The organism is Polaribacter uvawellassae (genome assembly GCF_039748955.1).
In the GTDB taxonomy this organism is placed as follows: Bacteria; Bacteroidota; Bacteroidia; order Flavobacteriales; family Flavobacteriaceae; genus Polaribacter; species Polaribacter uvawellassae.
Window position 1 is genome coordinate 173,015 of record NZ_JBDIZN010000001.1, and the last position, 57,671, is coordinate 230,685.

Sequence of the window (57,671 nt, forward strand, 5' to 3'; positions counted from 1 at the left end):
ATGGCACTTTCGGCTTTCTTTCTTATGTTTTTCTTATTACAACATTTTGTAATAAACGTAACTTCAATATTTCCAGACAACGGAGCAACTTTTAATAAGTTGTCTCACTTTATGGGAACCAACGGACTTATCCAATATGTAATGCAGCCAGTTTTAATTTTTGGTGTTGTATTTCATTTTGTAATGGGCTTTGTTTTGGAAATAAAAAACAACAACGCAAGGACAATTAAATATGCTAAAAACAACGGAGCAGCAAATTCTACTTGGATGAGTAGAAATATGATTTGGTCTGGTTTGGCAATTTTAGCTTTTATTGTATTGCACTTTATCGATTTTTGGTTTCCAGAAATCAATACCAAATTTATCCAAGGAGATTGGTCTGGAATGCACGATGGACAACTACGCTATTTTCACGAATTACAAGAAAAATTTGTAAACCCTGCGCGAGTTGGAGCCTATGTTGTTGCTTTTGTATTCTTAGCATTACACCTTTTACACGGATTCAATTCGGCTTTCCAATCTGTTGGAGCAAATAATAAATATACTAAAGGATTGAAAACTTTTGGTAAACTATATGCAATCTTAATTCCGTTAGGATTTATTGTTATTGCTTTATTTCATCACTTCAATCACTAATACAAAAACCGTATGGCAACTTTAGATTCAAAAATACCAAAAGGCCCATTAAAAGATAAATGGACAACCTATAAAGACAAAATAAATTTAGTTAACCCAGCCAACAAACGTAATATTGATATTATTGTGGTTGGTACAGGTTTAGCTGGTGGATCTGCTTCTGCAACTTTAGCAGAGTTAGGTTACAATGTAAAGGCATTTGCTTATCAAGATTCTCCACGAAGAGCGCATTCAATTGCAGCGCAAGGAGGAATTAATGCAGCAAAAAATTATCAAGGTGATGGCGATTCTTTTTACCGATTATTTTACGATACCGTAAAAGGAGGAGATTACCGTTCAAGAGAAGCAAACGTGTATCGTTTGGCAGAAGTTTCTGCAAATATTATTGATCAATGTGTGGCACAAGGAGTTCCTTTTGCACGTGATTATGGCGGCTTGTTAGACAACCGTTCTTTTGGTGGAGTTTTAGTTTCTAGAACTTTTTATGCAAAAGGACAAACAGGACAACAATTATTATTAGGTGCTTATTCTGCAATGAATCGTCAAATTGCTCGTGGAAAGATTGAGATGTTCAATCGTCACGAAATGTTAGATGTTGTAAAAATTGATGGCAAAGCAAGAGGAATTATTACTCGTAATTTAGTTACTGGAGAAATTGAGCGTCATTCTGCACATGCAGTAGTAATTGCAACCGGTGGTTATGGAAATGTGTACTTCTTATCAACCAACGCGATGGGGTCTAATGCAACTGCCGCTTGGAAAATTCATAAAAAAGGAGCATTTTTTGCAAATCCTTGTTATACACAAATTCACCCAACATGTATTCCACGTTCTGGAGATTATCAGTCAAAATTAACATTGATGTCAGAATCTCTTAGAAATGATGGACGTATTTGGGTTCCGAAAAACATGGAAGATGTTCTAGCAATTAGAGAAGGTCGTAAAAAACCAACTGATTTGTCTGAAGATGAAAGAGATTATTATTTAGAAAGACGGTATCCTGCATTTGGTAATTTAGTGCCGCGAGATGTTGCTTCAAGAGCAGCAAAAGAGCGTTGTGATGCTGGTTACGGAGTAAATGCAACAGGAGAAGCAGTGTATTTAGATTTTAAATCGGCAATAGAGCGATACGGAAGAGAACAAGCAAAATTACATCATATTTCTAATCCTTCAGAAAAAGAAGTTTACGATTTAGGAAAAGGAATTGTAGAAGCTAAATATGGAAACTTGTTCCAAATGTATGAGAAAATTATTGACCAGAATCCATACGAAACTCCAATGATGATCTATCCTGCAACCCACTATACAATGGGTGGTGTTTGGGTTGATTATAACTTAATGACAACAGTTGATGGATTGTATTGTATCGGAGAAGCAAACTTCTCTGATCACGGAGCAAATAGATTGGGAGCTTCTGCTTTAATGCAAGGTTTAGCTGATGGATATTTTGTTTTACCTTATACAATCGGAGATTATTTAGCCGATGATATTAGAACAGGAAAAATACCAACCGACACAAAAGAATTTGAGGAAGTTGAAAAAGAAGTAAAAGATCGTTTAGATTTCTTTATCAACAATAAAGGAGAACATTCTGTAGATTATTACCACAAAAAATTAGGAAAAATTATGTGGGATAAAGTAGGAATGGCTCGTAATGCAAAAGGATTGACTGAAGCAATGGCAGAAATTAAAGCTTTAAGAGAAGATTTCTGGAAAAATGTAAAAGTTACCGGAGCTTTAGATGAGATGAATCCTGAGTTAGAAAAAGCTGGAAGAGTTGCAGATTTCTTAGAACTAGGAGAATTGTTTGCTAAAGATGCTTTAGTTAGGGAAGAATCTTGTGGTGGTCACTTTAGAGAAGAATCTGTTGAGTTAGATGGAGAACAAAAAGGTGAAGCAAAACGTAACGATAAAGATTTTGCTTTTGTTTCTGCTTGGGAATACAAAGGAGAACCTGCAGATGCAGTATTACACAAAGAAGAATTAGAATTTAACGATATTGAATTAAAACAACGTTCATATAAATAAGAAAGACATGATGAATTTAACATTAAAAATCTGGAGACAGAAAAGCGCTAAAGATAAAGGGCAAATGGTTGAGTACAAAGTGACTGAAATTTCAGAACACATGTCATTCTTAGAAATGATGGATGTATTGAACGAACAATTAATAAATACTGGTGAAGAACCTGTAGCATTTGATCATGATTGTAGAGAAGGAATCTGCGGAATGTGTTCTATGTATATAAATGGAGAGGCGCATGGACCAGATCGTGGAGTAACAACATGTCAATTACATATGCGTATGTTTAATGATGGTGATACTATTACTATTGAGCCATTTAGAGCTAAAGCGTTTCCGGTAATAAAAGACTTAGTTGTTGATAGAACTTCTTTTGAGCGTATACAACAAGCTGGTGGATATATTTCTGTAAATACTTCTGGTAACACACAAGATGCAAATTCAATTCCAATTTCTAAGCATGCTGCTGATGAAGCAATGGATGCTGCTGCTTGTATTGGTTGTGGTGCTTGTGTTGCAACTTGTAAAAACTCTTCTGCAATGTTATTTGTTGGGGCAAAAGTATCTCAATATGCATTATTACCTCAAGGGCAAGTTGAAGCTGCAGATCGTGTTTTAAACATGGTTGCTCAAATGGATGCTGAAGGCTTTGGTAACTGTACAAATACTGGTGCATGTGAAGTTGAATGCCCAAAAGGAATTTCTTTAGAAAACATTGCTCGTATGAATAGAGAATATTTAAGCGCAAGTTTAAAAGGATAAATTAAATATTCAAATAATAAATTAAAACCTTTTAGAATTCTAAGAGGTTTTTTAATGTCTACAATTTAATTTTAACACTAAAAAAAGCCTTTTGATTTCTCAAAAGGCTTTTACTATTTTACATTATTTTATTATGGATTGATTGTCCAAGAAACATAATATTGAGAACCAATTCCACCAACTCCAGGTGCACTAAAGTATTCTTTACCACCTAAATTAGCTCCACCAACTTTTAAAGTAGATTTCCATTTTGGCATTCTATAATTTACTTGAGCATCAATTACTGATCTTGCATCAATTGTTCCATCATAGAAAGAAGACTCCCATAAGAAAGCATCTTGCCATCTAAAGTTTACATTAAAACCTAAGTTTTTAAGAACATCTGATTTCCCAAACTGCATTTTAAATTTATGCTCAGGAGTGTTAAATCCTGCTTCAAAATCTGGGTTACTTGCTCCGCTTTCGCTAAACTTAGCAAACGTATAATTAAAACTGATGTCGAAACCATTTAAAATTTTAGTTGCTACACTAACTCCTGCTCCATAGGAGTTGATATCTGCATCAGAGTTTGTGTCAAAAGCTACACCTTTATAATCTCCGTTTTGTAACGCAACTAAAGCAATTGGAGTTACTCCTAAAGCACCTCCAGTTACTGGTCCTAAATCAACAGCATCAGTTAAACCAACGCTACCATATAATGGAGCAACAACGTTTTCACTTGCAATAAAGTCTTTATATTTATTGTAGTAAGCATTTAAATCAATTGTAACACCTTCAATTAAACCTCTATATCCAACTTCAAAAGCAGTTACATGTTCTGGTTTTACTAAATTTACATTAGATTTTTTTAAGTCTGCTGGGTTCTTAGTTAATGAGAATTTACCAACAGAACTTGCTGTCCAAGAATTACTATATGCATCTCTACCTGTTAATACTTTTGAAGTTCCTATTCCGCTTGCTCCACCTGTAACAGCATTGATGTATCCTGCTAATCCTGGGCTAATTCCTAATGTATATGGTGATGATTCATATCTATCTATATTATCTGCCGCAGTACCAACTAGGATTCCTGCTCCGGCATCTAAACCAATATATTGGTCTTGTGTTGTTGGGTTTCTAAAACCTGTTTGAATAGACGCTCTAAAGTTATGATTTTTGTCTTCGCCTAAAGCATAAGCTAAAGATAGTCTTGGAGAAACATTTCCACTAAAGTTTTGTGCTTTGTCATATCTTCCAGAAGCTGTAACTTTTAATCTATCATCCATAAATTTTTCTTGAACCTGAACATAAGCTCCATATTCATTATAGTTAATAGGTCCATCATAATCTGTAAAAATTGTTCCGTGAGAATTTAAAGAGTATTTTCTAAAAGATCCTCCAACTTGTACATCTGCAAAATCGATATAATCTCTTAAGTTTACGTTTGCATCTGCATGGTATAATTTAGTATTGTCTTGAAACTTAGAACCAGTTGTTAAATCTGGATCTGCAGTTACTTTAGCTTTTGCTGCTGCATATCCTGGTGTTCCTGGCTTTAATCTATTTCTGTCTGCAAAAGCTCTTGCAGCATCATGGTTCATTCCTGGTACTCCAAGTCCTGCAAAAGCTCCTAAATATGCACCTGCATATTCTTGAAACCATTGTGTGTCACCTTTCCATTGTCTGTTTATGTTAATGGCTGCAAAACGAGTATCATAAGAATCTCCTGCATCTTCTTGAGTTACATAACCTCTTACAAAAAAGTTTTTACCTTTTACTTCTAATTTATGTTGAGACATATAGAAGTTTTTAATATTATATCTGTTTTGCCCTTGATAAATTGTATTACCTGTTCCGTATTTAGAATTCCAAATTACTTCTACACGGTCATTACCTAATGGTCTATAGTTTAAAGATATTCCTAACTTTACACTTTTTGCATCATTGTCCATTAAATCATTATCTGTATATCCAGTTCTAGTTACTCTAGAAGTTCCTAAAGTACCTACAGGAACTGACGCTAAAGCATCCCAGTCTAATGTTGTTCCTACTTCATCACCATAAACATTTAATCCGTTATAAGCAGGATTTCCTGCATGACTTGTAGATGCTGGATTTATTTCATCTCTATAATCTGTAGCAAACCATTCAGTACCTTTTAAATAAGAAACTGTTGCTTTTGCAGCAAAATAATCAGAAAACGCGTACGCCATTCTAATACTTGTATCTATATAATCATTTGTTCCGGCAGCATCTTGAGTTGTCATACCTGTTTTTAACACATAGCTAATTCCTTGGCTATCGAAAGGCGACTTACTTGTCATAAACATAATACCATTAAATGCGTTTGCACCGTAAAGTGCAGAAGATGCTCCTGGTAATAATTCAACTGTTTTAACGTCTAGTTCAGACATTCCTAATAAGTTTCCTAAAGCAAAATTTAATGCAGGAGAAGAATTATCCATTCCATCTACCAATTGCATAAAACGCTCATTAGAAAAAGTTGCAAATCCACGAGTATTAACAGATTTAAATGTTAAACTGTTTGAATTTATATCAACTCCTTTTAGATTTTCTAAACCATCGTAAAATGTTGGAGAAGAAGTATTTCTAATTGCTCTAATATCCATTCTTTCTACAGTAACCGGAGATTCCATAATACGCTCTGGTGTACGAGAAGCAGATATTACTACTTCGTCTAAAGAAGTTGCATTTTCAGTTAAAGAAACCGAAACATCTTGATTGTTCTTAGTAATTGCAACAGTTTGAGTTTTATAACCCAACATAGAAATTTCTAAATTAAAAGGCGGTAAATCGGTTACTTTCATTGTGAATTTCCCATCAAAATCGGTATTTGTACCAACTGATTTTCTTTCAACTTTAATATTGGCTCCCGGTAAAGGCTCACCGTCAGCATCTGTAACTGTTCCTGAGACTGTCGTCTGAGCAAACATAATTACGCTGGTAAACATTGCAAACGCAACAAGTAATAGTTTTTTCATAATGTAAAATATTTGTTATCTATTGTGCAAAGTACAATTTTTTTTGAATTTGTTAAAGAAGTACTAATAAAATTAAATAGATATTCTATTTTTAAATTTAAATTGTAAAAATGATGTTCTTGTTTTTTGCAAATTTTCTTTGAAACAAAAAGGCAAGTTGTAACTTTGCATAAATTTATTTTTCATTGGAAATAATCCATTCTCATACTAATTATCATCATTCAGAAAGTACTGTTGTAACTATTGGCACGTTTGATGGAGTTCATATTGGTCATCAAAAAATAATAGAAAAAGTTGTAAATACAGCAAAACAACTGGATAAAAAATCTGTTTTATTAACGTTTTTTCCGCATCCAAGAATGGTTTTACAACAAAGTGTATCAATAGAATTGATCAATACAATTGATGAAAGAGCAGATTTATTATCAAAAACCGGTTTGGATTATTTGATTATTCATCCGTTTAGCATTGAGTTTTCGAGATTAACTGCTTTAGATTTTGTAAGAAATGTATTGGTAAATCAATTACATACTTCAAAATTAATTATTGGTTACGATCATCATTTTGGAAAAAACAGAGAAGGAAATTTAGAACAACTAACAGAGTACAGTCATTTATATAATTTTAATGTAGAAGAAATTCCTGCTCAAGATATTAATGATGTTGCTGTAAGTTCCACAAAAATTAGAAAAGCATTATCCGAAAAAAACATAAAAACTGCTAACAAATACTTGGGTTACAATTTTATGTTAAACGGAACTGTGGTAAACGGTAAACAGTTAGGCGGTAAAATTGGATTTCCGACAGCCAATTTAAGTATTAAAGAAGAGTATAAATTGATCCCTAAAACGGGTGTTTATATTGTAAAATCTAAAATTTATAACTCAATTGTTTTTGGAATGATGAATATTGGCTTTAGACCAACTTTAGAAGGAAAACACCAAACAATTGAAATCCATTTTTTTAATTTTAAAAAAGATCTTTACAAACAGCATTTAACCATAGAAGTTTTATATTTTCTTAGAGATGAAGAAAAATTTGATTCTGTAGAAAAACTAATTTTACAACTAAAAGAAGATCAAAAAATTGCACTAAATTACATTGAAAACAATCTTTAAAAGGCATTGCTAAATTGTTGTAGTTACTTTATCTTTGTGGCTCTAAAAAAAGATAAAAATGTTACAAGTTCAGTTTATTAGAGACAACAAACAAACTGTTTTAGACGGTTTGGCTAAACGTAATTTTGCAGATGCAGAAACAATAATTAATGCTGTTTTATCTACTGATGAAAATCGTAGAAACACACAAACAGCATTAGACACTATCTTAGCAGAATCTAATACAATTTCTAAAGAAATTGGTGAACTTTTTAAATCTGGACAAGCTCAAAAAGCTAATCTTTTAAAAGAAAAAACAACGCAACTTAAAGAGCAATCTAAAGAGTTAACAGAACAATTAAACAGTTTTGCAAGTGCGTTACAAGATTTGTTATATCAAATTCCGAATGTACCACACGCATCGGTAAAAGCTGGAAAATCAGAAGAAGACAATGAAAATATTTTTAGCGAAGGCACTATTCCTGATTTAGGAAAAAATGCTTTACCTCATTGGGAATTAGCAAAAAAATACGACATCATAGATTTTGAATTAGGAACCAAAATTACTGGAGCTGGATTTCCCGTTTATAAAGGAAAAGGTGCAAGATTACAACGTGCATTAATCAATTACTTTTTAGATAAAAACATTGAAGCAGGTTACACAGAAGTGCAAGTGCCACATTTGGTAAATACAGAATCTGCAACTGCAACTGGGCAATTACCAGATAAAGACGGACAAATGTATCATGCTACAGTAGATGATTTATATTTAATTCCGACTGCAGAAGTGCCAATTACAAATATGTTTCGTGGAAATTTAATTTCTGTAAGTGATTTTCCAATTACTTGTACAGGTTACACGCCTTGTTTTAGAAGAGAAGCGGGAAGTTACGGTGCACATGTTAGAGGTTTAAACAGATTGCATCAATTTGATAAAGTAGAAATTGTTAGAATAGAACATCCTGATAATTCTTACAATGCGTTAAACGGAATGGTAGATCATATCAAAGAAATTTTAAGAGAATTAAAATTACCATACAGAATTTTACGTTTGTGTGGTGGCGATACAGGTTTTACCTCTGCATTAACATTTGATTTTGAAGTGTTTTCTACAGCGCAAGATAGATGGTTAGAAATTAGTTCTGCTTCAAATTTTGAAACTTTTCAAGCAAATAGATTAAAGCTTCGTTTTAAAAATAAAGAAGGAAAAAGTCAGTTAGCACATACATTAAACGGAAGTTCTCTTGCGTTACCTAGAGTTTTAGCAGGAATTTTAGAAAACTATCAAACCGAAAATGGAATTAAAATTCCAGATGTTTTAGTGCCGTATTGTGGTTTTAACGTTATTGATTAGTTTACAGTTTTCAGTTGCAGTATTCAGCTTTCCCCTTTGGGGAAATGTCTAAAAGACAAAGGGGATTTAATTTGCAACAACTGCAACCATTAATCTTTTATATTTATTCATTTCTAATAATGCATTTAAATAGGCGGCTATTTGTCCGTTTTGCATAAACACTTTAGAGTTGTTTTTTGCTTGTTCGTATTGTTTAGTTAATTCACTCATAATTTCTATATTTTGTTAGTTCTTATATCTAATAGACAAGTTTTGTGCCAAAATGTTACATTGTGTTTCTAGAAATCATCTGATTTAATAAAAATTTAACGTTCTTGTTCTTATATTTGAATGTCATGAAAAAAACCATCATTCTCTTTTTTATCTTATTTAGCTCGTTAAGTTATGGGCAAGAAGATTATATGTTGGCAGAAAGATATTATAGAGATGGAGAATATGAAAAAGCAACACAATTATTTAAAGTGCTGTCTGATAAAAACCCTTTTAACACTACATATTTAAAAAGGTTAATTACTTCTTATCAGGAAACATCGCAATTTGAAACTGTTGATAAACTACTAAAAGAACGTTTGATAAAATACCCAACGCATTCTTATTTATATGTTGAGTTAGGTTATAATTACGAAAAACAACAGCAAAAAGAAATAGCAAAAACATATTATGATAAAGCCATAAGTTCTATAAAAACAAATAACGGAATGGGCGGTTTTATTGGAAGATTATTTAATGATAACGCACTGTTAGATTATGCAATTTTAGCTTATGAAGAAACAATGCTTTATAATGAAAATGCAAATTATAAATTTCAAATTGCTCAGATTTATGGTGAAAAAGGTGCGTTTGAAAAAATGTTTACATCGTACATAGATTTGATTGATAAAAATGAGAATTACCTAAATACTGTTCAACAATTTACAAGCAGATATATTACTGATGATCGATTAAACAACAACAATGCTTTATTTAAAAAAGCATTGATTAAAAAATCGGTTAGCAATCCAAAAGATGTTTGGAATCGATTATTAAGTTGGCTTTTTATCCAACAAAAAGAATATGAAAAAGCATTTATTCAAGAAAAAGCATTGTTTAATAGAAATCCAGAATATATTGTAAACATTATTGATTTAGGTTACAATTCATACAATAACAACGCTTTTGATACTGCAAAAAAATGCTTTGATTTTATTTTAGAGAAAAGTCCGTTTATAGATCAAATTTTAATTGCAAACTTGTATTCGGTTAAAATTGCAATTGCAACAAACCAAGAAAATATCGATTCGCTTTTTGAAGCTATTTTTATGCGTTATGGAAAAAAATCTACAACCTTAAAAATTCAATTAGAATATGCAGAATACTTAACTTTTAAGAAAAATGAACCAGAAAAAGCAATCACTATTTTAACAAGCGCCATGGAAATTGCTAAATCGAAGTTTCAAAAAGCAGAAATTAAATTAAAACTAGGCGATGTTCATGTTTTTATTGGAAATTATAACCGTGCATTAATCTACTTTTCTCAAGTACAAACAAGTATTAAAAATCATCCGTTGGCTCAGCAAGCTCGATTTAAAGTTGCGCAAACCTCTTATTTTAAAAACGATTTTAAATGGGCCTTTGCACAATTAAAAGTGTTGAAAGCTTCTACCACTCAATTAATTGCGAATGATGCGTTAGATTTATTTTTAATCATTTCAGACAATCAGCCAAAAGATTCTTTAGACCTTGGTTTACAATTGTATGCAAAAGCAGATTTGTTAGCATATCAAAACAAAAATACTCAAGCAATTGACACTTTACAAAAAGTAATTACCAATTATAAAGGTCAGAAAATAGAAGATGAAGCGCTCTTTAAACAAGCAAATTTATTTACAAAAACGACACAATTTCAAAAAGCAATCAACAATTATTCTCAAATTATTGCTTTAGATAAAGAAGGAATTTTTGTGGATGATTCGCTGCATCAAATTGCAGAAATTTATTACAATGAATTAAATAATACGGAAAAAGCTTCTGAGTATTATCAAAAGATTATTTTTGAACATCCTTCGAGTATTTATTTAGTTGATGCTAGAAAAAAATACAGAAAACTCAGAGGAGATATTGTTAATTAACAACCACATAAATGTATATTTATAACGTAACTTTAAGCATAGAAAACAGCATTCATAAAGAATGGTTAGAATGGATTCACAATCATATTCCGAAAGTCTTAGCAACTGGGAAATTTACCTCAGCAAAATTAACGCAGGTGTTAATTGAAGAAGAAATGGGCGGAATTACTTATTCTGTTCAATATACTGCAAAAACTAGAGAAGATTTAGACAATTATTACAAAGAAGATGCAGATAGATTACAAGTTGACGGAATGCGAAAATTTGCAGATAAAGTACTGGCTTTTAGAACAGAATTAAAAATAGTTAACGAATTTTTCTCGAACGAAATTAAAAATTAAATATGAGCGTTAGAGCAAAAAAACATCTTGGGCAACATTTTTTAACTGATGAAAGTGTTGCAAAAAAAATTGCTGACGCACTTACCGAAAAAGGGTACAATCATGTATTAGAAATTGGTCCTGGAATGGGTGTTTTAACGAAGTATCTTTTGGAGAAAAAACCAAAAATTACCGTACTAGAACTTGATTATGATTCTGTAGCTTATTTAAAAGGTTCTTTCCTTGTAGAACATTTAAAATTAGACACTAGTAAAAATAAATTCTCAATAATTGAAGGCGATTTTTTAAAACAAGATATTAATAAGGTATTTAATAACGAACAATTCGCCATTATTGGTAATTTTCCATATAATATTTCTTCTCAAATTCTTTTTAGAGCGATAGAAAACAGAAAATATGTGCCAGAATTTGCTGGTATGTTTCAAAAAGAAGTTGCGATGAGAATTGCAGAAAAAGAAGGAAGTAAAGTGTACGGAATTTTATCTGTTTTAACACAGGCCTTTTTTGATGTAGAGTATTTATTTACAGTGCCGCCAACCGTTTTTAATCCGCCACCAAAAGTAGATTCTGGTGTAATTAGATTAATCAGAAAAGAAAATTATACACTTCCAGTAGATGAAAAACTATTTTTTAGGGTTGTAAAAATGGCATTTAATCAACGAAGAAAAATGTTACGTGGAAGTTTAAAATCCTTCAATCTTTCGGATACTCTAAAAGAAGACCCTATATTTGCGAAACGACCAGAACAATTATCTGTTCTGGAATTCATTAATTTGACTGCAAAAATAGCGAAAAATGGCATTTGAAATCACCAATGAATTTTTAGAAAACCTCTCTGAGCTTATTGTTTTAAATAATGAAAAAGCAGTAATCGACTTATTTTCTGAGGTTCACTTTGCAGATATTGCAGAAGTATTAGACGAAGTAACTTTTGATGAAGCCGTATATATTATCAAGCTTTTAGATAGCGAAAAAACATCAGAAATTCTTACAGAGTTAGATGAAGATATTCGTGAAAAAATACTTGAAAGTTTTTCTGCCAAAGAAATCGCAGACGAAGTTGGTGAAATGGATTCTGATGATGCAGCGGATATTATTGGAGAACTTTCTGAAGAACGTCAAAAGCGCGTAATTAAAGCCTTAGATGATGATGAATTAGCTGCAGACATTAAAGAATTACTTTCTTACGAAGACAATACTGCGGGTTCTTTAATGGCAAAAGAGCTTGTAAAAGTATATGAAACTTGGACTGTTGCTGGTTGCATGAGAAGAATTAGAGGACAAGCAAAAGAAGTAACTCGAGTACACTCTATTTACGTTGTAGATAAAGAAGATAAATTGGTTGGAAGATTGTCTTTAAAAGATTTAATTATTGCAAAATCTGATCAAAAAATTGCAGATATTTCAAAGCCAAAAGTAGATTCTGTAAACGTAAATGAAAATGATGAAGAAGTTGCAAGAATTATGGCTAAATACGATTTAGAAGCTATACCAGTTGTAGATGATAACAACGTTTTATTAGGTAGAATTACTATTGACGATATTGTTGATGTATTAAAAGAAGAAGCTGATAAAGATTATCAAATGGCTGCTGGTATTTCTCAAGATATTGAATCTAACGATACAATTTGGGAACATATAAAAGCGCGTTTGCCATGGTTAATTTTAGCTTTATTTGGCGGATTTATTACTGTGTCAATTTTAGGCGGCTTTGAAACAGCCATGAAAACTTATCCGGAACTGTTCTTTTTTACACCATTAATTGCTGCAATGGCAGGAAATGTTGGCGTACAGTCTTCTGCTATTATAGTGCAAGGTTTAGCAAACAATACTTTAAAAGGATCTTTAATTAAACGATTGTTCAAAGAAATTACTCAAAGCTTAATTAATGGTCTTGTGCTAGCAACTCTTTTAATGTCTGCTGGATTACTTTTCTTAGGGTTTAAAATAGAAGTTGGAGTAACTGTAGCTATTTCATTAATTTCAGTAATTATTATTGCATCTATTGTTGGTACTTTTATACCAATTATTTTAGATAAAAAGAACATCGATCCTGCGTTAGCAACCGGACCTTTTATTACAACTAGTAACGATATTTTTGGAATCTTAATTTATTTTATGATTGCCAAAAGTATTTTAGGAATCTAAAGAAAAAAGCTTCTAGTTTTTCAACTAAAAGCTTTCATCTTCTTTCTCTCGTTTGCTCCCCTAAAAACAAACAAATAACAATTCCCACATCGGTAAAGATTTTGGAATCTCTTTTATACATTACCAAAGATACATGCTATTAGTTAAGCACACTTGTATAAAACCGCACGTGAGAATGTAATTTTCCGCAAAGCGTTAGTCAATAATTCCTAATTCTTTTGCTTTTAAGATTAAATCGGTGTTGTTTATTGCGTTTAAATCTATTCGTAAGTTTGCTAATTTATTTTCTATAGATCGTTGTTTTAGCATTGTACCGTCTTCTTTTTTAATGATTCCTTCTAAATTACTAATCTTAGATTGATTTGGTAATTCTTTTAAAATTTGAATTGCAACTTCATCCATTTGAATATCAATACAAGCTCTGCGAATCATTTTTTGATGCACATCATGTGTATAATAAAAATCATCTGACATCATTTTTTGAATGGCAAAATTTAACTCGGTTGCATTGCATTTCGTTTTTAATAAATACGCAGAAGGTTTTAAATTCTGAATTACATTATAAATACGGTTGGTTTCAGAATGACCCGTTATAACGCCAATTTTAATGGGTATTCCTTCTTTTTGAATTGCTTTAATTAAATTTTCTCCTCCATCTAATTTTGTTGAAGTAGTGTCGTTATCAAAACTTAAGTCGGTAAAAAGAATATCAAAAGTTTCTTGCTTTAATTTTGCATAAGCATCATCACAATTTGTAGTAGAAATTACTTCAAAATTTCCAACTTCTTCTAAAGAAGAAACAATTCCGTCAATAATTAATTGATGATCATCAACTATTAAGATTTTTAATTTTTTAGGCATTTAAGGGGATTTCAATTTTGGTTGTTGTTCCTATATTTATTTGGCTTATAATTTCAATTTTTCCTTTTAACTCTTCTATTCGTTCTCTTTGGTTTTTTAAGCCAATTCCGGTTACTTTTGCAGAAAGATCAAATCCAACTCCATTATCTTTAACAGTTAAATATACATTGTTTTTATCTTGCTTTAAATCAATTTTTATCTGTGTTGCATTGGCGTGTTTCTTTGAGTTTTGAATACTTTCTCTTGCGCTTAGATACAATGTTCTTTTAATTGGATTTGCTATTTTTGACCAATCGTTTTCTTTTAATCCGTTAATTGATATTTTACAATTTGCAGAAAAATAATCACTTATTAAATTAATCATTTGATCTTTAAAAGTAACTTCATCAAAATGTACACTACTTAATTGATGAGATAAATTGCGGACATTATTTTTAACTACATCTAGTTTGTTTGCAACTTCTGTCTGATTAGCTTGTTCTAATTGTTGATGTAAAACTCTTAAATCTCCAGCAACTTCATCGTGCAACGATTTTGCTATTTGTTGTCGTTCTTGTTCTCTAGCTTCTGCTTTTTGTAATTGAGTTTCGAAAGCTAATTTTTTCCTTCTGTTTTTAAAAACCAAAAAACTAATTCCTAAAAAAAGCAAACTTGCTGTTGCTAATAAAAAACCTATTAACTTTTGTTGTTTTTCTTTTTCAATTTCTAATTGTTTATTGTCATTTTCAATCTTCAACGTTTTATTTTCGTTATCAATCTTATCAGTTTCATATCTAATTCTAGCAAATTGATTTTTTAATGCACGTTCATTTTTAATTAAACTATCATTCAGTTTAATATATTTACGAAAATAAATTTTTGCTTTTTTTGGACTTTCTAAATTTGATAATTTAGAAAAAGAGTTTAACTTTCTGATTATATTCCCAGATTTCTCTGAATATTCTAATGATTTTCTTGCATGAAAAAGCGCTTTTGCAAAATTCTTTTCCTCAGAATAATAATAAGATAAAATATCATGTGATATTGCAATATTATACGTAGAATTATGTTTTTCTCTTGATTTTAACACTTTAAGGTATCCTTCTAAAGCTATTTTTTTATTTCCTAAATTAAAGTAAGAAACAGATAAATTTCCTAACAAAAATTGATATTGATCAGGATATTTTTCTTCTAAATCATCAAAAGATAAACCTTCTAACAAATAAGAAATCGCTTTTTTATATTTCTTTTCTTTGTTATAGCTTCTACCAATATTATTTAATATATTTAATTGGCTCGCTATTTTTCTTGACTTATTAGGGTTTTTTTTATTAACTTCTAATGCTTTTTTGTAATAACTTCTTGCTTCTTCATATCTGCCTGTATTATCAAGAGGAACTGCTATAGCAATATAAAGGCTTTCTAAATATCGAGTATCATTTATTGGTTCTAAAAATTTTACACCTTCTATTGCAAGAATTTCAGACCCTAAATAATCTCTAGATTTATTTAATGTATAAGACATGCTTAGCAACCTTCTACCAACTTCTAAAGAATCTTTTATGAGAATAGAAATATTTTTAGATTGATGATAATAATATATTGAGCTATCTAGTTTTACATTTATAAGATGTATTAACGCTTTATAATGATATACTTTTGCCAAAGCAAAAGAATCTTTTGTATTAATATAAAGTTGGTTTAAGTTTTTTTGAGCAAAATCTAATCCTTCCGTTTTATTTTTAAAATAGCTCTGAATACCATACTTTACATTAGTTTGCATAATTAAAGAGTCGTCTTTAATATCGCTAGCTAATTCAGTTGCTCTTTTTAATTTTTTAAGAAGTAAGGAATCTTTAGTGTTGGTTTTATAGTAAAAAAGTAAGGAATCTTTTTTTTGCTTTAATGTAGTATCTGTTTGAGAAAACAAGTTTCCACAAAAAACAAATAAGAAAAAAAATACACTAATCTTTTTCATAAAAAAAAAGCCTTGAAATAATCAAGGCGAAATGGTTTTTAATTAAACTTAACCTCCTTCTCCTGTACTATTATTGCTTCCCTCATCATTAGATTCTTCTCCTTCATCTCCTCCTGGTTGAAATTTTAAATTTACCTTTTTTAAATACATTTTATTTTTCATCTTAAGATTCTTTTAAGTTAAATAACAACTGTATTGAGGGAATAACAATTTTACATAAATGTATAGTTTTTTTTATAAATTCAAAAAATTATTTCAGCTTATTAAATAAATCCCATAAAACTACGCCACAACTTACCGAGATATTTAAAGAATGTTTGGTTCCTAATTGTGGAATTTCAATACAAAAATCTGAAGCATTTACAACTTCTTGCTGTACACCTTTTACTTCGTTTCCCATTATAACTGCGTATTTTTGATTTTTCTCTGGTGTAAATTCATTTAGCATTATGCTATTTTCTGCTTGTTCAATTGAGAGGACTTTAATCTTTTCTTCTTTTAATTTTTGAATAAGTGTCAATGTATCTTTTACATATTCCCATTCAACAGATTCGGTTGCGCCTAATGCAGTTTTATGAATTTCTTTGTTTGGTGGAGTTGCGGTAATTCCGCAGAGATAAATTTTTTCAATTAAAAAAGCGTCTGAGGTTCTAAAAACAGCACCCACATTATTTAAACTTCTAATATTATCTAGCACCACAATTAAAGGCGTTTTAACAACATCTTTAAATTCATCCACAGAAATTCTGCCTAACTCGCTATTTTTTAGTTTTCTCATAAAAAATCTTAGTTATTGGAATTATTTTTGAATTTTAAACATTATCTGTTTAGTTTTAATTCTTAATTTTTTTCCAAATAAAAAACGAAATATATTTTTAAGATATACTTTAATGATCAAATCTCTAGTTGTTTCTCCCCAACCTTTACTTCTAAATTTTTTTGAACTAACGTTTTTAAAAGTATTGTTAAAACTATCTTCATCATAACTATTTATATGCTCTGTTGCTCCACTAGTTTTTAAATTTTCGTTGAAAGGAACTGTTATGTAAAGTGTTTTGCATTTTTGTATTAATACTTTCGCAATTTCTTTATCGTTAGATAAATGTTCAAAAACATTAGATGATATTATAATATCTACTGTTGGAACCTCATTTTCAGTTCCTGCAATAAATGTTGCGATATCTCCAAAAGATTTTTTACATTTTTTTATTGCTTCTTCAGAAATATCAACTCCAATTAATTTAGCTTTAGGGTATTTCTTTTTATAAATAGGTATTGCATCTCCTAAACCACAGCCAAAATCTAAAATTGTTCCAGAAAAATTTTTTGGTATATCAAATCTTTCAACTTGACTTTTGGCAAAATCTGCTGTCTGATTTCTTCCTTTTGATGTTTCCCAATCTCCTGTAGAAAACCTTTTATCCCAGTATTTTTTTGTGTTAATATTTTTCATTATTATTATAAAATTATAAGAGGTGAATATCCATACCTAAAAGTAAAAAAAATATTACTTTTAATTATCTTCGCAAAACTAATTTAAAATTCCGAAAGACTTGGCAAAAGCAACCACAAAAAAGGTGACTCCATTAATGAAACAATACAATGCCATCAAGGTAAAATATCCTGATGCGATGTTGTTGTTTAGAGTTGGAGATTTTTACGAAACCTTTGGCGAAGATGCTAAAAAAGCCGCACATGTTTTAGGAATTACCTTAACAAAACGTGGCGCAGGAAGTGATACCGAAACTGCCTTAGCTGGTTTCCCGCATCATTCTATAAATACCTATTTACCAAAGTTGGTAAAAGCCGGAATGCGAGTTGCCATTTGTGATCAATTGGAAGATCCAAAAATGACAAAAACCATTGTAAAACGTGGAGTTACAGAATTGGTTACGCCTGGAGTTGCTTTGAATGATGAAGTTTTAAACACCAAAACAAATAATTTTTTAGCGGCGATTCATTTTGATACTTCGACACGCTCAGCAACAAAAAAACAACTAGGAATTTCATTTCTAGATGTTTCTACTGGAGAATATTTAGTAGCACAAGGAAATGAAGAATACATCGATAAATTATTACAAAATTTTAATCCGAGTGAAGTCTTGGTTGAGAAAAGACACAAACAACAATTTTTAGAACTCTTTGAAGATCGTTTTTATACGTTTTATTTACATGATTGGGTTTTTCAACCTGAATATGCTGAAGAAACTTTGCAAAATCATTTTAAAGTAAAAAGTTTAAAAGGTTTCGGAATTCAAGAATTATCTAGCGGAATTATAGCTGCCGGAGCTGTTCTATTTTATTTATCAGAAACACAACACAAACAAGTATCGCACATTCAAAATATCTCAAGAATTGCGGAAGATAATTATGTCTGGATGGACAGATTTACCGTCAGAAATTTAGAATTGTATCACGGAACTTCTAATAGTTCTGTGACACTTTTAGATATTATTGACGCAACCATTTCGCCAATGGGCGGACGCTTATTAAAACGTTGGTTGGCGTTGCCTTTAAAGAATATTAAAGAAATTCAACAGCGACACGAAACCGTTAATTATCTGATTAATTCTGATGATTTCTTTGAAACGGTTACCTATCAAATCAAACAGATAAGTGATATTGAACGCTTAATTTCTAAAGTAGCAACAGGCAAAGCATCGCCAAGAGAAGTTGTGTACTTAAAGAATTCTTTACAAGCGATTATTCCGATAAAAGAAGCTGCTGAAAAAAGCACAAATGTTTCTGTAAAACAAATCGGAAAATCACTAAACAATTGTTCTGAATTAATTGCAAAAATTTCTGAAACGTTGTTTGATGATGCTCCTGTAAATATCAACAAAGGAAATGCAATTGCAAACGGAGTTTCACAAGAATTAGATGATTTGCGTGCCATTTCTAATTCTGGAAAAGAATATTTAGACAATATGTTGGCTCGTGAAACTGAGCGAACCGGAATTACAAGTTTAAAAATTGCTTTTAATAATGTTTTCGGATATTATATTGAAGTTAGAAACACACATAAAGAAAAAGTTCCTTCAGCATGGATTCGTAAACAAACGTTGGTAAATGCCGAACGTTATATTACCGAGGAATTAAAAGAATACGAAACCAAAATTTTAGGCGCAGAAGAAAAAATTCAGCTTTTAGAACACGAAATTTTCTCTAAACTGATTCAATATATTATCAATTTTGTGCAACCAATTCAGCAAAATGCCAACGGAATTGCAAAATTAGATTGTTTATTGTCTTTTGCAAAAACGGCGATCGATAATAATTATGTGCGTCCGGTTTTAGATGAAAGCACCGATTTAGAAATTAAAAATGGTCGTCATCCAGTGATTGAAAAACAATTACCTATTGGAGAAGAATATATTGCCAATGATGTGGTGTTGAATAGAAATCAACAACAAATTATTATGATTACCGGACCAAATATGTCTGGTAAATCGGCCATTTTACGTCAAACTGCTTTGATTGTGTTGTTGGCACAAATGGGAAGTTATGTTCCTGCACAAAATGCCAGAATTGGTGTTGTAGACAAAATTTTTACACGTGTTGGCGCAAGCGATAATATTTCGATGGGCGAATCTACATTTATGGTAGAAATGAACGAAACAGCATCGATTCTAAACAACATTTCTGAACGCAGTTTGGTGTTGCTAGATGAAATTGGACGTGGAACTTCTACTTACGACGGAATTTCAATTGCGTGGGCAATTGCAGAATATTTGCACGAACATCCATCACAAGCAAAAACATTATTTGCTACGCATTATCACGAATTAAATGATATGACCGAAACTTTTAGTCGTGTTAAGAACTTTAATGTTTCTGTAAAAGAACTAAAAGACACCATTATTTTCTTACGTAAATTGGTTGCTGGTGGATCTAATCATAGTTTCGGAATTCATGTTGCTAAATTAGCGGGAATGCCAACTCAGGTAATTCATAGAGCCAATAAAATATTAGAACAGTTAGAGAAAAATCATTCGAATAAAGAAGTAAAAGATACGTTAAAAACGGTGCAACATGAGGAAATGCAATTGAGCTTTTTTCAGTTAGATGATCCTTTATTAGAAAACATCAAAGAAGAAATTTTATCAACCAATATTGATACCTTAACTCCGATTGAAGCTTTGATGAAGTTGAATGAGATTAAGAGAATGTTGATTAAAAAATAAAAACTCAGAGTATATTTTTAGTAAACCCTGAGTTAGTTATTAAAATTTTAAATTTTAGGCTTTTCTTTGTTAAACTTTAGAACCTTTACAATTTTGCTGTACTTCTACATAGCTTACTGTAAATCTCGAAGCTTTTTTACTCTCATTCTTTTTTATAAGTATACAGAACTGTACTTGAGTTTTGCACAAAACTAAATGTAAGTGAATTATCTGATACCAATGTAAATATTTGTGTATCTCCAGCAGCGGTAAATGTATATTTATCACCAGAACCTTTTACCCAGCTACCCGAGCTTGATTGTTGTGCGCAACTATTATCTTCATTATGAATAATTATAGTAAAGGTTTTTTCAGAGTTAATTTCTATTTGGTCTTTTAATTTACAATCGTTTATAAACTCTTGACTTAATGTTGTTATTGATTTTAATTTCCACAACCCAACTATTGGATCTGTAGGTTCTTCTTTTGAACTTGAACAGCTTACTATAGTTAAAACTATAGTCCATAATATTATTTTCTTTTTCATTATATATTTTTTAATAATTTAAAACTTATAATTCTTTTGCCGCATAACCAGTTACTTCAGTACCTGTAATTGCAATAATTAATTCACCATAATCTCCAATAAAAACATTTTCACTAGGTAACAATAAGCTCATCGTTACATTTTGATTATAAACTTTAATAAACTCTTCTCTTTGATCTGACAATTTAATTTTAAAATAACAACGTTCAGAAGGTATTCTTCTTATTTTATCCAAATTAGGCTTCCAACGATTCTCATTTACATGATAATGTTTGGATAAAAATTCAATTTTATCAAACTGAATAGAGTCTGTAGGTACAAATGTACCATTTTGCATGCCGCCTATTACTATTTCAGAATCTTCAAAGGATCCTACATTACTAGTAATATAGAATGAAAAACCTTCACGAGGAATATCTTCATCTCTACCACAAGAGTTAAAAAGGATAAAACAAAGTAGTATTGATATTATAGTTTTTGCTTTCATTAGTTAAATGGATTAGAATTATGTCTAAAATAAGGATTATAATTTATATCTCTGGACACATATCTTTGGTAAATAGGTGTATATACAAATACATTACGAACACAATCTCCTTCTTCTTCATCTTCTATAGGTGCTTTCCCTAACAATATGATTTCTTTGTCTTTTTGCTTTGGAGCAATTGGAGTTTCATTACAATCATAAAATTCCTGTTCAATACTCGTTTCGTAAACAGGTGCAATTGGCCCTACAAAATAAACTGGTGTATCTATATCTGTTTGTAAAATTAATGCTTGTGTTTCAATATCATTATAATTAAAACTACTGTTTCCATGGTAAGTTTTTATAATAAAAAGCCCCTCTTTCTCTATTTTATCAAGAGCTAAGCCTTTTAAATGAGAAGTACTAGTTCTATTCAATCCTATTGTAGCTCCAAAAATGGTTCTATACCCAGTGTTATCATTCCAAATTTTTCGCCCAATCACATTGTTATGAAAGTCCATTTCTCTTGTATCAACATTATTTGGTGAACCACACATACCTCCCTCATTGGCATTAGCTACCGTTTCGGCAAAACTTAGCCGTTTAGATTTAGAAGATATTGTAAAATAATATTGCGCTAACAAAGAATTCCACAACATATGCCTGTAGGCATCTCTTCTAGAGTCTGACTCATCTGCAAACTCAAAATACCCGCCTGAATCTACAAGAGACTCTCTAGAGTTTTTCCCAGCCAAAAAAACTGAAAAGGCAGAACGTACAAATCCAAAATAATAATTAGGGCTGTCCATTGCTTCAATAATTAAACATAAAGCTCTTTCTGCATCATTAAAATTATTACTTGCTGACTTCTGTTGTAAGGTTCCAATATTATCATAAACTGTAGGGTTATTTGCAATTTCTTCCAATACCATATAGTCTAAATTTTCAGAATAATAGTCATCAATAATACTTTCATTAACAACAATCTCTGCATCTGTTAAATCTGGGAAATCATCTCTAATCATTTCTTCATCAACAAAATCTTTATTTGGTCTATTGATAACAACAAAATCTTCAATTTCTTCATAAGGGAAAGAAGAGAAAACTACTTTAATTGCTTCTACAACAACCTCAGGACTAGGTAATTCCTCATTTTCTAAGGGTTCATCATCTATATTTACATCAGTAGTCAAGCCTTTACCTAAAAGTTTCGGTTTTTTTCTTGCTTCTTTTCTAAGTCTATTATATAATGCTTTTAAACTTTTTTTATCTTTCTTTACTTTTAACTCTTTTTCTGATGCTTTAAAACGTTTTTTTACTTTTAGTCCTCGATAATAGATAAATTTATCAGGTTTTTTCTTTCCTAAAAATTGTTCTTCTTGTACTAGTTCTTCGAAATCGTTGTTTTGACAGTTAGTTAATAGCATTGTGCCAACTAAAAAAATAGCTATTGCTATAATGTGTTTAATCTTTTTCATTTTGTTTTTTTTAAAATTAATATAGTAATTATTCCTACTCTTTCGATTTTCAGAATGGATATATAACTCGTCTGTACATTTTAATGTCTTAAACAGTTTTCACATATTTTGACTTGGGTTGGTAATTCCCTAAAATAACCTCAGCAATTTTTTATTCAAAAATAGTAGAATAAGATAAACGTGTCAATCACGGAAAATGGGGTTTTTTCTAACTCACGGAAAACCGTGAGAAGACTCACGGTTTTCCGTGATACGCAATTATCTAATATATTGATTTACAGATTATAAGAAAATAACTAAAAAGTCTATAATTTTACGAAAAGTAAAAAAGGTAAATATTGAAAACGCAGATTTAGAAAAATGTAGGTAAGAAAAAGTAGTTTTAATAATGATCTCTCAACCACTCAAATGTTAATTGCATTTGGGTTTTAATTTCGCTATTAGTTTTGTTAAAATGATTGTTCATAAAACTAAACGCTAGTACTTTTCCGGAATTGGTTAGTAAAAAACCACTCACATTATGGTTGTTTTCTAGAGTTCCTGTTTTTGCATACACATAAGGTTTGTCTTTACCAGCGTACCAACTTTTAATAGTTCCGAATTTTCCTCCAACAGGAAAAAAGTGAAACAAACGTTCTTGTGGAACTTTTTTATACAACTTGGTTAATAGCTGAACAATAGTAGATGGCGTAAATAAATTGTATCTACTTAAACCAGAACCGTCTACCCAAAGAGCTTCTTGTTTTAAATCTTTCAATTCGTTTTCTAACATGTATTTTCTAGCTTTTGCAGAACTTAATGTGTCTGACAACGTTGATGACGCTACTATTAAAATTTGTTCTGCTAAAAAATTATCACTCACTTCCATCATGCGTCGATACAAACTATCTGCAGGAACGCTATACGCAAGTGTTGATGGTTTTAATGCTAATGAATTAATGATTGCTACTTTATTCGGTGCTATTTCATTCCACAAGGTTGCAATCAAAGTAGAATCAATTAACATCGGAATTTCAGTTTCGTATTTTCTATCTTTTCTAAAGTAAAAGTTGTTTTTGTATTCGTCTCTTCCATAAAAATCTTCTGTAACTTTTATTTTCTCTTGATAATATGCTGGTTGCACAACTATAGAATCTTCATTCTGAACCGTAACTACATTTCCGTACATCGGAAAAGCACTTCGTTCTGCACTAAAATAACTATCAAAATCTTCCCAAGCCCAACCTGGACCAAAACGTTTATCGGTAATATTATCAATAATTATATTGGCTTTTGCATATTTGTTAATCATTTTTAAAGCGGTACTGTCTTTAAAATAATTATGTAAAAATGTGGGATCTCCAGTTCCTTGAATGGTAATTGTATCTTTATTAACTGCGTATTTAAAAGCCGGAATTGAATCTGGCAACATCGTTAATCCTGTAAATAACGTAAATAATTTTGTATTACTTGCTGGTGTAAAATATCTTTCTCCGTTGTAATTATAGACTTCTTTTTCTGCTTTTATATCATAAATATAAACGCCTGTAAATTGATTTTCATAAAAAGAAGTATTAAGTTTTTTAGAAATTGTTCTGTTTAATTTTGCAGTTTTACAATTAGCAAAAAAAGCAATTATCAAAAGGCTAAAGAATATTTTTTTTAGCATCATTGTTAAAGAGTTTGGTTAAGGTTTCTAAATTACAATTATTTTTAGAATCTAATAACAGAAATGGTTAACTTTGCATTTGTATGAAAACACATTTTTTATTTATTGGTGGTCCAGAAATTATTGTTATCGGCTTATTAGTGGTAATGCTTTTTGGTGCAGATAAAATTCCAGAGATTGCTCGTGGTTTAGGTAAAGGTATGCGTCAGTTAAAAGATGCTACAAACGATATCAAAAGAGAAATTAACGAAACTGCTGATAAACAAGGGATTGATACCAACATTGCAAAAGATGTTACCAAAGAAATTAATAAAGTAAAAGACGAAATTACTGGTCCTATAAAAAGGAATGTCTCCTCGAGCGGAGTCGAGAAGTTCTAGATTACAAAACAGTCTCGACCAATCATCAAAGATAATTTACTTAACTCTACTTATTGTTAATCCGTCTCTTATTGGCAACAAAACCGTTTCTAATCTTTCATCAGAATTTAAAAGTGTGTTGTATGCTAGCAATACTTTTGTATCGATATCTTTTTCATCTAAGGCTTCAATTACTTTTCCGCTCCAAAGTACATTATCGGATAAAATAATTCCGCCAGCATTCATTTTATCAATAATCAAATGAAAATAGTTGATGTAATTTGATTTGTCTGCATCTATAAAAACCAAATCGAAAGTTGTGTTTAAAGTTGGAATGATTTCCAACGCATTTCCAACATATTGTTGAATCTGATTTTGAAATCCAGATTTTTCGAAATATTTTTCTTGTAAACTACACAATTCTTCGTTTTTATCAATGGTGTAAATAGTTCCTTCGGGATGCAAACCTTCGGCAATACTTAGTGCAGAATAACCTGTATACGTTCCTATTTCTAAAACACTTTTTGGTTGAACTAATTTAGAAATCATTGATAAAACTCTTCCTTGAAAAGCACCGCTTAACATTCTTGGGTTTAAGACTTTTTGCCAAGTTTCTTTAGATAATTCTTTTAAAATTTGTGGTTCTTTTTGAGAATGTTCTACCACATAATCGTCTATTTTTTCGGGTAAAAAATGCATCTTTTTATGCTTCTAATTCTTGGAGTTTCTTTTTTAAATGCTCTTTTTCTTGTGCAGATAAACAACGTTGTTCTTTTTTACAATCGGTTGCTTTCATTTTGTAAACTTTGGTCATTTTAGCATTTTGCTTTGTATACAATCCGCATATTTTACATAATAGAAAATGAAAATTTAGTTTAATTTTTTCGAAAAGTGTTGCTTCTCCATATTGACTTTTGTCACAGATGGTTGTTGCTTCATCACAAGATATAATAAATTTTGCCATGCTATTATTAACTGTTAAACCAATTATCTTCCATACATTTTCTAAGCTGAGTTCTTGCTCTGTGAATGATAACCCACAGATTTGACGCAGTTATATTTAACTCCTTACAGATTTCTTCTGTTTCAAATTCTTGAATTGTTTTCATTCTAAAAACCAGCGCGTATTTTTCTGGTAACTTATCGATACATTGATCTATTGCAGATTTTAATTCTGCTGATTCTATCATTTTATCAGCATCATTACCCCAAGTTTGTGGAACTCGTTCTTCAATCCATCTTCCTTCATTATCACTGTCTTCGTAAAAATTCATTCTAACTTCGGCTTTTCCTTTTTTAGAATTTATTTTACGATAATAATCTATTACTTTACGTTTTAAAATTGCAATTAACCAAGTTCTTTCTGCAGCTTTTCCTTCAAAATTTTTGGCTGATTTTAATCCTGCAAAAAAAGTTTCTTGGACTAAATCTTTTGCGATATCGCTATTATTTACACGAACAACCGCGTAATTAAATAAATAATCTGCGTATTTATCAATCCATGTATTTGGATCTAAAGTATGTTTTTTGGTGTTTTCTGACATTCTAATTTCTGAACATCAAAGATATTCAATTTTACACGAGTATGTATTCTAATCTTTTTTTCTTTCTAAGATCGTTGAAATATCAACACTGTAAAGTCTTCCTAATCCATTAGGTTCAAATTTTAAAATCTGTTTAAGTTCTTCAATGTTTTTTTGAGTTGGAAAAGATTTTTTGAGTGTAGTTTTTTCACTTGTAAAATATAATGTGTTGGTTTTTATATCTACAAACGGACAATAATCAATTTTATGAGAATTAATATCTTTCCCTAAACTTTTTGCAGTTGTCCAGTTATTATTTTGGTCTTTATAACTAATGTATAAATCTCCGCCACCCAAATCATCTTTTCTACCATAAGATGTAAAAATTATAAAAGATTCGTCTGGAGCAACAAAAGCATTAAACTCGTATTTTTCAGTGTTAACACCAGCACTTAAAGAAACTGGTTTTGTATACATTCCGTTAACAAATCTACTTACATAAATATCTTCTTTTCCTTTCGAATTTTTATATTCAGCAGTAAAAAATAAATCTCCTTTGGCAGTAACAGAAGGATAATATTCATTTGCGCTTGTGTTAATTATTGCGCCAACATTTTTAGGTTCTGACCATTTACTTGCCAAAGAAACTCTTTCTACATACCAAATATCTATATCTTTTTTTGATTCTTTAGCCGTATTATTGATTCGATTAGAAGCAAAAAATAATTTTAATCCGTTTGGAGAAAGAAAAGGTTCTAAATCTTTGTACATACCAGAAAAAGAAGCAACAGCTGGTTGTGACCATTGATTATTCACTTTTTTTATAAAAGCGATATAAGAATATTCTTTCTTATAACTATCTACTGTAAAATAAATCTCATCTTGATTTGTGGTCATTGCAAAATCTCTAACTTGTGGAAATTCTTTAAGTATTTCTGGAAATGCCATCTTAATATTTTGAGAAGAAACAGTTATAGAAAGCAATAAAAAAAATGTGATTATTATTTTCATTAATGTTATTTTTTAGAAATTTTACAATCGGTTTTTTTTCGTGTATCTATCAAATAAATGATTTTCCAATTACCATTATTATTAAAAAGTTGAAAAGAATTTGCACCACAATGACTAAATTTTTCGTTTACATAAAATTCGTAAGGCGTCCAAACTGAAGCTAAATTTCCATCAATATGAATTGTATAGGAAAGTATTTTCTCAAAATAATTATCAGTTGGTTTTATGTTTTTAGCAAAATTTATTAAATTTTTATACGCCTTAGAGGATGGACTTAAGATATTTTCTCCTTTAGCATTTACAAGTGTGGTTTGAGCATATAAATCTTTATGAATTGTTTTCTTTAAAAGTAAAGTGTCTCCTTTATGAAATCCTTTAAAAAAGTTTTGAATGGTTGTTCTAACTGCTTCTTTTTCGTTCTGACTTTGGGCGTTGGTAGAAAAAATAAATGTTAGTAAAAGTAAAAATGTAATTCCTCTTTTCATCTTTATTCTGATTATGTTTAGTAAAACTATTGATTTGCCAAGGTATAAAAAATACTTTTTAAAAGATTAACAGTAGATTAACAACAACAAAAAAGAAAACTCGAACAAAATAAATGTGTATTTTTACCACTGCTAAAACCATAGAAAATGTCTGTTGCAAAAAAACAATATAAAAGAGTTACCACAAAATCATTAGTAGAAATGAAAGCTAATGGTCAAAAAATATCAATGCTAACTGCATACGATTATACCATGGCAAAAATTGTTGATGGCGCAGGAATTGACGTAATTTTAGTTGGCGATTCTGCATCAAATGTAATGGCTGGTCATGAAACCACATTGCCAATTACGTTAGATCAAATGATTTATCACGCAAGTTCTGTAGTTAGAGGAATTGAACGTAGTTTGGTGGTTGTAGATTTACCTTTTGGTAGTTATCAATCAGATCCAAAAGAAGCGTTGCGTTCTGCGATTAGAATTATGAAAGAATCTGGCGGACATTCAGTAAAACTTGAAGGTGGAAAAGAAATAAAAGAATCTATCAAACGTATTTTAAATGCCGGAATTCCGGTAATGGGCCATTTAGGTTTAACACCTCAATCTATTTATAAATTCGGAACTTACACAGTAAGAGCAAAGGAAGAAGAAGAAGCAGAAAAACTATTAGAAGATGCTTTATTATTAGAACGCATCGGTTGTTTTGCAATTGTTTTAGAAAAAGTTCCTGCAAAATTAGCTCAAAAAATTGCCGAAAGTATTTCAATTCCTGTAATTGGAATTGGTGCTGGTGGCGGAGTTGACGGTCAAGTATTAGTAACACATGATATGTTAGGAATGACACACGAATTTAATCCGCGTTTTTTACGTAGATATTCTGATTTGTATGATGAAATGACTTCTGCTTTTAAACAATACAATACGGATGTTAAAAGTAAAGATTTTCCTAATGAAAGTGAGCAATATTAGTTAGGATTATTGTCATTCCTGCGTAGGCAGGAATGACAGAACGTTTTAAAATAGTAATATTCTAATCATGAAAATTCTACACTTAGATTCTAATCATCCATTATTATTAAACCAACTTAACGAGTTGGGTTTTACAAATGATGAAGATTATTCGTCTTCAAAAGATAAAATTGAATCGAAAATTCATTTATATGATGGTATTATCATCCGAAGTAGATTTTCTATTGATAAAACATTTCTTGACAAAGCAACGAACCTAAAGTTTATTGGTAGAGTTGGCGCAGGGTTAGAAAATATTGATTGCGAATATGCAGAACAAAAAAATATCCATTTAATTTCTGCTCCAGAAGGAAATAGAAATGCTGTTGGAGAACATGCATTAGGATTGTTACTTTCTTTATTTAACAAACTAAACAAAGCCGATAACGAGGTTAGAAACGGAAAATGGTTGCGTGAAGAAAATCGTGGAATTGAATTAGATGGAAAAACGGTTGGATTGATCGGTTATGGAAATATGGGAAAATCTTTCGCAAAAAAATTGAAAGGTTTTGACGTAGAAGTTTTGTGTTATGATATCAAACCCAATGTTGGCGATGAAAATTGCACACAAGTTTCACTTGAAGAATTGCAAGATAAAGTTGATGTGTTAAGTTTGCATACTCCGCAAACTAAGTTAACAACAAACATGGTAGATGCCAATTTTATCAATCTGTTTAAAAAACCATTTTGGCTTATAAATACTGCGAGAGGAAAATCGGTTGTGACCAAAGATTTGGTTGAAGGGTTAAAAACAGGAAAAATTTTAGGCGCAGGTTTAGATGTGTTAGAATACGAAAAAGCATCTTTCGAGAATTTATTTACAACAGAAATGCCAGCAGCCTTTAAATATTTAATTGCGGCAGAAAATGTGGTTTTAAGTCCGCATGTGGCGGGTTGGACGATTGAAAGCAATCAAAAATTAGCACAAACTATTGTAGATAAAATTAAACTGAAGTTTCACTAAAATACACGATTATGAAAAAAAGAGTAACCGGAATTGGCGGATTGTTTTTTAAAACAGCAAATCCAAAAGCTACTAAAGATTGGTATAAAAATCATTTAGGTTTTAATACAGATGATTGGGGATGTACTTTTTGGTGGAAAGATGAAAACGGAAATAAATGCTCTACACAATGGAGTCCGTTTACAAAAGAATCCACGTATTTTGAGCCTTCAAAAAAAGACTTTATGTTTAATTATAGAGTTGAAAACTTAGTTGAGTTATTGGAAGAATTAAAAAAAGAAGGTGTTACTGTTATTGATAAAGTTGAAGAATATGACTATGGAAAATTTGGTTGGATTGTAGATTTAGACGGAAATAAAATTGAGCTTTGGGAACCAAAAGACGCTGCTTTTTTGTAGTTTTATATTATCAACCAATTTAAATAATACACAATGGAAATACTTGACGAAAACGGAAATAGAATACAAAAACAAGAAAGCAAAAGAGTAATTAGTGGAATTTTAGGAATTATTTTAGGTTCTCTTGGGATACATAAATTTGTTTTAGGATATACAACTGAAGGAATTGTTATGTTGTTATTATCCGTTGTTACTTGTGGAATTGGAGCTTGGTTAATGGGATTAATTGGTTTAATTGAAGGGATTATTTACCTAACAAAATCAGATGAAGAATTTATTCAAGTGTATCAAGAAAACAAAAAAGGTTGGTTTTAAATTAATCTTTTAAATTCATTAAAAAAAGCCAAACAAAATTGTTTGGCTTTTTATTTTATTTAAAAATTATCGAGCACGAAATGGCGCTTTTGTAATAATATTTGCGGTTTTCTTTTCCACTTTATCATTACTTAAAATATAAATAGTAATCTTTTCGGTATCATCAATTCCTTTAATGTTTTTTACTTTAAAACTTAAAGTATATTTTCCTTTTTTCAACAAATTAGCACTACTAATAGAGCTTTTTGTCTTTTCGTTGTAAAGAGAAAACTCTTTAATTTTGTTAGTATCATTTAATTCAACTTTATCAATTTTAAAATCATATAAGCTTTCAAAACTGATTTCATAACCCACAAACGGAGAAGCACTAGCAATTCCTGGGTAATTAATCCTTTTTTCTGATGAATTAATTGTGAGTGTTTTTTGACTACAACTTAACAGGCTAATACTAAAAATTAGAAAAATATATTTTGTGAATTTCATATTTATTTATTTGAAACTAAAAACTTAACCGTTGGAAAAACTATTCCGTCTTTATATGCTTTTAACATATAAATTCCTGTTTGTAATTTAGAAACATTAATTGTGCCAGAATTTGAATCTTTATTTCCTTGGGCAACAACACCTCCTAAAACATTATAAATTTTATATTCAAAATTTGCGTTTGCTTGCTCTACTTTAAAGTTTAATTTTCCGTCTAAAACTGGACTTGGATATGCAGAAAAAGGTGAAACATTTAATGCTGTTTTTTCAATCCCTAAAGTACTGTTTGCAATATTAATATGCCATAAGCCTCTACCAAAAGTTGCCGCAACTAATTTGTCTTCTGTATAATTAATATCAATATCATTTACAATTACATTTGGTAATGAAGTTCCTAATTTTTTCCAATTTCCTGTTCCGTATTTAGAATACACACCTAATTCTGTAGCAACAAATAAAATTTCGATTCCTGCATTTTGTTTCAACACTACTTCTTTCATCACAATATTTGGTAAGCCTGTAGAAATATTTGTCCAAGTTGCTCCGCTATCTGTAGATTTAAACACTTTATTACCGTCAGAATATCCAGAAACAGTAGCATACAATGTTGCCATATTGGCTTGGTCAAAATCAACAGCGTTAATTGCTTCTCCAGCAGGATTTGTAATAGCTGTCCAAGTAGTTCCAGAATTTATAGATAATTTTGATGCAGTTTCTCCAACCACAGCAATTCCCGAACCATGCGTAGAAATTTTAGTAATTTGACCAGCACCAGAGTTTAAGTTTACAGCATTTGTAATGCTTGTTCCTAAATCTGCCGCTGCATTTGGATCTATAATTTTATAAACATCATCACCACCAGCAAATAAAATTGTTGGATCTGTTGTATGAATTTCTAACGGCCAAACAAAAGCTGCTCCAGTAATTGTACCAAATGTATCTCCTTGATAATTTCCAGAAAAACCAGCACTTGCCTTTGTTAAACCACCATTTTGGCTTCCTAAATACCTAATTGAAGGATTGTTATAATTGATAACGGCGCTAATTCCATCTCCTGCAGAAGCTGCAATCCATTGCATAGAACCATTGTGCATCTCTTTACTAAAACCATCGTTATCTTGATTTGCGGTTACATAATTACCTGTTGATAAATTTGGAGTAATAGCAACATCATACAGTTGAGTAACAACAACTCCATTAGATTTATAAGTAATGGTTGGTTTTGTGTCATTTATTGAACTGTAATTTATAAAACTTAAACCACCATCGTTAACACTCCAAAACTCATATTGACCGTCTAATAATCCCAATCCATGATGATCTGAATGTATATAAGTACCATCATCTGCTTGTCCTGTCCAATATCCATTTAAAGAACGATGCCAAGTAGCGCCATTATTTGTAGATGTTTGTCCATTAAACTCTCCCGTTACTAATAAATTATCTTTAAATAGTAATGCTTGATTATAGCCATATTGTGAGTTATATCCACCAGGTTTTACGCCTATATTAGAAAAAGATTTGGTTCCAATATCAAATACTTTAACCTGACCACTTTCATCTTGCGCATAAAATTTATCATCTGATCCAACTGTTAAAGCGTGCTTATCTGTATTATTTGTAGCGGCTGTGTAAACTGAAGTCCAAGTTGCCCCAGAATCGGATGAAAATATTATTTCAAAAGCTCCAGAATACATAATGTTTGTTCCTGTAAAAGCGACTCTTCCAAAATCAGCTCCATTATATCCAATGTCAAAAATATTGGTCCAGTTTGCACCTCCATCGCTAGATTTTTTAATGTATTGGCTATCTCCTACAATAATTGTATTGTCATCATAAACCACCAATTGTCCTAAGGTTTTTTGTTCAGATAATGCATGACTTAATCCTGTTGAAACAAAAGTATCTCCACCATCAGTTGATTTTAATACTCCAATAGATTTTACTTGACCACCATCATAATCTCCTGTTGAAACATAAATTGGTTTACTTGTATAATTCGCAAATGTGGTTGATGAAGCAGTTTTAATATCTGTGATTCCAATACCAGCAACAATATCTAATTTTGCACTCCAAGTTGTTCCGTTATCAGTAGATTTCCATAAACCTCCTGTTGGTGATCCAACAAACAATACATCTAAGTTTCTATCTGTAGGATGTTTAATTCTTAAAAATGTGTTTAATCTTCCTAATTGTGGGAAATTTGGATATCCATTAGGATCTGGATTATTTTGTGGACCAATATCAATCCACGATTCTACCGAAGCTTTTTTTTGCATTCTTGGCGCAATAATTTTTCCTTTAGCATCAATAATTCCGGCATTAAAATAGCCTAAAGTTTCGCTAGGAAAATTTCCATTTACATCAACTCTATCTTTCCAATAATACGCCCATCTTTCAAACTGTTTTTTTTGTTTTTTGTCTTTAAGCGCAAAAGCTGATTTACGTTTTAAATTTTCAAAATGTGCTCTAGTGTTTTTTACGATTTCATAATAATTAGCACCTTTTTCTGTTGTCTTTTGTTTATAATTTACTTGTGCCGAAATAGAAAATTGGCAAAATAAAATAATAAGTAGTAGCGTAATTTTTTTCATGATTAAGTTTTTTTAGTTGCCTAAAAATAGTCTATTTAAATTAGTAATCAGGTAATTACGGAAACAAAGTACTACGTAGTAGTACTAGTGTTTTCAAAAAAAATTAATTATGTGAAGTGTTTTCAGCTTTTTGTTGCTCTTGAAATTCTGTAGCTTTACGCTCTAATTCTGCTTGAAATTCTTCCATAACAGGCTTTACTGTACTTTCTGGTAAGTCAGAAACTCTAATATACATTAGCCCATCAACGGCGTTATTGAATTTTGGGTCTACATTAAATGCTACTAAACGCGCATTCTGTTTTACATACTTTTTAATTAACACCGGAATTCTTAATGCTCCAGGTTCAATTTCGTCGATAATTTTATCAAATTTCTGCATGTCTGCTTTAGTTGCATCAAACACAAAATCTTTATCATCGTCTTTTAATTTTACTTTATAATCTTTCTTAGGGAAGATATATTGAGCAATATATGGATCGTAATAATGAGATTTCATAAACTCAATCATTAACGATTTTGAAAACTCAGAAAATTGATTGCTAATACTAACGCCGCCCATTAAATATTTATATTCTGGGTATCTTAAAGTAACATGTACAATTCCTTTCCAAAGTAAAAATAATGGCATTGGTTTTTGCTGATATTCTTTCACAATAAAAGCCCGTCCCATTTCTATGGTATTTTCCATCATTGAATACAACTCAGGTTCAAAACGAAATAATGTATGAATATAAAAACCTGCAATTCCATATTTTTTATAAATATCTTTTCCAAGTCCCATGCGATAAGCTCCAACCAGCATATTTGCTTCTCTGTCCCACAATATTAAATGGTGATAATATTTATCAAACTTATCTAAATCGATAGATTTATTAGTTCCTTCGCCAACATCTCTAAAAGTAATTTCTCTTAAACGACCTATTTCTTGTAATACATTTGGAATCTCTTTTGCACTCGCAAAAAACACTTCATAGTTTTTACTTTCTAATAATCTTTTATCGTTTTCTCTAAGTTTTTCAATTTCTTTGATAAAATATCTAACATTTTTTTGAGAAATAATTTCCTTTGGTGGTTTTGGTATTTTTAGGTTTTGAGTAGAAAGAATTTTTGGCGCTTTTTTCTCAAACGGGTTGGCAAGCATGTAGGTTTTCTTTCTAATAAATTCATAGAAAGAAGGAATATCTTCATAAGAATCTTGATCTTTTACAGAGATTGGTTTTCCTATTCTTACTTTAATAACTCGGTGTTTCTGTGACAGTAATTCTGATGGTAATTTTGCTGTTCTAAACGTATCGCTAATTTTAGACAACACATAAAACATTTTACTGTTTTTTGCATGAAAATAAATTGGAATTACAGGAACTTGTGCTTTTTTTATCAACCTAACAGCGCCTTCTTCCCAAGGTTTATCAACCATTAATTTTCCATCTCTATAAGTAGAAACTTCTCCGGCAGGAAAAATCCCTAACGGGTTTCCATCTCTTAAATGCACTAAAGCACTTTTTATTCCTGCAACACTAGATTTTGCATCCTTGTGCGTTTCAAAAGGATTTACTGGCATTACAAAAGGCTTTAACGGCTCTATTCTGTGTAATAAAAAGTTGGCAATTATTTTAAAATCTGGTCTTTCTTGAAGTAATAATTTTAACAATAAAATTCCGTCAATTCCTCCTAAAGGATGGTTTGAAATCGTAATAAATGGTCCTGTTTTTGGAATTCTTTTTAAATCTTCTTCCGGAATTTCAAATTCAATTTGAAAATCTCCTAAAATTCCGTTTAAAAAATCTAAATCTTTTTTGTGCTTGTGTTTGCTGTAAATTCTGTTAATAGTAGATATGCTTAAAAGCCTCATTAATAGCCACCCAACAAAGGTTCCTAAAAACCCATATTTGGACACTCCCAAAACATTTGCAATTTCTTTAGATGTTACTAAACTCATTCGTTAAAAATTGACATAACCACAAACTTACTGTAAAAATATTAGTTGTCATAACTATTTTTTTCATCAATAATTAGCTGAACCGTTTCTCTGCTAATTTGTTTTAATAATAAAATCCCTCTTTTCTCTATTTCTTTTATCGATTTTGAATCGAAATGTCTGATAGTAAACATGGTAACATTTTCGTTATACCATATTTTAAAACTTGGTTTCAATTCGTTATAAAACGATGTAAAATTAGAATAATTATCTTCTATACAAACCGAAAAACTAATTGCTGAGTTTTGAATTAAGTTTACTTTTATTTTATGTTGATGCAATAAATCAAAAATATAACTCAAGTTTTTTTCTACCATAAAAGAAAAATCTTTTGCTGAAATAGACACCAATATTTGATTTTTCTTTACAATAAAACAGCTCGTTTTTGGTACTAACTGAACCCCTTTACTCACTTTTGTTCCATTATTTTCTAAATTATAAAACGAGCGAACATACAACGGAATTCTCTTATTTTCTAAAGGTTTTATTGTTTTTGGATGAATTACAGATGCGCCATAAAAAGCCATTTCAATTGCTTCTTGATACGAGATTTGTTTTAGCAAAGTTGTATTTTCAAAAACTCGTGGATCTGCATTTAAAACTCCATCAACATCTTTCCAAATTGTAACACTTTCTGCATCTAAACAATAAGCTAAAATCCCTGCAGTAAAATCAGAACCTTCTCTACCTAAAGTGGTAGTATTTCCTTTTAAATCTTGACTAATAAACCCTTGTATTATATATAATTCTTGTTGATTTAGGTTATTACAATTCATTTGAGTTTCTTCCCAATTTACCGCTGCATTTCTAAAATTAGAATCTGTTTTAATAATATTTCTACTATCTAGCCAAGTATTTTTGATTCCGGATTCTTGTAAAAAGACACTAACAATTTTTGTAGCAATTAATTCGCCAAAACAAACTGTTTGGTCGTACACATAATTGTATTCTTTTATAGAATTCTGAATTAAAAAACCTTGTAGTTTTCCAAATAATTGATTTATTTCTTGGTAAATAGCATGGTCGCTTTCAAATAAATCATCTAAAATTTCTTGATGAAAATCTTGAATTTCGTTGATTGTATTTTTTAATTCTTTGGTGTTATTTAAGTAAGCGTCAACCACTTTTTCAAAAGCATTTGTCATTTTTCCCATTGCAGAAACCACAACAAATGTATTTTTAGTTCCTTCGTGTTCTAACACCCGAACTAAATTTTTAACGCCTGTTGCATTTTTAACAGAAGCTCCACCAAACTTAAAAATTCTCATTACTGTTTTTCTATAAACTTTTTTAATGCATCTTCTCTCATGTGTACAACTTGCCAATCGTCTAAAACTGTTGCTCCAGTACTTTTGTAAAAATCAATGGCATTTTTATTCCAATTTAACACATCCCAAACAACTCTTTTTGCTCCTAAATCATACGCATATTTTAAAATAGCTGTGTACAAAGCGATTCCAACTCCAAGTCCTCTTTTTTGTTCGGTAACAATTAAATCTTCTAAATGTATAACACGACCTTTCCATGTAGAGTATCTTTCATAAAACAACGCTGTTCCAATAATTTCATTATTCTCTTCAGCAACAAATGTCATAAATTTTGGAGATTCAGAAAATCCGTCTTTAATTAAATCAACTTCTGTTACTTCTACTTCGTTGGGTAATTTTTCAAACTCAGCAAGTTCTTTTATCAACCTCAACACATTTTTCATGTCTTCTTTTTGCCCTTTTCTAATGATAAAACTCATAATATTTATTTAAGTAACGCAAATTTAAACGATATTTGTAGACCATTTACAAATAATTGACATGAATCAAGCTCACAGAACTCTCGGGGAATTTATCATCGAGAATCAAATGCATTTTAAATATTCTTCAGGAGAATTATCTAGAATTATTAACTCGATACGTTTGGCTGCAAAAGTAGTAAATCATGAAATCAGAAAAGCTGGTTTGGTTGATATTACTGGAGCTGCAGGAGATATTAATGTACAAGGAGAAGCACAACAAAAGTTAGATGTTTTAGCAAACGACTTGTTTAAACAAACCATTATTAATAGAGAAATAGTTTGCGGAATTGCAAGCGAAGAAGAAGATGATTTTGTGGTTGTTGAGGGAAGAAATAAAACAAATGAGAACAAATATGTGCTTTTGATGGATCCTTTAGATGGTTCTTCTAATATTGATGTAAACATTTCTGTTGGAACTATTTTTTCTATTTACAGAAGAATTTCTCCGACTGGAACTCCAGCCACAAAAGAAGATTTTTTACAAAAAGGAAGCGAACAAGTTGCTGCTGGTTATGTAGCTTACGGAACCTCTACAATGATTGTTTTTTCAACCGGAAAAGGTGTAAACGGATTTACGTTAAACCCTGCAATAGGAACCTTTTATTTATCGCATCCAAACATAACATTTCCAGAAATTGGACAAATTTATTCTATAAACGAAGGAAATTATGTGCACTTCCCAAAAGGGGTAAAAGAATATTTAAAATATTGTCAAGAAGAAAATGAAAATCGCCCTTATACTTCTAGATATATTGGATCTTTAGTTTCAGATTTTCATAGAAATATGCTAAAAGGCGGAATTTATTTATATCCAACAAGTAAAATTGGGCCGAAAGGAAAATTGCGTTTGTTATACGAATGTAATCCAATGGCTTTTTTAGCTGAACAAGCAAAAGGGAAAGCTTCTGATGGTTATAAACGAATTTTAGATTTAGAACCCACAGAATTGCATCAACGAGTTCCGTTTTTCTGTGGATGTACAGAAATGGTTGAAAAAGCAGAAGAATTTATGGCTAAATATCCTGAAGATGCAAATTATTAATCTATCAATTTTATTGATACTTCTATAAAAAATCAAAACCAAGATGAGTTGTTTTACACAGGTTTTTAAGTTAAGTTTGTGAAGGCAAAATATCAGTATTAAGCTGATAAAACAATAATTTTAATCATTTAAAAACATATAATTATGGCTTTTCAATTACCAGAATTAGGATACGCTTATGATGCGTTAGAACCACATATTGATGCTAGAACTATGGAGATTCACCATAGCAAACATCACAACGGATACACAAACAACTTAAACAATGCAATTGCAGGAACTGATTTAGAAGGAAAATCTATTGAAGATATTTTAGGTAACTTAGATATGAACAATAAAGCTGTTAGAAATAATGGTGGTGGGTATTTTAACCACTCTTTATTTTGGTCTGTAATGAACCCTGAAGATAGAGGTTATTTATCTGGAGAATTAAAAGATGCTATTGAAGCTGAATTTGGTTCTAAAGATGCTTTTATTGAAGCTTTTTCTAAAGCTGCTGCAACTCAGTTTGGCTCTGGTTGGGCTTGGTTATGTGTTCATAAAGGCGGAAAAGTTTCTGTTTGCTCTACCCCAAATCAAGATAATTCTTTAATGCCAAATACTGGTTGCGGAGGAACTCCAATTTTAGGATTAGATGTTTGGGAACACGCATATTATTTAAACTACCAAAACAGAAGACCAGATTATATCAATGCATTTTTTAATGTAATTAACTGGAACGAAGTTGAAAGACGTTACGCTGCAGCAAAATAAAAACATATTGCTTTTAGTGTTTTATAATAAAAAAAACCCGAAGAAAATTCTTCGGGTTTTTTTATTAAAATTGTTCTAATAGTTGAATACGTTTATCAATTGGTGGATGCGTAGCAAACATTCCTGTAAATGCACTTAAAAACGATTTATCTTCTTTTTTCTTCGTTGGATGATCTATAAACATTTGTGCTATATCATCTCTTTTTACAGCTTCAATCCATGGATCTTTAGATATTTTTCGTAATGCATTTGCCAATGCTAATGGCTTTTTTGTCATTTCTGCAGCTCCGGCATCGGCCAAATATTCTCTTTTTCTTGATAAAGAAAATCTGAAAAAGGATGATAAAAGAAGCCCGAAAATACCCAAACCTATAATAATAAGAATAATAGCACCGCTTTCTTTTTTGTTCCCTCGTCCTCCAAATCGGATAGATCGAATTGCCATTTCTGCAACAAAAGAGAAAATTCCGACAAAAATAATTGAAATAATTAATAAACGAACATCTCTATTAAGGATATGCGTTAATTCGTGCGCAATTACACCTTCTAATTCATCATCATCTAATTTATCAATAATACCTCTAGAAAGCGTTACGGCAAAAGTAGCATCACTTAAACCACTTGCAAAAGCATTAAGAGAATCATCTTCTATAATGTACAACTTAGGCATTTTCATTCCTCTAGAAATACAAAGGTTTTCCGTTAAATTATATACACGTTTGTTATGGATGCGCTCTAATGGTTTTGATCCTGTAGCTTTTCTTATAATAGATGAATGTGAAAACCAAGCAATTAAAAACCACACTAAAACTGCAATAGTTACAAAAGGAACTGTTGATATAAAACCTTGATGAACATCAGAAATGCTAAATGTTGATTTATCATCAATTAAATAATAATTTATTAAAAAAAAGAAAAGCCAAACTAGCCCCAACAACAATATTGGAAAGGCGATGAGCAATACAACAGATTTAACGTTATTCTTGCTTATTTGAGATTGTAATCCTACATATTTCATGTATTAAAAACTAATCTTTGGAGCTTCGTCTAATTTTTCTCTATTTGCTGTTCCTAAATCAAACATGGTTTCTTTTTTAAAGTTAAACATACCTGCAATAATATTTGAAGGAAATGTTTCAACAGCATTATTGTACTCTTTTGTAGCTGAATTAAAGAATCTTCTAACAGCAGATAATTTATTTTCTATATCAGAAATTTCTTCTTGAAATTGTATAAAATTAGCACTTGCTTTTAAATCTGGATATGCTTCAACTGCAATATTTAAACCACTTAACGCAGAACTAAGTTGATTTTCTGCGGCTATTTTTTCATTTATTGTTGATGCGTTTAAAGCTCCAGACCTTGCAGCTGTAATGTTGGTTAATACTTTTTCTTCATGATTCATATATCCTTTTACAGTTTCTAATAACTGCGGAATTAAATCGTGACGTTGCTTTAATTGAACATCAATATCTGCAAAAGCATTTTCTCTATTATTACGGAATTTTACAAGTTTATTGTATAAAGACACAAGTATAAATAGTACAATTACTATTATTGCGATGATGATAATTGTTGTTGACATATTAATTATTGTTTTAGTTATCCAAATATAATTGATTATTTTCTATTAATCAATTTAGGTTTTAATTTATAAAAATTAAAAAGCATCCTAAAATTAGGACGCTTTTTAAAGTTTTTCTATGGTTTCTTACTCCATTCTTTCTTTCCAAATTCTATGATATGCAGGATTTGCTTTTTCTCCGTTTTTAAGTTCTTGTATTGCTAATTTAAAGGCATTAAAAAGCTCATCTCCTTTAATTATTTTATAAACTGCATCTTCTGGACCACCACCTAAAGCATTATATTTACCAGCTTCATCTAATGGTTTTGCTTTTGTAGAAAAATCCATTTGAAAATATTGACCAGCCATTCTATAATTAACATTTGGAGAAAATGCAACAATTTTAACTACAGGATTTAATCCTGCAGTTTCTATATCAAAATCTAAATCTACAGTAACTGCTATAAGTCCGTCTAAATTTAATTGTTGAATAATTTTTTCATTTGTATAATCTGCAGGAAAAGTTGTTTTAATATCTCTAATATAGTCGAAAGTGCCAGTTCTTATCAATCTTTTAGTTCCGTATGCCCCTTTTTCAATAAACGTACTTGTAACTGTATCTAAAACTGGTTTCATGTCTGCATAAGCTTTTGTGTTTATTACATCATTTACAGAAACTACATTAACTCCTACCTCATTTAACTTATTTTTAAACTCGTCATATAAATTATTTACAAAAGCTTGCCAAGTATCGTCTGTTAACTGTGGAAACCATTTTTTAATAGTAGTTGTGGTGGTGGTTATTGTATTCGCATTATAATCTGTTTTTGTTGACTCGGTTGTTTTTTTCTTAAATAAATTTCCTCTTACAACAAATGATGAAATACCAACATTCTTCATTATATCAACCGGAGGATGCGTGTATGGATTTCCCTTAATAATATTAACATTATACTCGCCTTCTACAGTTCTAAACTTACCTGCTGCATTTGTATTTTTATCTTTACTAAGAGAGTTTGAAATAACATTTCCTCCAACAATATCTCCTTCTACTAATATTGGTGTAAAATCAGAAAATGCAGCTGTTTTTTGAATAACGCCAACATCTGTATTGTAAATCATTTCGTGCTTAACTCTTGTAACTGATAAAGTGTTTTTCTTTACAATTGGTAATGGCGAATTTTCGAAATTTTTAAAAGATTCTTTCGGAATAACAATTGTATTTGTTGCTTTTGATGGAAACAAATTTGAATTTACTTTTAAGCTCATTGCACTAATAACAATATCTACATATAATTCAGAATCTGGATCTGCATCTCCTCCTTTTAATTCAATTACAACATCTTTTGTTCCGTCTATAATAATATCTCCTCCTTTTTTTACTCCATTAACAGAAACAATCTCTAAAGGTGCTATTGGTTCTAAAACAACAGTTACTTTATCTCCAGAAGAACTTGTTACTTCTACAGTTTGTGTTCCTCTTTTATCCGCAGGAAAACCTTGAAAATATGTTCCCATTCCAGCTTTTTCTAACTTTGTACCATTAAGCTTTACATCGCCATCTGTATCTGTAAAACCAATACCTTCATAATTAAAAAACACAAGTGAAACTCCATCTCCACAAGTTTCCCAACCAGGAGTTTTAGTTGCAAAATCTAATTGACTTTGTGGAATTAAACTCGAAGCGTAATTAATTCCTAAAGCAATATCTTTTAAATCAGATTTTGGTTTTGCTTTTAGAAGACCACCAGCAAGCTTCGAAATTATTTTCATTGGCTTAAGTTTATTAAGAAAACTTGGTTTATAAACATATCCACATTTATATACTTTTGCTTCTTTTTTCTTTAAAAAAGATTGAGCATTTGCTGGCAAAAATGCAACCAACATAATTGCTAATAATATTCTGTTTTTAGAGTTTTTCATTTTAAATTTTTAAAAAGATTGTTTAAACAAAAATAGCGTGATTCAACGCTATTATAAATACGTCATTTGCCGTATTTCTAAAAAACAAAAAAGCATCCATTTTGGATGCTTTTTTTATGTTTTTATATCAAACTTTATTAATACGCTCTTTTATCGTTTCCTTCGTAAAAGTTAATAAAAGCCTCGTTTACAACTCGATGTCCGCCAGGCGTTGGATAATCTCCGGTAAAATACCAATCTCCTAAATGATCTGGACAGGCCTTATGTAAACCTTCTACAGATTGAAATATAACTTCTACTTCTGCCTTAATTTCAAACGTTTTTAACATTTGTGCAACTTTATCAGAAACTTGCTCTGTAGTAAAAGGTGCATAAATTTCTTTTACAAAATTGATAATTTCTGTGTCTTCTTTTGCTCTTTGTGCAATTGCTTTTTTGTACACTTCATCAACAATATAATATTGATTTGTGTCTTTTAACAATTCTAAAGCTGCTCTAAAAGCAATAAAATTTTCAATTTTTGCCATGTCAATTCCATAACAATCTGGATATCGAATTTGCGGTGCAGAAGAAACAACTACAATTTTTTTAGGATTTAATCTATCTAAAATCTTGATAATACTTTTCTTTAAAGTTGTTCCTCTAACAATACTATCATCAATAATTACCAAATTATCTGTAGGTTTTACAACGCCATAAGTTACATCATAAACGTGTGCAACTAAATCGTCTCTACTATTATCATCTGCAATAAAGGTTCTTAATTTTGCATCTTTTATAGCAATTTTCTCAAAACGTGGTCTTTCTGATAATATTTCTGTAACTTTTTCTGCGGATAACTTTGTGCCTCCGGCTAAAATTTTTGTTGTTTTTTGTTTATTTAAAATATCTTCCGCAGCTTCTATCATTCCGTAAAAAGAAGTTTCTGCTGTATTTGGAATATAAGAAAAAACGGAGTTTGTAATATCGTTATCAATCGATTTTAATATTTGAGGAAATACTAATTTTCCTAAATTTTTACGCTCTTCATAAATAGACGCATCACTTCCTCTAGAGAAATAAATACGCTCAAAAGAACACGATTTTTTTGGTTTTTGTTCTAAGATTGATTTTATACCAATATTTCCATCTTTCTTAATAATTAATGCATGTCCTCTTTCTAATTCTTGAACTTTATCAATATCAACATTAAAAACAGTTTGTATTACTGGTCTTTCTGATGCAACAACTACAACTTCATCGTCTTGGTAAAAATAAGTTGGTCTAATTCCTGATGGATCCCTTAAAACAAATGCATCTCCATGGCCTAATAAACCTGCCATTGCGTAACCGCCATCCCAATTCTTAGAGGAACGTTGTAATACGTTTTGCAAATCTAAATGTTCTTCTATAAAAGGAGAGGCATCTTTCTTAGTATATCCTTTTTCTTTTGCTTTTAAATACAAACTAGCAACTTCTTGCTCTAAAAAGTGACCAATTTTTTCCATTACAGTTACTGTATCTGTAAATTCTTTTGGATGCTGTCCTAATTCTATTAATTCTTCTAATAATTGATTGGAATTCGTCATGTTAAAATTCCCTGCAACTATTAAATTTTGATGTTTCCAGTTACTTTGACGCAAAAACGGATGTACACTTTCGATACTATTTTTACCAAAAGTTCCGTAACGCACATGTCCTAAAAACAAGTTACCAACATACGGCATGTTTTCTTCTTGCCAAGCAACATCATTTTTTTTATCAGGATTTTCTTCTAAAACAGTATTTAAACGATTGTTAATTTGTGCAAAAATATCTTGAATTGGTTGCGATTGATTTGAACGAACTCTACTGATATATCTTGTTCCTGGATTAACATTAAATTTTACACTTGCAAAACCAGCTCCGTCTTGACCGCGATTGTGCTGCTTTTCCATTAACAAATACATTTTATTAATTCCGTAAAAAGCCGTTCCGTATTTATCTTTATAATATTGTAATGGTTTTAGTAATCTAACCATTGCAATTCCACATTCGTGTTTTAACGCGTCACTCATTTGTTTTTTAGTTGTTTAGTGTGTGTTTTGTTATAAAAAAATCCGCAGCAAAAAGCGCGGATTTAATATTTATGATATTTCAATATCAAATTGTGTTAATTGCTTAAACGCTTCTAAGCGTTCTGTTACTTCCTCTTTTGTAAGCTCTTCCATTCGTTGTGTGCCAAATTTTTCTACACAGAACGAAGCCAAATTAGAGCCGTAAATAATAGCATTTTTCATGTTTTCAAAAGAAATGTCTTCTGTTTTTGCTAAGAATCCACAAAAACCTCCAGCAAATGTATCTCCAGCTCCTGTTGGATCAAAAACTTCTGCCAATGGCAAAGCTGGTGCAAAGAACATATTGCCTTCATTAAATAATAATGCGCCGTGTTCTCCTTTTTTAATCACAACATATTTTGGTCCCATTTCATGGATTTTCTTTGCTGCATTTACCAAAGAATATTCTCCACTTAACTGACGTGCTTCTTCATCATTAATTGTAATTACATCAATTCTTTTAATTACTTCGTGTAAATCATTTAAAGCAATATCCATCCAAAAATTCATTGTATCTAACACAACTAATTTTGGTTTTACTATCATTTGATCTAAAACTGATGCTTGTGTTAAAGGATGTAAATTTCCTAACATTACAATTTCTGCATCTTTAAAATTTTCTGGTACAACAGGAGAAAAATGTTCTAAAACATTTAACTCTGTAATTAACGTATCGCGAGAATTCATATCGTTGTGATATTTTCCGCTCCAAAAAAATGTCTTTCCTTCTTTTATAATCTCAACTCCATCGGTATTTATTCCTTTAGAATTCATCATATCTAAATACGATTGTGGAAAATCTCCTCCAACTACAGAAACAACGCCTGTTTCTACTCCAAATTGACTTGCAGCCAATCCAACAAAAGTACCTGAACCACCTAAAATTTTATCTGTTTTTCCGAATGGTGTTTCAATAGCATCAAATGCAACTGTACCAACTGCTAATAATTTACTCATCTCTAAATTCTATATTTAACTTTAATATTTATCCTTATTTATATTTAAACTAAATAGGAATAAATGTCATTTTTATCGTAATTTTGTCCAATTACATAATCAGTTATTAGACTGTGCAAAAATAAGTTTAAAAAATGACTATCAAAGAAATACAAGAAGAAATTATTGACGAGTTTTCGATGTTTGATGATTGGATGGAACGTTATGAATATATTATTGATTTAGGAAAGTCGTTACCATTAATAGATGCAGCTTACAAACTTGACGAAAATTTAATAAAAGGTTGTCAATCTAAAGTTTGGTTACATTCTGAAATACAAAACGAAAAACTAGTTTTTACTGCAGATAGTGACGCCATTCTTACCAAAGGGATTGTAGCTTTGTTATTGCGTGTTTTTTCTAATCAAAAATCTGAAGATATCTTAGCCGCTGACACTAAATTTATTGATGAAATTGGGTTAAAAGAACATTTGAGTCCAACCAGAGCAAACGGTTTGGTTTCTATGATAAAACAAATAAAAATGTACGCAATTGCGTTACAAGGAAAATAAAGAAAACTACTATTTTATAAATTAAAAAAACATGAACGACGTAGAATTAGAAGAAATTGGAGATAAAATTGTACGAGTTATAAAAACTATTTACGATCCAGAAATTCCTGTTGATATTTACGAATTAGGATTGATTTATGATGTTTTTGTTAACGAAGACAATGATGCTAAAATATTAATGACATTAACATCTCCAAATTGTCCGGTTGCAGAATCTTTACCAAAAGAAGTAGAAGATAAAGTAGCTTCTTTAAAAGAGATTAACAACGCAGAAGTAGAAATTACTTTTGATCCAACATGGACACAAGAAATGATGAGCGAAGAAGCAAAATTAGAGTTAGGAATGCTTTAATTTAGTTTTCAGTGAACAGTTATAGGTTATCAGTTTAGAGTTGACAATAAGCAAGTAAACCTTTAACACTTTGCCTCTAAACCCTTTATACATAAAATAAAAAATGGCAGAAGAAATAATCAATAGAGTTGCAAATAGCAAATTAGTTACATTAGATCTTGAGGATTTTTATCCTTCAGGAAATCGAGTGGTTTTTGACATTAAAGATTGGCTCTTTGAAGAAATTATTTTGAAAGAGAAAGACTTTAGAGCTTTTGTAAAAGAGCATCATTGGCATCAATACAAAGATAATTATGTTGCATTAACTTGTTCTACTGATGCCATTATTCCTTCTTGGGCGTATTTATTAATTGCAACCAAATTATCGCCATTTGCAAAAAAAGTAGTAGTTGGTACTTTAGAAATTGTAGAAACAGTACTATTTGAAGAAATAATTAATCTAATAAATACAGAACCTTTTAAAGACAAATCTATAATTATTAAAGGTTGCTCAAATAAACCAATACCAGCTTCTGCATATACACTATTAATACAAAAGCTTCAACCAATTGCAAAAACAATTATGTTTGGCGAAGCCTGTTCAACTGTTCCGCTATACAAAGCCTCAAAATAATTTTTTTTGTTATTTAATTCGTGTTACTTTTGCAGATTCAAATTAATTAAGAACTGATGAAAAAGTATCTTTTCGGTTGTCTTTTATTAATCTCTACGCTTAGTTTTTCGCAAGAAAATAAAGATAGTATTGCTCCTGCGCCTCCAAAATGGAAAGTAACAGGATTGTTTACGTTTTTGTTTAATCAATCTACTTTTACCAACTGGAAAGCTGGTGGTGATAACACCATCGCAGCAAACATTGGTATTAATTATGATTTTAATTATAAAAACAAAAAATGGAACTGGGATAATAGAATTATTACCGTTTATGGGCTTAGTAATATTCAAGATGCTGGTGTTCGTAAAACTAGTGACCGTTTTGAATACAACTCTTTATTAGGTTTAAAATCTAATAAATATTGGTTTTTTTCATTTTTCTTAAATTTTAAAACTCAGTATACTAGAGGTTTTGATTATAAAAAAACGCCAAGAGCACCGATTTCGGATTTCTTTTCGCCTGCATATTTATCTTTTGGGCCAGGAATGTTATGGAAAAGAACTGATGATATTACTATAAATATTGCCCCCGCAACTTCTAGGTTTACTTTTGTAAACGATGAATTTTCTGGGAAATATGGAGTTGAAGCTGGTGAAAATGTAAAATTTGCTTTGGGTTTTAGTTTAACAGCTTACTTAAAGTTTGAAGTAATGGAGAACATTACCATGCAAAACATTATTGCTATGTATTCTAATTATTTACAAAGAGCTCAAAATGTTGATTTAGATTATCAAGCAAAATTTTCTATAGATGTAAACAAATATATGACTGTTGATGTGCTTTTTCATACCTTAATTGATGACAACGCTTCAAGTAAAATTCAACTAAAAGAAATATTTGGTTTAGGTTTAAAATATGTTTTCCATAAAAAATAAATTTCTTGTGACTTTACCCTAAAGTTGCTGTATTATACATAAAACAAATTCAAAAAAATGATTAAAAAAATTACCATTGCGTTATTATTAGTTGCTATAGTTCAAATTCAAGCTCAAGAAAAAACTGATTTACCAACTTCTAACTGGAAAAAAACAGGAAATATTTCTTTTTTAGTAAATCAATCTTCTTTTTCGAATTGGATTTCTGGTGGAGACAATACTATTTCTGGAAACTTAGGAATAAATTATGACTTTAATTACTCGAAAGAAAATACTACTTGGGATAACAAAATAATATTAGCTTATGGATTAAATAACGTTAAAGGAAACGGAACAAGAAAAACAGATGACCGTTTCGAGTTTAACTCTTTATACGGTAAAAAAGCGAAAGGAAACTGGTCGTATTCTTTCTTTTTAAATTTTAAAACACAATTTACTAACGGATATGATTACAAAATAACTCCAAAAGTAAAAACCTCAGCTTTTTTAGCGCCAGGTTATTTAAGTTTTGGTCCTGGTATGTTATGGAAAAAATCAGATAAATTTAAAATAAATCTAGCTCCATTAACGTCTAAAATCACCATGGTTTCTGATGAGTTTTCTGGTCAATACGGAACAGATTTAGGGAAAAATGCTCATTACGAATTTGGTTTTAATGGTTCAATAAACCATAAAACAACTATAATGGAAAATATTTCAATGGAAAATATCTTAAATGTGTATTCTAATTATTTAGAGAAGCCACAAAATATTGATTTAGATTATCAATTAAACTTTGTAATGCAAATTAATAAATACTTATCTACAAACTTAAATTTTCATACAATTGTTGACGACAACGCAACAAGTAAAGTTCAGTTTAAAGAAGTATTTGGTTTAGGCGTAAATTATATTTTCTAAAAAACAATACATCTACTTTAAGAGCTAGCTTTTTGCTAGCTCTTTGTATTTATCAATTTATATCATTTAGCGATACATTTTTTGTATATTTAACCAATCAAATAATAGTATGACTCTTTTAATTGTATTTGCTACACTTTCTATTTTCTTTTCTTTTTTCTGCTCTATTTTAGAAGCTGTTTTACTAAGTGTTACACCAACATTTATTAAAATTAAAAAAAAAGAAAAAAAATCTTTTGCTACTCAACTAGAGCATTTAAAAAATGATGTTGATAAACCACTAATTGCTATTTTAACGTTAAACACAGTTGCACATACAGTAGGTGCAATTTTAGTTGGAGTAGAAGCAGAAAAGCTACCTTATAAAATAGAGCTTCTAGGATTTAATATTGTGGGTATTGTTTCTGCAATTATGACAGTTTTAATTTTAATTCTTTCTGAAATAATTCCAAAAACAATTGGTGCAACTCATTGGAGAAAATTAGCAAAGTTTAGCACAACAACATTAACCATTTTGCTTTTTATTTTTAAATGGACAGGTGTTTTATGGTTTTTGCAATTATTTACCAAACTTTTTGGCAAGCCTGCACACGCTTCTGTTTTAAGTAGAGAAGTATTTTCTGCAATGACAGATATTGCTGAGCAAGAAGGAGTTTTTGTTGAGTCTGAAAGTAAAATAATTAAAAACTTATTAAACTTTAAAGAAGTTTTGGTAAAAGATATTATGACCCCAAGAACTGTTTTAAAATCTTCTGACGAAACACAAACCATACAAGATTTTTTTGATGAAAATCCGAACTTGCGCTTTTCTAGGGTTCCTTTATACGAAGGAAATTCTGATCAGATAACCGGTTATTTTTTAAAAGATCAATTGTTAGAAGCAATTATAAAAGGAAACGGAAATCTACAATTAAAAGAAATTAAAAGAAATATTTTAGTAACGCAAAGAGGTTTACCAATTCCTGATTTATTTGCTCAACTTATAGAACAAAAAGAACATATTGCTTTGGTTGTAGATGAATACGGCTCTGTAAGCGGTTTAGTTACTCAAGAAGACATGATTGAAACCTTGCTTGGTTTAGAAATTATGGATGAAATGGATAATATTGAAGACCTACAAGTTTTAGCCAGAAAAAGCTGGGAACGAAGAGCAAAACGTTTAGGAATTATTGATGATTTTGATTTTACAGATGATAAAGAGTAGTAATTATTCTACTGTATATTCATCATATAAAAAGTTGTTATATGGAAAGCGCGCAACATGAATTTTCTTTACTTCATCATACACCTTTTTCTTAAACTCTTCAATGTTTTCTTTGTTTATTGCCGACATAAAAACTGATGTTATTTCAATGTCTTTCATCCATGTTTTTTGCCAATCTTCTAAGGTATAATGTGCTTTGGTTTTTTCTGTAACCAAATCATCTTCGTCTATTGTTTCGTGAGCATATGCATCAATTTTATTAAAAACCATAATTGTTGGTTTGTCGGCACTTTTTATTTCGTCTAAAATAGTATTTACCGATGCAATATGATCTTCAAAATTGGGATGAGAAATGTCTACAACGTGCAATAATAAATCAGCTTCGCGAACTTCGTCTAAAGTTGATTTAAAAGATTCTACCAATTGTGTTGGTAATTTTCTAATAAACCCAACCGTATCTGTCATTAAAAACGGAATGTTTTTTACAACCACTTTTCTAACCGTTGTATCTAAGGTTGCAAATAATTTATTTTCTGCAAAGACATCACTTTTACTAATCACATTCATTAATGTTGATTTACCAACATTGGTATAACCAACCAACGCAACACGAACCATTTTTCCACGGTTTTTTCGTTGTACAGCCATTTGTTTATCAATGGTTGCTAATTTCTTTTTTAGAATGGTAATTTTATCACGAATGATACGTCTGTCTGTTTCGATTTCTGTTTCTCCTGGACCACGCATTCCAATTCCACCTTTTTGTTTGTCAAGGTGTGTCCAAAGTCTTGTTAACCTTGGTAATAAATATTCGCATTGTGCTAATTCAACTTGAGTTTTTGCTGAACTTGTTTGTGCTCTTTGTGCAAAAATGTCTAAGATTAAATTGGTTCTATCTAAGATTTTACAATCTAAAACTTTTTCAATATTTCTTATTTGAGCTGGCGATAATTCGTCATCAAAAATAGCGGTACCAATATTGTGTGACTCTATATATGTAGCAACTTCTTCTAATTTACCTGCTCCAATAAAGGTTTTTGGATGTGGTTTTTCTAATTTTTGTGTAAATCTTTTTACAGCAATTCCACCAGCAGTTAATGTTAAAAACTCTAATTCATCTAAATATTCTTCAGACTGCGTTTCGTCTTGAAATTGTGTAATAACACCAATTAAAACCGCTTTTTCTGAAGTTACTTCTCTTTCGTCTATCATAAGTAGCAAAGATATAAAGAAATCATTTTTTTAAACTAAGAATCTTTGTTTTTCATCCAACCTTTAATCTTTTCATCATTTAATTGATATTTTTTGTATTTACCGCCTTTATATCTATGAAAAATAAAAATTGGCATCAACAAAAAAGATAGATAAAAAACACCTAAACCCATTACAATTTCTGCTTTTGGATGTTGAGTTTTTAGTAAATAAATTCCAACACTCATCCAAAGGATAAAGATGATGAATAGTATTTTAAGAAGTGTTTTCATTTGGTGAAAATATAGTTTATGCAAAGCTACAAAAAGCAGAAAATTAACTTGTTACTTCTATCAACTTATTTCTGTAAGCTGTTAATAATTTTGATTTTGATATAAAACCAACATATTTTCCGTTGTTTACAACAGGTAAATTCCACGCGCTACTTTCTTTAAATTTTTGCATTACTTTTTCTACTGAATCATTTTGAAAAATAATTTCTGGCGCAGATTTCATAAAATCAGAAACGTGTGTATTATCGTATTGAGATTGATCAAACATCATTGGTCTAATATCATCTAATAAAACAATTCCTAAAAAAAGTTTGTCTTCATCTAAAACAGGAAAAATGTTCCTTTTCGATTTTGCGACTGAACTTTTAAGCATTTCTCCTAATGTCATTTCTGAATTTATCGGAATAAAATTCTTTTCAATAAGCTTATCAATACGCATCATCATCAACACATTTTTATCTTTATTGTGTGTAATTAGTTCTCCTCTTTTTGCTAATTCTACTGTATAAATTGAATTTGAAACAAAATATTTTGTAAATGCATAACTTATTGCTGCAACCAACATTAATGGCACAAAAAGTTCGTATCCGCCAGTAATTTCGGCAATTAAGAAAATGGCAGTTAATGGCGCATGTAATACTCCAGCCATTAAACCTGTCATTCCGATTAATGTAAAATTAGATTCTGAAACTGAAAACCCTAATTGATTGATAATTTTTGCAATGGCATTTCCTAATGCAGAACCCATAAATAATGTCGGAATAAAAATACCTCCAACTCCACCAGCAGCAAAAGTTGTTGTCATCGCAATTGCTTTAAAAACCCCAATTAATAACAACATAGAAACAACCATATACACATTGTTTAAATCGATGTTATACGGAATGTCTTTTAAAGCAACTGCTGTATTTCCGTTTAATAAATTGTTGATTAATCCATAGCCTTCACCATATAAAGGCGGAATTAAATACAACATGATTCCGATGGCAATTCCACCAATTAGTAGTTTTTTAAATGGACTTTTAAAACGATCGAAAAAGTTTGCAATAGCAAAGTACATTTTAGAAAAATAGACAGATGCAATTCCGGTTAAAAATGCCAATGCTATATAAAACGGAATGTCTTCTACTTGAAAAATATCGACTAATTTAAATCCGAATAAAACATCGGTTCCAACAAAAAAATACGAAGTAATTACAGCAGAAACAGAAGCCAACAGTAACGGAACTAAAGATGCAAAAGCCAAATCTAAACTGAATATTTCAACCGCAAAAATAATGGCAGCAATTGGTGCTTGAAACATGGATGACATTGCACCAGCTGTTGCACAACCAACCAATAACATTCTGGTTTTTGTATTCATATGAAACAATTGCGCAATATTAGAACCCAAAGCGGCTCCAGTACTTACTGCTGGACCTTGTAATCCGGCAGAACCTCCAAAACCTACTGTCAATGGAGCTGTTATTAAAGAAGCAAACATTTTATAGCGTTCTATTATTCCGTTTCTTTTAGAAATAGAATGCAATGTTGTAGATATTCCGTGACCAATTTCTTTTTTAATGATAAATTTTTTGATAGAATACACCAAAAACAAACCAATAATTGGGAATATAAAATACAATGTATAATGGTAATCTTTAATAAGATTTCCTTGTAACAACTCTTCAATAAGAAAGGTTAAATCTTTTAAAATAAAGGTTCCTAAACCAGCTAAAAACCCAACTAAAACACTTAAAACATACACAAATTGTCTTTCAGAAATATATTTATATCTCCAAATATGAATTTTAGTAAATATGTTTTTAAAGTTGAGCATATAATCAAAAGTAACAAAAAAATCCTGTTCTAAATTTAGAACAGGATTTATAAATTTTTGTCATTACAAATGTAATGAAGCAATCTCATGATTCATAAAAAAAGTTACTTCGTCATTCTTCTTAGTAATGGTATTTTATGCTTTCATATCTAACTTTAAACTCAATTCTTTTAATTGTGCATCATCTATAAATGCTGGTGCGTCAATCATGACATCCCTTCCTGAATTATTTTTTGGAAACGCAATAAAATCTCTAATAGTTTCTTGTCCGCCTAAAATAGCAACCAATCTATCCAAACCAAAAGCCAAACCTCCGTGTGGTGGCGCACCATATTCAAAAGCATCCATTAAAAATCCAAATTGTGCTTTGGCTTCTTCTTCAGAAAAACCAAGATGTTTTAACATGGTTGCTTGCATTTTTTTATCGTGAATTCTGATAGAACCTCCACCGATTTCATTTCCATTCAATACCAAATCGTAAGCATTTGCTTTTACTGCTCCTGGATCTGAATCTAACAATTCTAGTTGTCCAGGTTTTGGTGATGTAAACGGATGATGCATTGCATGATAATGACCTGTTTCTTCATCTAATTCTAATAACGGAAAATCGATTACCCAAAGCGGAGCAAATACTTTTGGATCTCTCAATCCTAAACGTTCTGCTAATTCCATTCGTAAAGCAGATAATTGTGCTCTTACTTTATTGGTTTCTCCAGATAAAATACATATTAAATCTCCAGCTTTCGCTCCTGTTGTTGAAGCCCATTTTGCCAAGTCTTCTTGGTCGTAAAATTTATCTACAGATGATTTGAATGTTCCGTCTTCGTTTACACGACAATAGATCATTCCCAGCGCACCAACTTGTGGTCTACGAACCCAATCAATTAGTTTATCAATTTCTTTTCTTGTGTAAGAATTCCCTCCAGGAACTGCAATTCCAACAACCAATTCTGCCTCGTTAAAAACTTTGAATTCTTTGTGTTGTGTAACGTCATTCAGTTCGCCAAACTCCATTCCAAAACGGATGTCTGGTTTATCATTTCCGTACAAACGCATCGCATCATCGTACAACATTCTTGGAAATTTCTCTACTTCAACTCCGTTGATTTCTTTTAATAAATGACGTGTTAATCCTTCAAAAATAGTTAAAATATCTTCTTGCTCAACAAATGCCATTTCACAGTCAATTTGTGTAAATTCTGGTTGTCTGTCTGCTCGTAAATCTTCGTCTCTAAAACATTTTACTATCTGAAAATATTTGTCCATTCCGCCAACCATTAATAGTTGTTTAAAGGTTTGTGGCGATTGTGGTAATGCGTAAAACTGACCTTCGTTCATTCTACTTGGAACCACAAAATCTCTTGCGCCTTCTGGTGTAGATTTGATTAAATACGGAGTTTCAACTTCTATAAATTCTTGATCAGATAAATATTTACGAACTTCCATCGAAACTTTATGACGGAAAATTAAACTGTCTTTAACCGGATTTCTACGAATATCTAGATACCTGTATTTCATTCTAATATCTTCTCCACCATCGGTTTCATCTTCAATTGTAAAAGGCGGAAGTTTCGATTCGTTCAAGATTTCTAACTTAGAAACCAACACTTCAATAGCACCAGTTTTCATTTTAGGGTTCTTAGAACTTCTCTCAATAACAGTTCCTGTAACCTGAATTACAAATTCTCTTCCAAGCGTTTTTGCTTGATCGATAATGGCTTTTGGCGTACGATCTTCATCAAAAATTAATTGCGTAATTCCGTAACGATCACGTAAATCTACCCAAATCATAAACCCTTTATCACGCGATTTTTGTACCCAACCCGCCAAGGTTACTTCTGTATTGATGTGCGATGCTCTTAATTCGCCGCAAGAATGACTTCTATACATGTTGTTTCTTTATATAAGCTGCAAATTTAATCAAATACTAAGAATATCAGCTATTGAGAATCTTCATTTCTACTTTATATCAAAAAAAACATCAAAATATTTTTTTAGTTAGGATTCCTTACTATATTTGCATCATTATTAACTTTAAATTTAAAACACATGAAAAAATCAATTTTTTATCACGCAGGATGTCCAGTTTGTATCAGTGCAGAACACGATATCGTAAATCTTATTGGTGCATCTAATGTAGAAATTGTACATTTAGGAGAAGACAGAAGTCAATTAGACAAAGCAGATAATGCAGGCGTAAAATCTGTACCAGCATTGGTAACTCCAACAGGAAATGTATTACATCTTAATTTTGGAGCTTCTATGGCAGACGTTCGTGGATAATTTAAAAAGAAAATAATGAAAGTTTCAGTTTGGGATACCTATGTAAAAAGAGCGGATGACAAGATCATGCATTTTGATATTCTAGTACAAAATACCGTTACCGATGAACAGTTAATTTTTGGTTATGGTAAGAAATACTTAGAAACAAAACCTTTTAAAACCGGTGAGTTAAGTGCAAATGAATGTCAATTTTGTCATATGGAAGAAGCGCCAGAAATGGTTGCTAAAAAAATAGCTAAAGACGGATTTTACATTATTGAAATGGAAAATTGCAACTAATTTAATTAGGATTGCTAACTTTGCCTGTCAGACTAAAATTTTGACAGGCTTTTTTTATGATGAATACCAGTATTTTTAATCCAAAAAATCAAGATGAAAATGTTGCCAACAAAGTTCTTGTTGGATTGCAACGAATTTCTGAAAGTTTTAAAGTATTGCTTTGGGAAAAAGCCAAAGAGTTAAATTTGAGTCCAATTCAGATTCAGATACTCATTTTTATTGAAAATCATAAAGCAGCATATTGCAACGTAAGTTATTTGTCAAAAGAGTTTAATGTAACCAAACCAACCATTAGCGATGCTGTAAAAACACTCGACAAAAAAGGGCTGATTGTCAAAGATTTTTCTTCAAAAGACACTAGAAGTTACACCATTCAATTATCAAATACTGGAAAAGCTGCTGTAAAGAAAACCGAAGATTTTTTAAATCCGCTTAAAGAGAAGTTGGTTGATATTGAGACAAATCATCTTGAAAATTTATTTACAACTTTAAGCGAATTAATTTATCAACTCAATCAAAAAAACATTTTAACGGTTCAAAGAACTTGCTACGCTTGTAAATTTTACTCAAAAAACAACGACAAACATCATTGTGGTTTGTTAAAAAAAGAAATCTTAAATTCTGAAATCAGATTGGATTGTAATGAATTTGAATCCGTTTTGTAACACTTTCTTTTGTAAATTTGCCGTATGAGCGTAATAAATATTCAAGAGAAATTCAACTTATTTTCTGATCATTGGTCGCCAAAAAAAATTGGCGAATTAAACAATCAACAAATCTTATTAGCAAAATTAAAAGGCGAATTTGTGTTTCATAAACACGATGATGGAGATGAATTATTTATGGTGATTAAAGGTACTTTAGATATTGAATTACGAGATAAAACAGTAACACTAAACGAAGGTGAATTTTATATTGTTCCGAAAGGCGTAGCACACAAACCAATTGCAAAAGAAGAAGTTCATATTTTATTATTTGAACCGTTAAGCATTAAACATACAGGCGATGTAATTGCAGATATTACTGTAGAAACATATGAATCTATTTAAACAATGAGCAATAAACAAAGAACAATTATCAATAGTAGTACACAGACAATTAATAACTGATAACTGACAACTAATAATTGTTTATTGATAACTGACAACTGAACAATGAGTAAACTATATTTAGTTCCGACACCAATTGGCAATTTAGAAGACATGACTTTTAGAGCTGTAAGAGTTTTAAAAGAAGTGGATTTTATTTTGGCAGAAGACACGCGAACAAGCGGAAAATTATTAAAACATTTTGAGATTAGCACACAAATGCACAGTCATCATATGCACAACGAGCACAAATCTATTGAAGGTGTGTTGAACAGAATTAGAAACGGAGAAACCTGTGCATTAATTTCTGATGCCGGAACTCCAGCAATTTCTGATCCTGGTTTTTTGTTGACAAGAGCTTGTGTAGAACATAATATTGAAGTGGATTGTTTGCCT

At 30.7% G+C, this 57,671-nt stretch carries 57 protein-coding genes (2 of these 57 running past the window's edge); 28 read left to right on the forward strand and 29 right to left on the reverse strand.

Features of this window, described 5'->3' with window-relative positions:
* The 3 genes in view from ABDX67_RS00820 to ABDX67_RS00830 are tightly spaced (at most 12 nt apart) and all read left to right on the forward strand, a layout consistent with a single transcriptional unit that may run on beyond the window.
* Positions 1-636 carry the 3' portion of a succinate dehydrogenase cytochrome b subunit gene (locus ABDX67_RS00820; RefSeq protein ID WP_347172799.1) on the forward strand. The gene continues 42 nt to the left of window position 1, outside the view, so only the last 636 of its 678 coding nucleotides appear in the window; the start codon falls outside the window, past its left edge; it ends in the stop codon at positions 634-636.
* 12 nt (positions 637-648) lie between these two features.
* Positions 649-2,664 (forward strand): fumarate reductase/succinate dehydrogenase flavoprotein subunit, encoded by a 2,016-nt coding sequence (locus ABDX67_RS00825; protein WP_347172801.1) that lies wholly within the window; start codon positions 649-651, stop codon positions 2,662-2,664.
* 10 nt (positions 2,665-2,674) lie between these two features.
* On the forward strand, positions 2,675-3,421 hold the full coding sequence (locus tag ABDX67_RS00830; protein WP_347173715.1) for a succinate dehydrogenase/fumarate reductase iron-sulfur subunit: 747 nt from the start codon (positions 2,675-2,677) through the stop codon (positions 3,419-3,421).
* Positions 3,422-3,552: 131 nt separating this feature from the next.
* Here the strand turns inward: ABDX67_RS00830 and ABDX67_RS00835 are convergent, their stop codons facing one another.
* Entirely contained in the window at positions 3,553-6,402 is a 2,850-nt protein-coding gene (locus tag ABDX67_RS00835; RefSeq protein ID WP_347172802.1) for a TonB-dependent receptor, read from the reverse strand.
* 185 nt (positions 6,403-6,587) lie between these two features.
* Here ABDX67_RS00835 and ABDX67_RS00840 point away from each other — a divergent pair, with 185 nt between their 5' ends.
* Positions 6,588-7,520 carry a bifunctional riboflavin kinase/FAD synthetase gene (locus tag ABDX67_RS00840; protein WP_347172804.1) on the forward strand — a complete coding sequence of 311 codons (933 nt, stop codon included), beginning with the start codon at positions 6,588-6,590 and terminating at the stop codon, positions 7,518-7,520.
* A gap of 58 nt (positions 7,521-7,578) precedes the next feature.
* Entirely contained in the window at positions 7,579-8,853 is a 1,275-nt protein-coding gene (gene serS, locus ABDX67_RS00845; RefSeq protein WP_347172806.1) for a serine--tRNA ligase, read from the forward strand.
* Between the two features lie 66 nt (positions 8,854-8,919).
* On the opposite strand, the gene ABDX67_RS00850 is transcribed toward serS, so the two are convergent.
* On the reverse strand, positions 8,920-9,063 hold the full coding sequence (locus ABDX67_RS00850; RefSeq protein ID WP_347172808.1) for a hypothetical protein: 144 nt from the start codon (positions 9,061-9,063) through the stop codon (positions 8,920-8,922).
* Between the two features lie 125 nt (positions 9,064-9,188).
* Here ABDX67_RS00850 and ABDX67_RS00855 point away from each other — a divergent pair, with 125 nt between their 5' ends.
* The 4 genes from ABDX67_RS00855 to mgtE are packed head-to-tail and all read left to right on the forward strand — an operon-like array spanning position 9,189 to position 13,450.
* The gene (locus ABDX67_RS00855) at positions 9,189-10,961 is read left to right on the forward strand and encodes a tetratricopeptide repeat protein (protein WP_347172809.1); all 1,773 of its coding nucleotides are present in this window, start codon (positions 9,189-9,191) and stop codon (positions 10,959-10,961) included.
* Between the two features lie 11 nt (positions 10,962-10,972).
* Positions 10,973-11,302: a DUF4286 family protein gene (locus ABDX67_RS00860; protein ID WP_347172810.1), complete on the forward strand. Its 330-nt coding sequence runs from the start codon at positions 10,973-10,975 to the stop codon at positions 11,300-11,302.
* A 2-nt stretch (positions 11,303-11,304) separates the two neighbouring features.
* The gene (gene rsmA, locus ABDX67_RS00865) at positions 11,305-12,108 is read left to right on the forward strand and encodes a 16S rRNA (adenine(1518)-N(6)/adenine(1519)-N(6))-dimethyltransferase RsmA (protein WP_347172812.1); all 804 of its coding nucleotides are present in this window, start codon (positions 11,305-11,307) and stop codon (positions 12,106-12,108) included.
* Positions 12,098-13,450, forward strand: coding sequence for a magnesium transporter (gene mgtE, locus ABDX67_RS00870; RefSeq protein WP_347172813.1), 1,353 nt, complete (start codon positions 12,098-12,100; stop codon positions 13,448-13,450). Before rsmA ends, mgtE begins: the two co-directional genes overlap by 11 nt.
* 195 nt (positions 13,451-13,645) lie before the next feature.
* Here mgtE and ABDX67_RS00875 read toward each other — a convergent pair whose 3' ends face one another.
* The 4 genes from ABDX67_RS00875 to ABDX67_RS00890 form a co-directional block, all read right to left on the reverse strand.
* Complete coding sequence (locus ABDX67_RS00875; RefSeq protein WP_347172814.1) at positions 13,646-14,311, reverse strand: response regulator; 666 nt, start codon at positions 14,309-14,311, stop codon at positions 13,646-13,648.
* Entirely contained in the window at positions 14,304-16,268 is a 1,965-nt protein-coding gene (locus ABDX67_RS00880) for a tetratricopeptide repeat-containing sensor histidine kinase (RefSeq protein WP_347172816.1), read from the reverse strand. Before ABDX67_RS00880 ends, ABDX67_RS00875 begins: the two co-directional genes overlap by 8 nt.
* A 250-nt stretch (positions 16,269-16,518) precedes the next feature.
* Positions 16,519-17,046 (reverse strand): RNA methyltransferase, encoded by a 528-nt coding sequence (locus ABDX67_RS00885; protein WP_347172817.1) that lies wholly within the window; start codon positions 17,044-17,046, stop codon positions 16,519-16,521.
* A 21-nt stretch (positions 17,047-17,067) separates the two neighbouring features.
* Positions 17,068-17,721: a class I SAM-dependent methyltransferase gene (locus ABDX67_RS00890; RefSeq protein ID WP_347172819.1), complete on the reverse strand. Its 654-nt coding sequence runs from the start codon at positions 17,719-17,721 to the stop codon at positions 17,068-17,070.
* 100 nt (positions 17,722-17,821) lie between these two features.
* Here ABDX67_RS00890 and mutS point away from each other — a divergent pair, with 100 nt between their 5' ends.
* A complete protein-coding gene (gene mutS / locus ABDX67_RS00895) occupies positions 17,822-20,452 on the forward strand; it encodes a DNA mismatch repair protein MutS (RefSeq protein WP_347172821.1) in 2,631 nt (876 codons plus the stop codon).
* A gap of 142 nt (positions 20,453-20,594) precedes the next feature.
* Here the strand turns inward: mutS and ABDX67_RS00900 are convergent, their stop codons facing one another.
* The 4 genes from ABDX67_RS00900 to ABDX67_RS00915 all read right to left on the reverse strand — a co-directional run bounded on the left by ABDX67_RS00900 (position 20,595) and on the right by ABDX67_RS00915 (position 24,573).
* Complete coding sequence (locus ABDX67_RS00900) at positions 20,595-20,978, reverse strand: lipocalin family protein (protein WP_347172823.1); 384 nt, start codon at positions 20,976-20,978, stop codon at positions 20,595-20,597.
* A gap of 25 nt (positions 20,979-21,003) precedes the next feature.
* Positions 21,004-21,465: a hypothetical protein gene (locus ABDX67_RS00905; RefSeq protein WP_347172825.1), complete on the reverse strand. Its 462-nt coding sequence runs from the start codon at positions 21,463-21,465 to the stop codon at positions 21,004-21,006.
* Entirely contained in the window at positions 21,465-22,922 is a 1,458-nt protein-coding gene (locus ABDX67_RS00910; RefSeq protein ID WP_347172827.1) for a DUF6973 domain-containing protein, read from the reverse strand. The genes ABDX67_RS00905 and ABDX67_RS00910 overlap by 1 nt, the downstream gene beginning before the upstream one ends.
* Positions 22,923-23,304: 382 nt before the next feature.
* Entirely contained in the window at positions 23,305-24,573 is a 1,269-nt protein-coding gene (locus tag ABDX67_RS00915; protein WP_347172829.1) for a D-alanyl-D-alanine carboxypeptidase/D-alanyl-D-alanine-endopeptidase, read from the reverse strand.
* An 80-nt stretch (positions 24,574-24,653) separates the two neighbouring features.
* Between ABDX67_RS00915 and ABDX67_RS00920 the strand changes: the two genes are divergently transcribed.
* Positions 24,654-24,950: a Sec-independent protein translocase subunit TatA/TatB gene (locus ABDX67_RS00920; protein ID WP_347172831.1), complete on the forward strand. Its 297-nt coding sequence runs from the start codon at positions 24,654-24,656 to the stop codon at positions 24,948-24,950.
* A 36-nt stretch (positions 24,951-24,986) separates the two neighbouring features.
* Here ABDX67_RS00920 and ABDX67_RS00925 read toward each other — a convergent pair whose 3' ends face one another.
* From ABDX67_RS00925 to ABDX67_RS00945, 5 genes are read right to left on the reverse strand one after another with little or no spacing between them, the layout of a single operon-like run.
* Positions 24,987-25,628: an O-methyltransferase gene (locus ABDX67_RS00925; RefSeq protein WP_347172833.1), complete on the reverse strand. Its 642-nt coding sequence runs from the start codon at positions 25,626-25,628 to the stop codon at positions 24,987-24,989.
* Positions 25,629-25,632: 4 nt separating this feature from the next.
* Positions 25,633-25,893, reverse strand: a complete 261-nt coding sequence (locus ABDX67_RS00930; RefSeq protein ID WP_347172835.1) for a hypothetical protein — start codon at positions 25,891-25,893, stop codon at positions 25,633-25,635.
* A gap of 7 nt (positions 25,894-25,900) precedes the next feature.
* Entirely contained in the window at positions 25,901-26,473 is a 573-nt protein-coding gene (locus ABDX67_RS00935; RefSeq protein WP_347172837.1) for a sigma-70 family RNA polymerase sigma factor, read from the reverse strand.
* Between the two features lie 48 nt (positions 26,474-26,521).
* The gene (locus ABDX67_RS00940) at positions 26,522-27,463 is read right to left on the reverse strand and encodes a TolB family protein (protein WP_347172839.1); all 942 of its coding nucleotides are present in this window, start codon (positions 27,461-27,463) and stop codon (positions 26,522-26,524) included.
* 5 nt (positions 27,464-27,468) lie between these two features.
* On the reverse strand, positions 27,469-27,948 hold the full coding sequence (locus ABDX67_RS00945) for a nuclear transport factor 2 family protein (RefSeq protein WP_347172840.1): 480 nt from the start codon (positions 27,946-27,948) through the stop codon (positions 27,469-27,471).
* A 147-nt stretch (positions 27,949-28,095) separates the two neighbouring features.
* Here ABDX67_RS00945 and panB point away from each other — a divergent pair, with 147 nt between their 5' ends.
* The 4 genes from panB (at position 28,096) to ABDX67_RS00965 (ending at position 30,630) form a co-directional block, all read left to right on the forward strand.
* Entirely contained in the window at positions 28,096-28,914 is an 819-nt protein-coding gene (gene panB / locus ABDX67_RS00950) for a 3-methyl-2-oxobutanoate hydroxymethyltransferase (protein ID WP_347172842.1), read from the forward strand.
* 67 nt (positions 28,915-28,981) lie between these two features.
* Complete coding sequence (locus ABDX67_RS00955; RefSeq protein ID WP_347172844.1) at positions 28,982-29,917, forward strand: 2-hydroxyacid dehydrogenase; 936 nt, start codon at positions 28,982-28,984, stop codon at positions 29,915-29,917.
* Between the two features lie 11 nt (positions 29,918-29,928).
* Positions 29,929-30,315 carry a VOC family protein gene (locus tag ABDX67_RS00960; RefSeq protein ID WP_347172845.1) on the forward strand — a complete coding sequence of 129 codons (387 nt, stop codon included), beginning with the start codon at positions 29,929-29,931 and terminating at the stop codon, positions 30,313-30,315.
* Between the two features lie 33 nt (positions 30,316-30,348).
* Positions 30,349-30,630 carry a TM2 domain-containing protein gene (locus ABDX67_RS00965; RefSeq protein ID WP_347172846.1) on the forward strand — a complete coding sequence of 94 codons (282 nt, stop codon included), beginning with the start codon at positions 30,349-30,351 and terminating at the stop codon, positions 30,628-30,630.
* Positions 30,631-30,696: 66 nt separating this feature from the next.
* On the opposite strand, the gene ABDX67_RS00970 is transcribed toward ABDX67_RS00965, so the two are convergent.
* The 5 genes from ABDX67_RS00970 to ABDX67_RS00990 all read right to left on the reverse strand — a co-directional run bounded on the left by ABDX67_RS00970 (position 30,697) and on the right by ABDX67_RS00990 (position 37,432).
* On the reverse strand, positions 30,697-31,113 hold the full coding sequence (locus tag ABDX67_RS00970) for a hypothetical protein (protein ID WP_347172847.1): 417 nt from the start codon (positions 31,111-31,113) through the stop codon (positions 30,697-30,699).
* Between the two features lie 2 nt (positions 31,114-31,115).
* Positions 31,116-33,707, reverse strand: a complete 2,592-nt coding sequence (locus ABDX67_RS00975; RefSeq protein ID WP_347172848.1) for a T9SS type A sorting domain-containing protein — start codon at positions 33,705-33,707, stop codon at positions 31,116-31,118.
* Between the two features lie 103 nt (positions 33,708-33,810).
* Complete coding sequence (locus ABDX67_RS00980; protein WP_347172849.1) at positions 33,811-35,646, reverse strand: GNAT family N-acyltransferase; 1,836 nt, start codon at positions 35,644-35,646, stop codon at positions 33,811-33,813.
* Positions 35,647-35,687: 41 nt separating this feature from the next.
* Positions 35,688-36,953, reverse strand: a complete 1,266-nt coding sequence (locus tag ABDX67_RS00985; protein ID WP_347172850.1) for an aspartate kinase — start codon at positions 36,951-36,953, stop codon at positions 35,688-35,690.
* A complete protein-coding gene (locus tag ABDX67_RS00990) occupies positions 36,953-37,432 on the reverse strand; it encodes a GNAT family N-acetyltransferase (RefSeq protein ID WP_347172851.1) in 480 nt (159 codons plus the stop codon). Before ABDX67_RS00990 ends, ABDX67_RS00985 begins: the two co-directional genes overlap by 1 nt.
* Positions 37,433-37,493: 61 nt before the next feature.
* Between ABDX67_RS00990 and fbp the strand changes: the two genes are divergently transcribed.
* Together fbp and ABDX67_RS01000 are read left to right on the forward strand one after the other, a co-directional pair.
* Positions 37,494-38,516, forward strand: coding sequence for a class 1 fructose-bisphosphatase (gene fbp, locus ABDX67_RS00995; protein ID WP_347172852.1), 1,023 nt, complete (start codon positions 37,494-37,496; stop codon positions 38,514-38,516).
* A 144-nt stretch (positions 38,517-38,660) separates the two neighbouring features.
* Positions 38,661-39,269 (forward strand): superoxide dismutase, encoded by a 609-nt coding sequence (locus ABDX67_RS01000; protein ID WP_347172853.1) that lies wholly within the window; start codon positions 38,661-38,663, stop codon positions 39,267-39,269.
* Positions 39,270-39,333: 64 nt separating this feature from the next.
* On the opposite strand, the gene ABDX67_RS01005 is transcribed toward ABDX67_RS01000, so the two are convergent.
* From ABDX67_RS01005 to ABDX67_RS01025, 5 genes are all read right to left on the reverse strand, one after another.
* Positions 39,334-40,287: a M48 family metallopeptidase gene (locus ABDX67_RS01005; protein ID WP_347172855.1), complete on the reverse strand. Its 954-nt coding sequence runs from the start codon at positions 40,285-40,287 to the stop codon at positions 39,334-39,336.
* Between the two features lie 3 nt (positions 40,288-40,290).
* Positions 40,291-40,854 (reverse strand): LemA family protein, encoded by a 564-nt coding sequence (locus ABDX67_RS01010; RefSeq protein ID WP_347172857.1) that lies wholly within the window; start codon positions 40,852-40,854, stop codon positions 40,291-40,293.
* Positions 40,855-40,980: 126 nt separating this feature from the next.
* Entirely contained in the window at positions 40,981-42,756 is a 1,776-nt protein-coding gene (locus ABDX67_RS01015; protein ID WP_347172858.1) for a hypothetical protein, read from the reverse strand.
* 137 nt (positions 42,757-42,893) lie between these two features.
* Complete coding sequence (locus ABDX67_RS01020) at positions 42,894-44,792, reverse strand: amidophosphoribosyltransferase (protein WP_347172859.1); 1,899 nt, start codon at positions 44,790-44,792, stop codon at positions 42,894-42,896.
* 69 nt (positions 44,793-44,861) lie between these two features.
* Positions 44,862-45,788: a PfkB family carbohydrate kinase gene (locus ABDX67_RS01025; RefSeq protein WP_347172860.1), complete on the reverse strand. Its 927-nt coding sequence runs from the start codon at positions 45,786-45,788 to the stop codon at positions 44,862-44,864.
* A gap of 134 nt (positions 45,789-45,922) precedes the next feature.
* Here ABDX67_RS01025 and ABDX67_RS01030 point away from each other — a divergent pair, with 134 nt between their 5' ends.
* The 6 genes from ABDX67_RS01030 (at position 45,923) to ABDX67_RS01055 (ending at position 50,322) form a co-directional block, all read left to right on the forward strand.
* Positions 45,923-46,339: a SufE family protein gene (locus ABDX67_RS01030; RefSeq protein ID WP_347172861.1), complete on the forward strand. Its 417-nt coding sequence runs from the start codon at positions 45,923-45,925 to the stop codon at positions 46,337-46,339.
* Between the two features lie 31 nt (positions 46,340-46,370).
* On the forward strand, positions 46,371-46,691 hold the full coding sequence (locus ABDX67_RS01035; RefSeq protein ID WP_347172862.1) for a DUF59 domain-containing protein: 321 nt from the start codon (positions 46,371-46,373) through the stop codon (positions 46,689-46,691).
* A gap of 103 nt (positions 46,692-46,794) precedes the next feature.
* Positions 46,795-47,304, forward strand: a complete 510-nt coding sequence (locus ABDX67_RS01040) for a DUF2480 family protein (protein ID WP_347172864.1) — start codon at positions 46,795-46,797, stop codon at positions 47,302-47,304.
* 56 nt (positions 47,305-47,360) lie between these two features.
* The gene (locus ABDX67_RS01045) at positions 47,361-48,218 is read left to right on the forward strand and encodes a DUF3078 domain-containing protein (protein WP_347172866.1); all 858 of its coding nucleotides are present in this window, start codon (positions 47,361-47,363) and stop codon (positions 48,216-48,218) included.
* A gap of 60 nt (positions 48,219-48,278) precedes the next feature.
* The gene (locus ABDX67_RS01050; protein ID WP_430438064.1) at positions 48,279-49,118 is read left to right on the forward strand and encodes a DUF3078 domain-containing protein; all 840 of its coding nucleotides are present in this window, start codon (positions 48,279-48,281) and stop codon (positions 49,116-49,118) included.
* Positions 49,119-49,227: 109 nt separating this feature from the next.
* On the forward strand, positions 49,228-50,322 hold the full coding sequence (locus tag ABDX67_RS01055) for a CNNM domain-containing protein (RefSeq protein ID WP_347172869.1): 1,095 nt from the start codon (positions 49,228-49,230) through the stop codon (positions 50,320-50,322).
* Positions 50,323-50,325: 3 nt separating this feature from the next.
* On the opposite strand, the gene hflX is transcribed toward ABDX67_RS01055, so the two are convergent.
* The 4 genes from hflX to aspS form a co-directional block, all read right to left on the reverse strand.
* A complete protein-coding gene (hflX, locus tag ABDX67_RS01060; protein ID WP_347172871.1) occupies positions 50,326-51,534 on the reverse strand; it encodes a GTPase HflX in 1,209 nt (402 codons plus the stop codon).
* Between the two features lie 35 nt (positions 51,535-51,569).
* Positions 51,570-51,806, reverse strand: a complete 237-nt coding sequence (locus tag ABDX67_RS01065; protein WP_347172873.1) for a hypothetical protein — start codon at positions 51,804-51,806, stop codon at positions 51,570-51,572.
* 43 nt (positions 51,807-51,849) lie between these two features.
* Positions 51,850-53,625, reverse strand: a complete 1,776-nt coding sequence (locus tag ABDX67_RS01070; protein ID WP_347172875.1) for a chloride channel protein — start codon at positions 53,623-53,625, stop codon at positions 51,850-51,852.
* Between the two features lie 135 nt (positions 53,626-53,760).
* Positions 53,761-55,515, reverse strand: coding sequence for an aspartate--tRNA ligase (aspS, locus tag ABDX67_RS01075; RefSeq protein ID WP_347172877.1), 1,755 nt, complete (start codon positions 55,513-55,515; stop codon positions 53,761-53,763).
* A gap of 159 nt (positions 55,516-55,674) precedes the next feature.
* On the opposite strand from aspS, the gene ABDX67_RS01080 reads away from it, so the two are divergent.
* From ABDX67_RS01080 to rsmI, 5 genes are all read left to right on the forward strand, one after another.
* The gene (locus tag ABDX67_RS01080) at positions 55,675-55,908 is read left to right on the forward strand and encodes a thioredoxin family protein (protein WP_347172879.1); all 234 of its coding nucleotides are present in this window, start codon (positions 55,675-55,677) and stop codon (positions 55,906-55,908) included.
* 15 nt (positions 55,909-55,923) lie between these two features.
* Positions 55,924-56,187 (forward strand): DUF2024 family protein, encoded by a 264-nt coding sequence (locus ABDX67_RS01085; protein ID WP_347172881.1) that lies wholly within the window; start codon positions 55,924-55,926, stop codon positions 56,185-56,187.
* 56 nt (positions 56,188-56,243) lie between these two features.
* Positions 56,244-56,852, forward strand: a complete 609-nt coding sequence (locus ABDX67_RS01090) for a MarR family winged helix-turn-helix transcriptional regulator (protein ID WP_347172882.1) — start codon at positions 56,244-56,246, stop codon at positions 56,850-56,852.
* A 24-nt stretch (positions 56,853-56,876) separates the two neighbouring features.
* The gene (locus ABDX67_RS01095; RefSeq protein ID WP_347172884.1) at positions 56,877-57,236 is read left to right on the forward strand and encodes a cupin domain-containing protein; all 360 of its coding nucleotides are present in this window, start codon (positions 56,877-56,879) and stop codon (positions 57,234-57,236) included.
* 105 nt (positions 57,237-57,341) lie between these two features.
* Positions 57,342-57,671: the 5' end (the start) of a 16S rRNA (cytidine(1402)-2'-O)-methyltransferase gene (gene rsmI / locus ABDX67_RS01100; RefSeq protein WP_347172886.1), read on the forward strand. Its footprint extends 342 nt past the window's final position; the window shows 330 of its 672 coding nt (coding positions 1-330); its start codon is at positions 57,342-57,344; the stop codon falls past the right edge of the window.

What these genes read in the sequence shown, in the direction of transcription:
- ABDX67_RS00825 (WP_347172801.1), top strand. Translation starts at nt 649, where the DNA reads ATGGCAACTTTAGATTCAAAAATACCAAAAGGCCCATTAAAAGATAAA.
- ABDX67_RS00830 (WP_347173715.1), top strand. Translation starts at nt 2,675, where the DNA reads ATGAATTTAACATTAAAAATCTGGAGACAGAAAAGCGCTAAAGATAAA.
- ABDX67_RS00835 (WP_347172802.1), bottom strand. Translation starts at nt 6,402, where the DNA reads ATGAAAAAACTATTACTTGTTGCGTTTGCAATGTTTACCAGCGTAATT.
- serS (WP_347172806.1), top strand. Translation starts at nt 7,579, where the DNA reads ATGTTACAAGTTCAGTTTATTAGAGACAACAAACAAACTGTTTTAGAC.
- ABDX67_RS00850 (WP_347172808.1), bottom strand. Translation starts at nt 9,063, where the DNA reads ATGAGTGAATTAACTAAACAATACGAACAAGCAAAAAACAACTCTAAA.
- ABDX67_RS00855 (WP_347172809.1), top strand. Translation starts at nt 9,189, where the DNA reads ATGAAAAAAACCATCATTCTCTTTTTTATCTTATTTAGCTCGTTAAGT.
- ABDX67_RS00860 (WP_347172810.1), top strand. Translation starts at nt 10,973, where the DNA reads ATGTATATTTATAACGTAACTTTAAGCATAGAAAACAGCATTCATAAA.
- rsmA (WP_347172812.1), top strand. Translation starts at nt 11,305, where the DNA reads ATGAGCGTTAGAGCAAAAAAACATCTTGGGCAACATTTTTTAACTGAT.
- mgtE (WP_347172813.1), top strand. Translation starts at nt 12,098, where the DNA reads ATGGCATTTGAAATCACCAATGAATTTTTAGAAAACCTCTCTGAGCTT.
- ABDX67_RS00875 (WP_347172814.1), bottom strand. Translation starts at nt 14,311, where the DNA reads ATGCCTAAAAAATTAAAAATCTTAATAGTTGATGATCATCAATTAATT.
- ABDX67_RS00880 (WP_347172816.1), bottom strand. Translation starts at nt 16,268, where the DNA reads ATGAAAAAGATTAGTGTATTTTTTTTCTTATTTGTTTTTTGTGGAAAC.
- ABDX67_RS00885 (WP_347172817.1), bottom strand. Translation starts at nt 17,046, where the DNA reads ATGAGAAAACTAAAAAATAGCGAGTTAGGCAGAATTTCTGTGGATGAA.
- ABDX67_RS00890 (WP_347172819.1), bottom strand. Translation starts at nt 17,721, where the DNA reads ATGAAAAATATTAACACAAAAAAATACTGGGATAAAAGGTTTTCTACA.
- ABDX67_RS00900 (WP_347172823.1), bottom strand. Translation starts at nt 20,978, where the DNA reads ATGAAAAAGAAAATAATATTATGGACTATAGTTTTAACTATAGTAAGC.
- ABDX67_RS00905 (WP_347172825.1), bottom strand. Translation starts at nt 21,465, where the DNA reads ATGAAAGCAAAAACTATAATATCAATACTACTTTGTTTTATCCTTTTT.
- ABDX67_RS00910 (WP_347172827.1), bottom strand. Translation starts at nt 22,922, where the DNA reads ATGAAAAAGATTAAACACATTATAGCAATAGCTATTTTTTTAGTTGGC.
- ABDX67_RS00915 (WP_347172829.1), bottom strand. Translation starts at nt 24,573, where the DNA reads ATGATGCTAAAAAAAATATTCTTTAGCCTTTTGATAATTGCTTTTTTT.
- ABDX67_RS00920 (WP_347172831.1), top strand. Translation starts at nt 24,654, where the DNA reads ATGAAAACACATTTTTTATTTATTGGTGGTCCAGAAATTATTGTTATC.
- ABDX67_RS00925 (WP_347172833.1), bottom strand. Translation starts at nt 25,628, where the DNA reads ATGCATTTTTTACCCGAAAAAATAGACGATTATGTGGTAGAACATTCT.
- ABDX67_RS00930 (WP_347172835.1), bottom strand. Translation starts at nt 25,893, where the DNA reads ATGGCAAAATTTATTATATCTTGTGATGAAGCAACAACCATCTGTGAC.
- ABDX67_RS00935 (WP_347172837.1), bottom strand. Translation starts at nt 26,473, where the DNA reads ATGTCAGAAAACACCAAAAAACATACTTTAGATCCAAATACATGGATT.
- ABDX67_RS00940 (WP_347172839.1), bottom strand. Translation starts at nt 27,463, where the DNA reads ATGAAAATAATAATCACATTTTTTTTATTGCTTTCTATAACTGTTTCT.
- ABDX67_RS00945 (WP_347172840.1), bottom strand. Translation starts at nt 27,948, where the DNA reads ATGAAAAGAGGAATTACATTTTTACTTTTACTAACATTTATTTTTTCT.
- panB (WP_347172842.1), top strand. Translation starts at nt 28,096, where the DNA reads ATGTCTGTTGCAAAAAAACAATATAAAAGAGTTACCACAAAATCATTA.
- ABDX67_RS00955 (WP_347172844.1), top strand. Translation starts at nt 28,982, where the DNA reads ATGAAAATTCTACACTTAGATTCTAATCATCCATTATTATTAAACCAA.
- ABDX67_RS00960 (WP_347172845.1), top strand. Translation starts at nt 29,929, where the DNA reads ATGAAAAAAAGAGTAACCGGAATTGGCGGATTGTTTTTTAAAACAGCA.
- ABDX67_RS00965 (WP_347172846.1), top strand. Translation starts at nt 30,349, where the DNA reads ATGGAAATACTTGACGAAAACGGAAATAGAATACAAAAACAAGAAAGC.
- ABDX67_RS00970 (WP_347172847.1), bottom strand. Translation starts at nt 31,113, where the DNA reads ATGAAATTCACAAAATATATTTTTCTAATTTTTAGTATTAGCCTGTTA.
- ABDX67_RS00975 (WP_347172848.1), bottom strand. Translation starts at nt 33,707, where the DNA reads ATGAAAAAAATTACGCTACTACTTATTATTTTATTTTGCCAATTTTCT.
- ABDX67_RS00980 (WP_347172849.1), bottom strand. Translation starts at nt 35,646, where the DNA reads ATGAGTTTAGTAACATCTAAAGAAATTGCAAATGTTTTGGGAGTGTCC.
- ABDX67_RS00985 (WP_347172850.1), bottom strand. Translation starts at nt 36,953, where the DNA reads ATGAGAATTTTTAAGTTTGGTGGAGCTTCTGTTAAAAATGCAACAGGC.
- ABDX67_RS00990 (WP_347172851.1), bottom strand. Translation starts at nt 37,432, where the DNA reads ATGAGTTTTATCATTAGAAAAGGGCAAAAAGAAGACATGAAAAATGTG.
- fbp (WP_347172852.1), top strand. Translation starts at nt 37,494, where the DNA reads ATGAATCAAGCTCACAGAACTCTCGGGGAATTTATCATCGAGAATCAA.
- ABDX67_RS01000 (WP_347172853.1), top strand. Translation starts at nt 38,661, where the DNA reads ATGGCTTTTCAATTACCAGAATTAGGATACGCTTATGATGCGTTAGAA.
- ABDX67_RS01005 (WP_347172855.1), bottom strand. Translation starts at nt 40,287, where the DNA reads ATGAAATATGTAGGATTACAATCTCAAATAAGCAAGAATAACGTTAAA.
- ABDX67_RS01010 (WP_347172857.1), bottom strand. Translation starts at nt 40,854, where the DNA reads ATGTCAACAACAATTATCATCATCGCAATAATAGTAATTGTACTATTT.
- ABDX67_RS01015 (WP_347172858.1), bottom strand. Translation starts at nt 42,756, where the DNA reads ATGAAAAACTCTAAAAACAGAATATTATTAGCAATTATGTTGGTTGCA.
- ABDX67_RS01020 (WP_347172859.1), bottom strand. Translation starts at nt 44,792, where the DNA reads ATGAGTGACGCGTTAAAACACGAATGTGGAATTGCAATGGTTAGATTA.
- ABDX67_RS01025 (WP_347172860.1), bottom strand. Translation starts at nt 45,788, where the DNA reads ATGAGTAAATTATTAGCAGTTGGTACAGTTGCATTTGATGCTATTGAA.
- ABDX67_RS01030 (WP_347172861.1), top strand. Translation starts at nt 45,923, where the DNA reads ATGACTATCAAAGAAATACAAGAAGAAATTATTGACGAGTTTTCGATG.
- ABDX67_RS01035 (WP_347172862.1), top strand. Translation starts at nt 46,371, where the DNA reads ATGAACGACGTAGAATTAGAAGAAATTGGAGATAAAATTGTACGAGTT.
- ABDX67_RS01040 (WP_347172864.1), top strand. Translation starts at nt 46,795, where the DNA reads ATGGCAGAAGAAATAATCAATAGAGTTGCAAATAGCAAATTAGTTACA.
- ABDX67_RS01045 (WP_347172866.1), top strand. Translation starts at nt 47,361, where the DNA reads ATGAAAAAGTATCTTTTCGGTTGTCTTTTATTAATCTCTACGCTTAGT.
- ABDX67_RS01055 (WP_347172869.1), top strand. Translation starts at nt 49,228, where the DNA reads ATGACTCTTTTAATTGTATTTGCTACACTTTCTATTTTCTTTTCTTTT.
- hflX (WP_347172871.1), bottom strand. Translation starts at nt 51,534, where the DNA reads ATGATAGACGAAAGAGAAGTAACTTCAGAAAAAGCGGTTTTAATTGGT.
- ABDX67_RS01065 (WP_347172873.1), bottom strand. Translation starts at nt 51,806, where the DNA reads ATGAAAACACTTCTTAAAATACTATTCATCATCTTTATCCTTTGGATG.
- ABDX67_RS01070 (WP_347172875.1), bottom strand. Translation starts at nt 53,625, where the DNA reads ATGCTCAACTTTAAAAACATATTTACTAAAATTCATATTTGGAGATAT.
- aspS (WP_347172877.1), bottom strand. Translation starts at nt 55,515, where the DNA reads ATGTATAGAAGTCATTCTTGCGGCGAATTAAGAGCATCGCACATCAAT.
- ABDX67_RS01080 (WP_347172879.1), top strand. Translation starts at nt 55,675, where the DNA reads ATGAAAAAATCAATTTTTTATCACGCAGGATGTCCAGTTTGTATCAGT.
- ABDX67_RS01085 (WP_347172881.1), top strand. Translation starts at nt 55,924, where the DNA reads ATGAAAGTTTCAGTTTGGGATACCTATGTAAAAAGAGCGGATGACAAG.
- ABDX67_RS01090 (WP_347172882.1), top strand. Translation starts at nt 56,244, where the DNA reads ATGATGAATACCAGTATTTTTAATCCAAAAAATCAAGATGAAAATGTT.
- ABDX67_RS01095 (WP_347172884.1), top strand. Translation starts at nt 56,877, where the DNA reads ATGAGCGTAATAAATATTCAAGAGAAATTCAACTTATTTTCTGATCAT.